General features: G+C 48.8%; 48 protein-coding genes, 1 tRNA gene, 3 pseudogenes and 2 other annotated features (1 of these 54 cut by a window edge). Of the genes and pseudogenes, 29 read left to right on the top strand and 23 right to left on the bottom strand.

Going from position 1 to position 57671, the window contains the following annotated elements; all coding sequences use genetic code 11:
* From HMPREF9469_RS02000 to HMPREF9469_RS01990, 3 genes are all read right to left on the bottom strand, one after another.
* On the bottom strand, positions 1–496 hold the 5' portion of the coding sequence (locus HMPREF9469_RS02000) for an ABC transporter ATP-binding protein (protein ID WP_007858648.1). It extends 278 nt beyond the left edge of the window; the window shows 496 of its 774 coding nt (coding positions 1–496); the start codon lies at positions 494–496; its stop codon lies beyond the left edge, outside the window.
* A complete protein-coding gene (locus HMPREF9469_RS01995) occupies positions 489–1415 on the bottom strand; it encodes an ABC transporter permease (protein WP_007858647.1) in 927 nt (308 codons plus the stop codon). The genes HMPREF9469_RS02000 and HMPREF9469_RS01995 overlap by 8 nt, the downstream gene beginning before the upstream one ends.
* Before the next feature lie 74 nt (positions 1416–1489).
* Positions 1490–2626 (bottom strand): ABC transporter substrate-binding protein, encoded by a 1137-nt coding sequence (locus HMPREF9469_RS01990; protein ID WP_007858646.1) that lies wholly within the window; start codon positions 2624–2626, stop codon positions 1490–1492.
* 217 nt (positions 2627–2843) lie between these two features.
* Positions 2844–3081, bottom strand: a binding site (T-box leader).
* 174 nt (positions 3082–3255) lie between these two features.
* Between HMPREF9469_RS01990 and HMPREF9469_RS01985 the strand changes: the two genes are divergently transcribed.
* The 3 genes from HMPREF9469_RS01985 (at position 3256) to HMPREF9469_RS01975 (ending at position 5292) form a co-directional block, all read left to right on the top strand.
* Entirely contained in the window at positions 3256–3795 is a 540-nt protein-coding gene (locus HMPREF9469_RS01985; RefSeq protein WP_007858645.1) for a cysteine hydrolase family protein, read from the top strand.
* A gap of 22 nt (positions 3796–3817) precedes the next feature.
* Positions 3818–4453, top strand: coding sequence for a cytidylate kinase-like family protein (locus HMPREF9469_RS01980; protein ID WP_007858644.1), 636 nt, complete (start codon positions 3818–3820; stop codon positions 4451–4453).
* A 65-nt stretch (positions 4454–4518) separates the two neighbouring features.
* Positions 4519–5292 carry a ZIP family metal transporter gene (locus HMPREF9469_RS01975; protein WP_007858643.1) on the top strand — a complete coding sequence of 258 codons (774 nt, stop codon included), beginning with the start codon at positions 4519–4521 and terminating at the stop codon, positions 5290–5292.
* Between the two features lie 103 nt (positions 5293–5395).
* On the opposite strand, the gene aroA is transcribed toward HMPREF9469_RS01975, so the two are convergent.
* The 4 genes from aroA to HMPREF9469_RS01955 all read right to left on the bottom strand — a co-directional run bounded on the left by aroA (position 5396) and on the right by HMPREF9469_RS01955 (position 9792).
* On the bottom strand, positions 5396–6673 hold the full coding sequence (gene aroA, locus HMPREF9469_RS01970) for a 3-phosphoshikimate 1-carboxyvinyltransferase (protein ID WP_007858642.1): 1278 nt from the start codon (positions 6671–6673) through the stop codon (positions 5396–5398).
* A 27-nt stretch (positions 6674–6700) separates the two neighbouring features.
* Complete coding sequence (locus HMPREF9469_RS01965; protein WP_007858641.1) at positions 6701–7834, bottom strand: prephenate dehydrogenase; 1134 nt, start codon at positions 7832–7834, stop codon at positions 6701–6703.
* Positions 7835–7912: 78 nt separating this feature from the next.
* Positions 7913–8935 carry a 3-deoxy-7-phosphoheptulonate synthase gene (aroF, locus tag HMPREF9469_RS01960; protein WP_007858638.1) on the bottom strand — a complete coding sequence of 341 codons (1023 nt, stop codon included), beginning with the start codon at positions 8933–8935 and terminating at the stop codon, positions 7913–7915.
* A gap of 161 nt (positions 8936–9096) precedes the next feature.
* Positions 9097–9792 (bottom strand): Crp/Fnr family transcriptional regulator, encoded by a 696-nt coding sequence (locus HMPREF9469_RS01955; RefSeq protein ID WP_007858636.1) that lies wholly within the window; start codon positions 9790–9792, stop codon positions 9097–9099.
* A gap of 200 nt (positions 9793–9992) precedes the next feature.
* On the opposite strand from HMPREF9469_RS01955, the gene HMPREF9469_RS01950 reads away from it, so the two are divergent.
* The 9 genes from HMPREF9469_RS01950 to HMPREF9469_RS01910 all read left to right on the top strand — a co-directional run bounded on the left by HMPREF9469_RS01950 (position 9993) and on the right by HMPREF9469_RS01910 (position 21879).
* Positions 9993–10688 carry an MBL fold metallo-hydrolase gene (locus tag HMPREF9469_RS01950; protein ID WP_007858634.1) on the top strand — a complete coding sequence of 232 codons (696 nt, stop codon included), beginning with the start codon at positions 9993–9995 and terminating at the stop codon, positions 10686–10688.
* The gene (locus tag HMPREF9469_RS01945; protein WP_007858632.1) at positions 10660–11985 is read left to right on the top strand and encodes an amidohydrolase family protein; all 1326 of its coding nucleotides are present in this window, start codon (positions 10660–10662) and stop codon (positions 11983–11985) included. The genes HMPREF9469_RS01950 and HMPREF9469_RS01945 overlap by 29 nt, the downstream gene beginning before the upstream one ends.
* Positions 11982–12800: an MTAP family purine nucleoside phosphorylase gene (locus HMPREF9469_RS01940; RefSeq protein ID WP_007858630.1), complete on the top strand. Its 819-nt coding sequence runs from the start codon at positions 11982–11984 to the stop codon at positions 12798–12800. Before HMPREF9469_RS01945 ends, HMPREF9469_RS01940 begins: the two co-directional genes overlap by 4 nt.
* A 41-nt stretch (positions 12801–12841) precedes the next feature.
* The gene (locus tag HMPREF9469_RS01935) at positions 12842–13939 is read left to right on the top strand and encodes a TAXI family TRAP transporter solute-binding subunit (RefSeq protein ID WP_007858629.1); all 1098 of its coding nucleotides are present in this window, start codon (positions 12842–12844) and stop codon (positions 13937–13939) included.
* Positions 13940–13960: 21 nt separating this feature from the next.
* Positions 13961–15949 carry a TRAP transporter permease gene (locus tag HMPREF9469_RS01930; RefSeq protein ID WP_007858628.1) on the top strand — a complete coding sequence of 663 codons (1989 nt, stop codon included), beginning with the start codon at positions 13961–13963 and terminating at the stop codon, positions 15947–15949.
* Between the two features lie 213 nt (positions 15950–16162).
* Positions 16163–16432 (top strand): DUF1266 domain-containing protein, encoded by a 270-nt coding sequence (locus HMPREF9469_RS01925; protein WP_007858627.1) that lies wholly within the window; start codon positions 16163–16165, stop codon positions 16430–16432.
* A 161-nt stretch (positions 16433–16593) separates the two neighbouring features.
* Positions 16594–18690 (top strand): elongation factor G, encoded by a 2097-nt coding sequence (locus HMPREF9469_RS01920; RefSeq protein ID WP_007858626.1) that lies wholly within the window; start codon positions 16594–16596, stop codon positions 18688–18690.
* Positions 18691–18968: 278 nt separating this feature from the next.
* Positions 18969–19133: a rubredoxin gene (gene rd, locus HMPREF9469_RS01915; protein WP_007858625.1), complete on the top strand. Its 165-nt coding sequence runs from the start codon at positions 18969–18971 to the stop codon at positions 19131–19133.
* Between the two features lie 181 nt (positions 19134–19314).
* The gene (locus HMPREF9469_RS01910) at positions 19315–21879 is read left to right on the top strand and encodes a bifunctional diguanylate cyclase/phosphodiesterase (RefSeq protein ID WP_007858610.1); all 2565 of its coding nucleotides are present in this window, start codon (positions 19315–19317) and stop codon (positions 21877–21879) included.
* On the opposite strand, the gene HMPREF9469_RS01905 is transcribed toward HMPREF9469_RS01910, so the two are convergent.
* Positions 21868–22518, bottom strand: coding sequence for a Crp/Fnr family transcriptional regulator (locus HMPREF9469_RS01905; RefSeq protein WP_007858609.1), 651 nt, complete (start codon positions 22516–22518; stop codon positions 21868–21870). The genes HMPREF9469_RS01910 and HMPREF9469_RS01905 overlap by 12 nt on opposite strands.
* A gap of 113 nt (positions 22519–22631) precedes the next feature.
* Between HMPREF9469_RS01905 and HMPREF9469_RS01900 the strand changes: the two genes are divergently transcribed.
* From HMPREF9469_RS01900 to HMPREF9469_RS01890, 3 genes are all read left to right on the top strand, one after another.
* On the top strand, positions 22632–23651 hold the full coding sequence (locus tag HMPREF9469_RS01900; protein ID WP_007858606.1) for a CPBP family intramembrane glutamic endopeptidase: 1020 nt from the start codon (positions 22632–22634) through the stop codon (positions 23649–23651).
* Between the two features lie 288 nt (positions 23652–23939).
* Entirely contained in the window at positions 23940–26249 is a 2310-nt protein-coding gene (locus tag HMPREF9469_RS01895) for a hydratase (RefSeq protein WP_007858604.1), read from the top strand.
* 48 nt (positions 26250–26297) lie between these two features.
* The gene (locus HMPREF9469_RS01890) at positions 26298–27638 is read left to right on the top strand and encodes a citrate synthase (protein WP_007858602.1); all 1341 of its coding nucleotides are present in this window, start codon (positions 26298–26300) and stop codon (positions 27636–27638) included.
* 246 nt (positions 27639–27884) lie between these two features.
* Here HMPREF9469_RS01890 and HMPREF9469_RS01885 read toward each other — a convergent pair whose 3' ends face one another.
* On the bottom strand, positions 27885–31097 hold the full coding sequence (locus HMPREF9469_RS01885; RefSeq protein ID WP_007858600.1) for a UvrD-helicase domain-containing protein: 3213 nt from the start codon (positions 31095–31097) through the stop codon (positions 27885–27887).
* Positions 31098–31305: 208 nt separating this feature from the next.
* Here HMPREF9469_RS01885 and HMPREF9469_RS32735 point away from each other — a divergent pair, with 208 nt between their 5' ends.
* Positions 31306–31707, top strand: a complete 402-nt coding sequence (locus HMPREF9469_RS32735) for a hypothetical protein (protein ID WP_007858597.1) — start codon at positions 31306–31308, stop codon at positions 31705–31707.
* Entirely contained in the window at positions 31664–32872 is a 1209-nt protein-coding gene (locus HMPREF9469_RS32590) for a GGDEF domain-containing protein (RefSeq protein ID WP_007858594.1), read from the top strand. Before HMPREF9469_RS32735 ends, HMPREF9469_RS32590 begins: the two co-directional genes overlap by 44 nt.
* A 67-nt stretch (positions 32873–32939) precedes the next feature.
* On the opposite strand, the gene HMPREF9469_RS01870 is transcribed toward HMPREF9469_RS32590, so the two are convergent.
* The gene (locus HMPREF9469_RS01870) at positions 32940–33632 is read right to left on the bottom strand and encodes a P-II family nitrogen regulator (RefSeq protein WP_007858593.1); all 693 of its coding nucleotides are present in this window, start codon (positions 33630–33632) and stop codon (positions 32940–32942) included.
* Positions 33619–35157: a DUF1538 domain-containing protein gene (locus tag HMPREF9469_RS01865; RefSeq protein ID WP_007858592.1), complete on the bottom strand. Its 1539-nt coding sequence runs from the start codon at positions 35155–35157 to the stop codon at positions 33619–33621. The genes HMPREF9469_RS01870 and HMPREF9469_RS01865 overlap by 14 nt, the downstream gene beginning before the upstream one ends.
* 187 nt (positions 35158–35344) lie before the next feature.
* Here HMPREF9469_RS01865 and HMPREF9469_RS01860 point away from each other — a divergent pair, with 187 nt between their 5' ends.
* Together HMPREF9469_RS01860 and leuS are read left to right on the top strand one after the other, a co-directional pair.
* Entirely contained in the window at positions 35345–35704 is a 360-nt protein-coding gene (locus HMPREF9469_RS01860; protein WP_007858591.1) for a 4-fold beta flower protein, read from the top strand.
* Between the two features lie 42 nt (positions 35705–35746).
* Positions 35747–35993 (top strand) — a binding site (T-box leader).
* A gap of 153 nt (positions 35994–36146) precedes the next feature.
* The gene (gene leuS / locus HMPREF9469_RS01855; RefSeq protein ID WP_007858590.1) at positions 36147–38561 is read left to right on the top strand and encodes a leucine--tRNA ligase; all 2415 of its coding nucleotides are present in this window, start codon (positions 36147–36149) and stop codon (positions 38559–38561) included.
* Positions 38562–38684: 123 nt separating this feature from the next.
* On the opposite strand, the gene HMPREF9469_RS01850 is transcribed toward leuS, so the two are convergent.
* A complete protein-coding gene (locus HMPREF9469_RS01850; protein WP_007858589.1) occupies positions 38685–39005 on the bottom strand; it encodes a cyclic-di-AMP receptor in 321 nt (106 codons plus the stop codon).
* A gap of 242 nt (positions 39006–39247) precedes the next feature.
* Here HMPREF9469_RS01850 and HMPREF9469_RS01845 point away from each other — a divergent pair, with 242 nt between their 5' ends.
* Positions 39248–40045 (top strand): L,D-transpeptidase family protein, encoded by a 798-nt coding sequence (locus tag HMPREF9469_RS01845; protein WP_007858588.1) that lies wholly within the window; start codon positions 39248–39250, stop codon positions 40043–40045.
* 77 nt (positions 40046–40122) lie between these two features.
* Here the strand turns inward: HMPREF9469_RS01845 and HMPREF9469_RS01840 are convergent, their stop codons facing one another.
* Both HMPREF9469_RS01840 and HMPREF9469_RS01835 read right to left on the bottom strand, forming a co-directional pair.
* Positions 40123–40404: a hypothetical protein gene (locus tag HMPREF9469_RS01840; RefSeq protein ID WP_007858587.1), complete on the bottom strand. Its 282-nt coding sequence runs from the start codon at positions 40402–40404 to the stop codon at positions 40123–40125.
* A 33-nt stretch (positions 40405–40437) separates the two neighbouring features.
* Positions 40438–40854, bottom strand: a complete 417-nt coding sequence (locus tag HMPREF9469_RS01835) for a hypothetical protein (RefSeq protein WP_007858586.1) — start codon at positions 40852–40854, stop codon at positions 40438–40440.
* A gap of 144 nt (positions 40855–40998) precedes the next feature.
* Here HMPREF9469_RS01835 and HMPREF9469_RS32280 point away from each other — a divergent pair, with 144 nt between their 5' ends.
* Positions 40999–41151, top strand: coding sequence for a hypothetical protein (locus HMPREF9469_RS32280; protein WP_007858585.1), 153 nt, complete (start codon positions 40999–41001; stop codon positions 41149–41151).
* Between the two features lie 69 nt (positions 41152–41220).
* Here the strand turns inward: HMPREF9469_RS32280 and HMPREF9469_RS01830 are convergent, their stop codons facing one another.
* Positions 41221–41475, bottom strand: coding sequence for a hypothetical protein (locus HMPREF9469_RS01830; RefSeq protein ID WP_007858582.1), 255 nt, complete (start codon positions 41473–41475; stop codon positions 41221–41223).
* A 157-nt stretch (positions 41476–41632) separates the two neighbouring features.
* Here HMPREF9469_RS01830 and HMPREF9469_RS01825 point away from each other — a divergent pair, with 157 nt between their 5' ends.
* From HMPREF9469_RS01825 to HMPREF9469_RS01815, 3 genes and pseudogenes are all read left to right on the top strand, one after another.
* The gene (locus HMPREF9469_RS01825) at positions 41633–42826 is read left to right on the top strand and encodes an alanyl-tRNA editing protein (RefSeq protein ID WP_007858580.1); all 1194 of its coding nucleotides are present in this window, start codon (positions 41633–41635) and stop codon (positions 42824–42826) included.
* 17 nt (positions 42827–42843) lie between these two features.
* Positions 42844–43946, top strand: a pseudogene (locus tag HMPREF9469_RS01820) (AI-2E family transporter); the annotation flags it as partial.
* Between the two features lie 283 nt (positions 43947–44229).
* A complete protein-coding gene (locus HMPREF9469_RS01815) occupies positions 44230–44730 on the top strand; it encodes a GNAT family N-acetyltransferase (protein WP_007858576.1) in 501 nt (166 codons plus the stop codon).
* A gap of 63 nt (positions 44731–44793) precedes the next feature.
* Here HMPREF9469_RS01815 and HMPREF9469_RS01810 read toward each other — a convergent pair whose 3' ends face one another.
* Positions 44794–45030, bottom strand: a complete 237-nt coding sequence (locus HMPREF9469_RS01810) for a hypothetical protein (protein ID WP_007858574.1) — start codon at positions 45028–45030, stop codon at positions 44794–44796.
* A 118-nt stretch (positions 45031–45148) separates the two neighbouring features.
* Positions 45149–45994: a PHP domain-containing protein gene (locus HMPREF9469_RS01805; protein ID WP_007858572.1), complete on the bottom strand. Its 846-nt coding sequence runs from the start codon at positions 45992–45994 to the stop codon at positions 45149–45151.
* A 186-nt stretch (positions 45995–46180) separates the two neighbouring features.
* Here HMPREF9469_RS01805 and HMPREF9469_RS01800 point away from each other — a divergent pair, with 186 nt between their 5' ends.
* From HMPREF9469_RS01800 to HMPREF9469_RS01780, 5 genes are all read left to right on the top strand, one after another.
* Positions 46181–48016: a VanW family protein gene (locus tag HMPREF9469_RS01800; protein WP_007858571.1), complete on the top strand. Its 1836-nt coding sequence runs from the start codon at positions 46181–46183 to the stop codon at positions 48014–48016.
* Between the two features lie 556 nt (positions 48017–48572).
* Positions 48573–52109: a pyruvate:ferredoxin (flavodoxin) oxidoreductase gene (gene nifJ / locus HMPREF9469_RS01795; protein WP_007858569.1), complete on the top strand. Its 3537-nt coding sequence runs from the start codon at positions 48573–48575 to the stop codon at positions 52107–52109.
* Positions 52110–52247: 138 nt separating this feature from the next.
* Positions 52248–53411, top strand: coding sequence for an SAM-dependent methyltransferase (locus tag HMPREF9469_RS01790; protein ID WP_007858568.1), 1164 nt, complete (start codon positions 52248–52250; stop codon positions 53409–53411).
* A gap of 129 nt (positions 53412–53540) precedes the next feature.
* Positions 53541–53867: an MmcQ/YjbR family DNA-binding protein gene (locus HMPREF9469_RS01785; protein ID WP_007858567.1), complete on the top strand. Its 327-nt coding sequence runs from the start codon at positions 53541–53543 to the stop codon at positions 53865–53867.
* A gap of 86 nt (positions 53868–53953) precedes the next feature.
* Positions 53954–54026 (top strand) — tRNA-Ala (locus tag HMPREF9469_RS01780).
* A gap of 166 nt (positions 54027–54192) precedes the next feature.
* Here HMPREF9469_RS01780 and HMPREF9469_RS34160 read toward each other — a convergent pair.
* The 6 genes and pseudogenes from HMPREF9469_RS34160 to HMPREF9469_RS32585 all read right to left on the bottom strand — a co-directional run.
* Positions 54193–54285, bottom strand: a pseudogene (locus tag HMPREF9469_RS34160) (transposase); the annotation flags it as partial.
* Between the two features lie 119 nt (positions 54286–54404).
* Entirely contained in the window at positions 54405–54851 is a 447-nt protein-coding gene (locus HMPREF9469_RS01775) for a hypothetical protein (protein ID WP_007858565.1), read from the bottom strand.
* A gap of 435 nt (positions 54852–55286) precedes the next feature.
* Entirely contained in the window at positions 55287–55649 is a 363-nt protein-coding gene (locus HMPREF9469_RS01770; RefSeq protein ID WP_007858563.1) for a hypothetical protein, read from the bottom strand.
* A gap of 329 nt (positions 55650–55978) precedes the next feature.
* Positions 55979–56545, bottom strand: a complete 567-nt coding sequence (locus HMPREF9469_RS01765; protein WP_007858562.1) for a 6-pyruvoyl trahydropterin synthase family protein — start codon at positions 56543–56545, stop codon at positions 55979–55981.
* Positions 56546–56648: 103 nt separating this feature from the next.
* On the bottom strand, positions 56649–57008 hold the full coding sequence (locus HMPREF9469_RS01760; RefSeq protein ID WP_007858561.1) for a Fur family transcriptional regulator: 360 nt from the start codon (positions 57006–57008) through the stop codon (positions 56649–56651).
* A gap of 478 nt (positions 57009–57486) precedes the next feature.
* Positions 57487–57671, bottom strand: a pseudogene (locus tag HMPREF9469_RS32585) (IS30 family transposase); the annotation flags it as partial.

Below are 57671 nucleotides of genomic sequence, written 5' to 3'. Positions count from 1 at the left end.
GGGTCATGGTGGACATGAGCAGTGCCATGGCCTGGCGCTGGCCGCCGGAGAGGACTCCTACCTTTACGTCCATTTTATCCTCCAGCCCTAATCCCAGGGAGTGTAGGGCTTCGCGGTAAGCCTCCACGCGCTGTTTATTGGTTCCGGGGCAAAGGTTGAACGCTTTGCCTTTATTGTCAGCCAGGGACATGTTCTCTAAGATGGTCATGGAAGGGCAGGTGCCCATGGCTGGGTTCTGGTATACGCGGCCTATGCGGCGCTGGCGCCTGTATTCAGGCATTCTGGTGATGTCCTGGCCGCCTATGATGATGCGGCCCTGGTCCAGGGGAATGCTTCCGCAGATAATGTTGAGCATGGAGGTCTTTCCCGAACCATTGCTGCCCACCACGGACACAAACTGATGATCCTTGATGGTGAGGTTAAAATCCTCAAACAGGCACATTTCGTTGACGGTGCCGGCATTGTAATATTTATTGATATGTTTTAACTCAAGCATGGCTCTTTACCTTCTTTCCCCTGGAGGTGCTTAACACCAGGATGATCAGGAACAGGATGGAGGTGATCAGCTTCAGGTCCGAGGCTGTTACCGGGATGGAGATGGTCAGGCTTCCTATTTTGATATCGTTCAGCAAAAGGGCCAGGGATACACAGGCCTTGTAGATGATGGAGCCGATGATGACAGCCGTGGTGGACTTGACAAATCCAAACCGCTTAAACAGCTGGGTTCCGATAATTACATTGGCCAGGCCGATGACAATGGTCCCTGTGCCGATGGAGATATCAAAGAATCCTTTCTGCTGGCAGTATACGCTGCCTGCCAGGGCGGCAAAGCCGTTGGCAATGGCCAGGCCCACGATCTTTACCATTCCCTTGTCCTTGGCCAGAGAGGTGACCAGCACATCATTGTCGCCCACGGCCCTTAACAGATAACCGGACCTGGTTTTCAGATAGGCGTCCAGGAGCAGTTTGCAGACCAGGACAATGACAAGCAGGATGATGGTCACAACATAGGGGGACATGGCAGCGGGCACATGTTCAGACAGGAATGAGTTGCTGAAAATGGTGTCCTTGCTGAAAATGGGAAGATTAGACTTGCCCGCGATCCGCAGGTTGATGGAATAGAGAGCGGTCATGACAATGATCCCCGAAAGCAGGTCCCGGACCTTCAGCTTCACGTGGATCAATCCTGTGATGCATCCTGCCGCAGCTCCTGCCGCAAAGGACAGGATAAGGGCGGCAAATGGATGCAGGAAGCCGTTTGCAATGCCGATGGCAGTGAGGGCGGCGCCCAGGGGAAATGTTCCATCCACGGAAAGATCCGGAAAATCCAGAATCTTATAGGTGATGTATACGCCTAGAGCCATGATGGCATAAACCAGGCCTTCTTCAAAGATACCAAAAATAATCGTTGTCATGATGTTCCTCCCAATCCGTTATGTGTACTCCGGGAGATTCCCGGAATACACGTATGAGCGCTTCTTAATTATATCTATTGTGTGATTTCTGAGAAGAGCTCTGCTGCGCCTGTTGTCAGATCCTCCGGCAGGGTGATGCCCAGGTTTTCAGCCACCTTGGTATTGCCGTAGAATGCAGCCTCCTTAATGGTTTCATAATTCAGTTCGCTGGCCTTTTTCTCGCCCTTTAAAACCTGTGCAGCCATCTTTCCGGTCTGTTTTCCAAGTTCAATGTAATCCAGTCCCATGGCAGCCAGGCAACCGATCTTTACCTGCTCTATTTCGCTTCCAAATACGGGAATATTCTTGGCGGCGGCCTTGTCAAGGATCACAGGAAGGGATGCAACAACGGTATTGTCTGTAAGGTTTGTGATACAGTCCACTTTATTGATCAATGTATCGGCAGCCAGGGAAATGTCGGCTGAGGAGGAGACACCGGTGTCCACGATCTCAAATCCATAGTTTGGTGCAAGCTCTTTGTATTCGGCAATGGCTGATTCGGAATTTACCTCGCTGGTGGTGTACATGATTCCGATCTTCTTTGCATCGGGAAGGATGGCGCGGATCATTTTAAGCTGCTGTTCCACTGGAAGCTTATCGCTGGTTCCTGTGATCTCACCCACGGGGGTTCCGTCCGCATTGGCCAGCTCTGCGGCAACCGGGTCTGTTACAGCTGTGAAGATGACCGGGGTACTTGACTTCTTGGCCACGCCGTATTCCGCCTGTGCCATAGGGGTTGCAATGCCGCACATCAGGTCCACTTCCTTACCGGCGAAGTTGGTTGCGATCTGGCTTGCGGTTCCGCCGTCTGCCTGGGAGTTTTCATAGAGGATGGTCAGGTTTTTCCCCTCCTGGATGCCGGACTCGGCCAGACCGGCCAAAAAGCCCTCGCGGCAGTTGTCCAGGGAACCGTGCTCTGCAAACTGGCCAATGCCGATGGTATAGGAAGCATTGCTTTCTGCCTTGTCAGCGGCTTCGGATGAAGACTCCGGAGTCTCCTTGGCGGAATTCCCGGATTGGGTGTCTGCCGCTGAATTGGTCTCCGCACCTGCCTGGGCAGTGGTTGTATTTTGTGAAGATGATTGTGAAGATGATTGTGAAGATGATCCGCATCCGGCTAACAGGGATGCGCTTACGGCTGCGGTTAAAAGCATTGCAATTGTCTTTTTCATAATAAATATCCTCCTGAATATACTAAAATGTTTGATCGTTTCTCAGTTGATTCATCAATAAAATTCCGTTGGAGAAGGCTTTTTCCTGGAACCCCAGGTGCGCGCTGCCTGAAATTACCGGGTGTCAGTGGGGCATAGGTTGGCAAAAAACTGCAGCTGCCATGTATGACAGCCTGTTTACTGCATAAAAAAACGCCCCAACTATGGTATTGACCATAATTGAGACGAAATTAAATCCGCGGTGCCACTCAAATTGACTAAAAAGTCCACTTTACACATACTATCATATGTGCCGCATGCATAACGGTTGCGGAATCCGTCGGTCCATACGGAAAAATCTTTCAGGACCGCCCTCAAAAGTCCATTCAGCTGCCAGCCTTATACCGCAATCCCACCACCTGCGGCTCTCTGTGTTAATGCTTTGGAAGCTTACTCCTCTTTCTCTACGGTTTATTTTATTAACCCGTATCTTAATACAATGGAGTGCATTTGTCAATAGGTTTTTTAAATTTTGTGAAAATTACTTTAATTGGTTGTCAAAATGTGGTAGACTGTAGATGGTAAGAAATATAGTGCACACAGCTTCTGGACCACAGATAATGGGTGCCCATAACAAGGAGGAAAACTGCATGAGACGTTTACTTATAGTAGTGGATATGCAGAAGGATTTCGTGGACGGAGCCTTGGGAACCAAGGAAGCCCAGGCCATTGTCCCTTATGTGATCCGTAAGATAAAGGAATACGAGGCAGATGGCCAGGAGGTGGTATTTACCCTGGACACACATTTTGACAATTATCTGGATACCATGGAAGGCAAGAAACTTCCTGTAGTCCATTGCGTCAAGGGAACTCCCGGATGGGAACTTGCCGGTGAACTCAAAGCATTCACCGGAAAGAAATTTGAGAAACACACCTTTGGCAGCATGGAACTGGCGGCGTATGTGGAAAAAGGATCCTATGACACTGTGGAACTGGTGGGACTGTGCACGGATATCTGCGTGATCTCCAACGCCATGGTGATCAAGGCAGCTGTCCCGGAAATGACCATTCAGGTGGATGGGTCCTGTTGTGCGGGAGTAACGCCAAAGAGCCATGAGAACGCGCTGAACGCCATGAAGATGTGCCATATTAATATTGTAGATGGAAATGGATCACAGGATTTGGGATAAACATAAGCAAGGGGGTTTTATTATGAATGACAGGCATTTTGTAATTACGATTGAACGCCAGTACGGCAGCGGCGGCAGGCTTACGGGCAAAAGGCTGGCTGAGGAGCTGGGAATCCATTTTTATGATGAGGAAATACTTAAGATGACATCGGAGACAAGCGCGATCGGAGAGCAGTATTTCCGGCTGGCAGATGAAAAGGCGGGCAACAATCTGCTGTACCGCATTGTAACCAGTATGAAGCCGGAACTGACAGAGCCGGACAGGGACGGACATCATATCACATCACCGGAGAACCTGTTCCGCTTCCAGTCCTCTGTGATCCGCAGCCTTGCAGCTTCGGAAACATGTATCATCGTGGGACGCTGCGGAAACTATGTACTGCAGGACCAGATGGAAAATGTGATCCGCATCTTTGTCTATGGGGACACGGTTACAAGGATCCGCAGGGTCATGGACGTGGATAAGGTGGATGAGGCCGAGGCGCTGCGCCGTATGAGAAGGATCGACAAGGAAAGGACGGAGTATCACCGCTATTTTACAGGCAGGGAATGGATGGACATGGAGAACTATGACCTTCCCATTAACGCCAGCCGTATTGACTATGACCAGATGATCCAGCTGATCAAGGATTATCTGAAGCTGCGGGGATTTCTATAAGTTTATGGAACATGGGGGTTCTGTCTGAGGATCCCCATGTTTTAGATAGAATCGAGGGATAAGATATGAATATATTTGCGGGAATTATGATTCCCTTTATCGGAACCACAGCAGGCGCTGCCTGCGTGTTTTTCCTGAAAAATGCATTAAAGCCAAGGGTGCAGAAGGCATTTCTGGGCTTTGCGTCAGGGGTCATGGTGGCCGCGTCCGTGTGGTCGCTGCTGATCCCTTCCATGAACATGAGTGAGCATCTTGGCAAGATGGCGTTTGTTCCGGCCTCAGCGGGCTTTTTGCTGGGTATTGGTTTTCTGCTTTTGCTGGATGAGGTGATCCCCCATCTGCACATTGACACGGATGAACCAGAGGGGCCCAAGGGCAACTGGAAAAAGAGTACCATGCTGGTGCTGGCAGTGACCCTCCACAACATACCGGAAGGCATGGCTGTGGGCGTGGCCTTTGCAGGACTCCTGTCAGAGAACAGCTCCATCACCATGGCAGGGGCACTGGCGCTGTCAGTTGGCATTGCCATTCAGAATTTTCCCGAAGGCGCGATCATTTCCCTCCCCCTAAAGGAGGCGGTGGGTAAGAAAAAGGCCTTTGTGTACGGTATGCTGTCCGGTATTGTGGAGCCCATTGGAGCCTTCCTTATGCTGGCGCTGTCCGAGGTCCTGGGGCCTGCGCTGCCGTATTTCCTGTCATTTGCCGCAGGAGCCATGATCTATGTGGTGGTGGAGGAACTGATCCCGGAATCGGCCCAGGGAGAACACTCCAATGTGGCGACCATTGGGTTTGCCGCAGGGTTTGTGGTGATGATGATACTGGATGTGGCTCTGGGATAGGAGCTGCGCCATTAGGCAAGACCGCTGCGGTCTTCTGATATGAAACATAAAAGCTGCATCCGCGCAATTGAGGATGCAGCTTTTTTACTTATCGTACAGACCATTAAACCATCAGCCCCTGGAGATCCTCATAAAACCGTGGATATGAGATGGTCACACAGTCGGCTCCCCTGATGTCCGTAGCCCCGTCCGCGCAAAGGGCGGTGACTGCAAATGTCATGGCGATCCTGTGATCCCCGCGGCTGTCAATGGAAGCTCCGTGAAGAGGCCTGCCGCCCTGGATGATCATGCCGTCCTCTGTCTCAGTCACATCCGCGCCCATGGACCTCAGGCTTTCCACCATGACGGCAATGCGGTTGGATTCCTTCACTTTAAGCTCAGCTGCATCACGGATCACAGTCCGTCCTTCAGCCAGGCAGGCCATGGCCGCGATCATGGGCAGCTCATCGATCAGGGTTGGGATAATGGCTCCGCCGATCTCTGTTCCGTGAAGGGCGCCCCAGCGCACCAGGATATCTGCAGTGGGTTCCCCTGCGCCTTCGCTTCGGTTCAGGAGCTGAAGGTCAGCCCCCATATCCTGGCATACCCGAAGGATTCCATCCCTGGTTGGATTAATTCCCACATTCCTGATCAGCACCTGGGAGCCGGGAACCATAAGGCCGGCCGCGATAAAATAGGCGGCTGAGGAGATATCGCCCGGCACCATGACCTTGGCGCCGTTGAGCTCAGAGGCGGGCTGGATCGTGGCTGTTGTGTCCTCAGCGGAGACCTGTGCCCCAAAGAGATCCAGCATGATCTCCGAATGGTTTCTGGAAACATAGGGCTCAGTCACGCTGGTGGGGCTGTCCGCGTATAATCCGGCCAGGAGGATAGCGGATTTTACCTGGGCGGAAGCCACTTTAGACGGGTAATGGATTCCATGTACGGGACCGCCCTTGATCAGCAGGGGAGCGCAGCCGTTACCCTGTAAACTTGTGATATCCGCCCCCATCAGGGACAAGGGGTCCATGATGCGTTTCATGGGGCGCTTCTGAATGGATTCATCCCCGGTCAGTGTCACAGTGAAATCCTGGGCGCAGAGAATGCCTGAGATAAGACGTGTGGTGGTGCCGCTGTTGCCGCAGTCCAGAACACAGTCAGGCTTTTTCAGGCCGTGGAGTCCATTTCCCTGGACCAGGACCCGGTCGCCCCTGTTTTCGATGGAAATCCCCATTTTTTCAAAACACGCAATGGTGGAAAGGCAGTCCGCGCCCTGGAGAAAGTTATGAATTTCAGTCAGTCCCTTTGCAATGGAACCGAACATCACTGCCCGGTGGGAGATGGATTTATCACCCGGGACAGTGATCTCCCCGCGCAATCCATGTGATTTAGTAAATTCCATAAACAGATACCATGCCCTTTCAAAAGATTACATACGGAACATTTCATATTTATACTGATCCAGCCGCTGCCAGGCAGCTTCCATGGATGCTTCATCATAAAAAGCGATCTTCAAAGCGCCCTCACCCCGCTCGCGGTTGTTGTTGATGCCGATGTTCTTGATACTGATGCCTTTGGCAGCCAGAATAACGGAGATCGTGGAGATTGCACCGATCTCGTCCGCCACATCCACTGTGAACTCATAGGATGGCTCCACAGAACCCTTCGCCTTTTCCGTAATGGAATTGCGGTAATCCCTGGAGGTCTCAAACAGCTGGTAAATTGATTGGCCGCTGTGATGTTTTATCTGGTCCAGGACCTGGTTCAGGGAGGCGATATATTTCTCAAGTATATCCGCTATGGGATCCACATTGGTCATGCAGATCTGTTCCCACATCTCAGGGGAGGAGGAAGCAATCCTTGTTATGTCCTTAAAACCGCCGGCAGCCACCTGCTTCATAATACCATCGGAGGTATCGTTATCCTTTACCAGATTGACCAGGCTGGAGGCAATGAGATGGGGGAGATGGCTGATGGCAGCCACCACCTTGTCGTGTTCCCGGTAATCCAGCACCAAAGGTATGGCTCCGATGGTGTGGGCAACGGCGATGATCCGCCGGTCATTTTCACTGAGGGAGGTGCTGCCTGAAGGATCGCAGCCCCTGGGGGGAGTGACTATATAGTAGGCATTTTCCAAAAGATGGTCCGTGGAATTTTCGTATCCGGTTTTCTCAGAACCGGCCATGGGATGACCGCCTACAAAACAGTGGGTCAGTTTCTGGCGGATGATCTCCTGGTGGATTCCCTGCTTGGTGCTTCCCACGTCCGTGATCAGGGCCCCCTGCTTGAGAAACGGACGGATGGCGGACAGATAGCCCGCATTATACTCCACAGGCGTACACAGGAAAATAAGATCGCATTCCCGCAGATGTTCATCGATCCCGTCCAGGATCACATCCACAATGCCCTCCCTTTTGGCCTGCTCCAGGCGGGAGCGGGATCGCATATAGGCCATGATCTTGATGTCCGGCCGGGAACGCTTAATGCCTTTGGCAATGGAACCTCCAATGAGCCCCAGGCCAATAAATCCTATGGTGGAATCGGTCATTGATAATTTGTCCATACGGTATCCTCCGTTAAAGAAGCGTGTACGCTAGAGTACACAAGAGCACTCTCAGGTTCCGGAGTGCTCCAATCTGGTCTATTTTGCTTCAAAGGTACGTCCGGCCAGATCCGCATACGGTTTCAGATCAGCCATCAGCTGTTCAAAGGCCGGGAATGTCAGGGACTGAGGTCCGTCAGACAGTGCCTTGGAAGGGCAGGGATGTACTTCGATCATCAGTCCGTCTGCGCCCACTGCAATGGATGCTTTGGCCAGCGGCTCCACATAGGCCCTTACGCCGGTTGCATGGCTGGGGTCCACAATAATGGGCAGATGGCTCTTTTGCCGGATCACGGGAACCGCGCTGATATCCAGAGTGTTTCTGGTGGAGGTTTCGTAGGTACGGATACCTCTTTCGCACAGTACGATATTTGGGTTCCCTTCGGAAATGATGTATTCAGCAGCATTCAGCCATTCGTCTATGGTAGCACACAAACCACGTTTTAACAATACAGGGATACCGGATTTGCCGGCTTCCTTTAAAAGTTCAAAGTTCTGCATGTTCCTGGCGCCGATCTGGAGCATGTCAACGTACCGGGAGGCAGCCTCAATTGCATGAAGGCTGGTGACCTCACAGATCACATTAAGACCTGTGGCTTCCCTGGCTTCCTTCATATACTTGAGTCCTTCTTCTTCCAGACCCTGGAAGGAGTAAGGAGAGGTGCGGGGCTTGTATGCGCCTCCCCGCAGGAAGGTGGCGCCTGCTTTTTTAACTGCAAATGCGGTTTCCATCAGCTGTTCCTTGGACTCAATGGCGCAGGGACCGGCCATCACCGTCATGGTTCCAGGCCCGATATGGGTGTTGCCCACGGGAACAATGGAATCCTCGGGATGGAATTTCTTGTTGACCAGCTTGTAGGACTCGGTGACAGCCACCACTTTGTCCACTCCCTCGCTGATTTCAATGTTGCTGCCCTGAAGCCTGGTCTTATCGCCCACAACGCCTACAATTGTAACCTGTGAACCCTTGGACAGATGAACCTGAAGCCCTTTGGATTCAATGATATGTGTGACCTTTCTCACTGCTTCCTCGGAAGCGTTTGGTTTCATGATGATAATCATATTATATTACTCCTTATTATGTCATACAGGGAAATACTTCCCGCCATTTTCAAACACGTTCCAGTGTAAGCCATGTGGGCTTAAATGTCAATACTTTATCACGTTAAACTTTTACGCTTTTATGTATATTAGTAAAAAAGGGGAATAAAACAAGGATCAAATTAAAATACCTGGTCCTCCAGATCTTTTATGATATCTGTAGCATACCGCATCAATATCCTGCGGTCCTTAATGATAATGTCTTTTCTCTGTGTTTTTATGGCACCGGCAGTTCGCAGCTGAGATAAGGCGCGTACAACCTGGCTTCGGGATTTACCCACGGCATCGGCCAGCTCTTCCTGGGTGGTATTAGGTATGGTATTATCCATATTTTTACAAATATCCAAATGTATCAGATAATTACATACGCGGCTGATACATTCACCATCCTGGTATAATACTGGTACAAAGGTGAGATAGGCCAAACGTCCGGCAATTTCTTTATCTGCACGTTCTGAAAAATCCTGATTTGAGCGCATTAAATCCCATAATAAAGTTTTTGAAAATACGATGGCTTTCATATCTCCGTAAGCGGGTTCCGTGCGCCAATAGGGAGCTAAGATAAATTCTTCATGCCTGTTGGCGATCGGTATTATATTACCCTTGCCATAACTCATCACATTGTGGATACTGCCGTCATTTCGCACAACACGTATATTTACACGTCCGCAATCAATATAAATAGCCATTCGGTGAGATTTCATATAAGGACCTATGTCCATGCCTTCAGGGAAGGTTTTAAATTGTCCGCCGGCCTCCAAAATCTGATCACGATATGATTCAAAATATCCATTTCGCCAGAAATAGTTATAACTCATTTGTAATTACCTGCATGTCCTTTCAGATTGAGGCCATTATACTATTATTTTTACCTAATGACAATTGAAAAAGGCAGGTAATTTACATTTAAAATCATCTTTATGGCTCGTATGCGTCAAAGGAATCCGCCTGCATCATGCTATAATCTATTTGGTCCATAGGATGCTATTTGGCAGGGGCGGGAAGGGGGTGAATTGATTTGAGGGTCACAGGACTTTTTTATGGGATTGGGGGAGGCAGCGAGAGAGGATGGCTGGGATGGAGTACGGTCGTGCTGATTCAGGATAACGGACGCAATCTGTTGTTTGATACAGGCGCGTTTAATGACCGTCCGGGACTTTTGATGAAACTGGCTGATCATCATCTGAGTCCCGATGACATTGATTCCGTAATAATCAGCCATCTTCATTTTGACCATATAGGGAATATTGATCTTTTTAAAAAGGCGAAGTGGTACATACATCAGGAAGAAATAGAAGAGAGCGGCAAACCAGGCGATCCTGTACCGGAGCCCTACCGATTATGGATACTGCGTCAACCTAATCTGATCGTAGTCCGCAAACCCAGGATGGGGATCATGTCAGGCATAGAAATGATACATACGCCCGGACATACAAAGGGTTCATGCTCTTTGTTAGCGGTATATGACAAAAAAAGGATCTTACTGTGTGCAGATGCGATAAAAAGCAGGGAGGATATTTGGGGTACACCCTTTTATTTATCGTCATTGGGCCGGATGGTTGGCATTGTAGATTATATAATACCGGGGCATGACTGTCCGCTGCTTCCAGATGGAACCCCATTTGCCGACAACATTAACACCGCACATTGGATTAAGACAAATGCGCCTTTGGAGGTATGCAATTATGGAACAAATGGTAAATACAAAGTATAAGATCATCTGTAAACATTTATATACTGCAGATAAAAAAGGGCATTTTTATACGGATGCAGTGCTGTTCATGTCAGAAGGCAAGATCGACTGGGTTGGGGAGCGAAGGGATGCACCACAGGAGCTGCTGAGAGATGGTTATATGGAATATGATGCATCGGACCGGATCGCTATGCCTGGGCTGATCAATGGTCATGGACACAGTAACCTGAATAGTTACCGCGCCATCAGCGATGCGGAAGACTTTACCCAGTGGGCAGAGGAATTGGCTCCCTATACATCCACCCTTACACAGGAAGATATTGAAAAGAATAACGAGATGTCTGTATTTGAGATGCTGAAGGGGGGGACTACCTGTATTTGTGACTGCACCAGATATGAAGCAGGCCTGATGGCAGATGCGTGTTCCCGGGCAGGGATGCGGTGTCTGGCAGGCGGAATGGCTAATTCTCCGGAATACAGAAAAAATGGAAAGCCTAATTATGATTCCATTGTAGACAGTACGCAGCTGTACAAGGAAAAATATCAGAAAGATAATAGGATCCAATTCTTTTTAGGCGCCCATGCAACCTATAGCTGCACGGAACGGATGATCAAGCAGACCTATGAAAAGTCAAAGATGATTGGGAAACGGTTCATAATCCACGCTGCAGAAACGCTGGATGAAGAGATGACTATAAAAGCGCGTACGGGAATGCGTCCTATCCAATGGCTGGCTGATCTGGGAGTATTATCTCCACGCACAGTACTCATACATTGTGTACAAATGAACGATGAAGATATAGCCATACTCAGGCGTACCGGCAGCAATGTTATCCACTGTCCGGTCAGCAATGCGAAACTGGGAAATGGTATTTCTCCAGTTAAGAAGATGCTGGAAAATGGGATTAATGTAGGGCTGGGCACTGACAGTATGCTGAGCAATAATACGCTGGACATGTTCCAGGAAATCAAAATGGCGGCGTTAGCCAGTCGTCTGAAAGGCAAAGATCAGGCATTATCAAATGAAAAACTTGTAAAGATGGCTACTTCAGAATGTGCCAAAGTGTTGGGAATGGGTAACATTGGAGTGCTGGAGCAGGGGGCTGCAGCAGATGTTCTTTTAGTTAAGCCATGGCACCCTTTGGGATATAATAAAGAACGTTTTCTTTCTGATGTTGTATTTTATATGGACCGATCGTCTGTTGATTCAATTTTTATTGATGGGAATCTGGTGTATACGGAAGGTAAGGTGATCAAGGAAGACGAAACGTTGATGAAAAAAGCCATCATGGATCACTACAGGAGGAAAGTGTTATGAGTTATTGTAAGTTCGGCATTATAACAAGCCATATGTCCGAAGGATTTTTGGAAAACAGACAGTCTCAAATGGTTTCTACGCCATGGGGAGAGGCAAAGGTGTATACAGGCCTGGTAAATGGAGTAAATACAGCTGTGATACTGCGCTATGGAGATCATGCAGATATGGCGTCCCACTTGGTAAATTTTCGATCCAACATATGGGGATTGAAAAAATTGGGAGTAAAACAGATTATTTCCCAAAATGCAATCGGTTCCTGTAATCCTCATATCCGTCCGGGAGATTTTGTGGTGCCGGATGATGCCATGGATTTTACGAAAAAGCGGGTACTCAGTTTTTTTGAAGATCATGCCTGCTGGGTTAGAGTGGACATGAGTGAGCCCTTCTGTGGGAATCTGCGCGGATACCTCCTTGAAGCCTGCGCTGATGAACGGATACCGGTCTGTTCCACTGGCACATTTATCTGTACTGAAGGTCCCAGGTTTGAGACACCTGCGGAGGTTCGATATTATAATTCCATAGGAGGGGATATAATAGGAACCCCCATGTTTCCTGAACTGGTCCTTGCCAAGGAAGCTGGAATGTGTTATGCATCTCTTTCAATGGTAATTAATATGTGTACAGGAATGGGCCCTGCCATTTATCAAAGCGGTGATGAGGGGCTGATGACAGCCTATGAGAAGAACGGTATGGAAGACAAGGTAGAGCGCGTTTTAAAAAATCTGGCCGGCAGGCTGCCGGAAGGAACGGATTGTTTGTGCGCCGGTTTGCCTGAAAAAGGATTTTTTGGCATAAGGCCGGAGTGGTATTTTTAATACAAATGTTGTTAGGGGAAAGAACCCAAAGGAGGATAAAAATGAAAAAAATATTCAGGATGGGATTGGCGTTAGTAACCATGATTTCAATGACAGCTTGCGGCAATTCCGGTACAGGTCAGCCGATTGCTTCATCCAAAGTCCCTGAAACCAGTGTGGCAGCAACAGATAAAGCCACGGAACCCTCAAATGAGGAACTAAACAAAACTACGGACAGTTATGACTGGCCGGACTTTATAACAATGTTGGGAGCTTCCTCAGGAGGGAATGCACAGCTCAGCATGAGTGCGATTGCCCAAATTATTTCTGAATATACGGATTCTACCTGTACAGCCCAGGTTACAGCCGGTTCAGCCCAAAATCCTTACTTAATGGAAGCCGGGGACGGAGACTATGGATTTAATGTGAGTTACTATTTATATTGCGCCAAAAACGGTATAGGGAGCTACAAGGATGCACCGGTTGACCTGGATGCAAAGCTGGTTATGATGTATTCTTCCAGCATTGTTCAGATTGCGTGCCGTAAAGGTTCTGAAATTAACAGTTTGGATGACCTGGTTGGGAAAAAGGTGGTGGTAGGCACCGCGGGCAGCGGAAATGAAAATATGTGCCATGATCTTATGGGAATCTGCGGTTTTTATACGGAAGCAGACGGCTATAAGTTTAAAGCTGAATATTCCAGCCCGGCAGATGGCGTTGAGCTTATTCAAAATGGCCAGGCAGATGCCATGATTATGACAGGGACAGTCCCTATGACTAATTATTCACAGCTGTTTGCCACAAAAGATATTTATCTGATCGATTTTACAGAGGAGCAGGTTGAAGCAATTGTTAACGCTGAAATCGGATATTCAAAAGCAGTCATACCGGCAGGCTCCTATGAGGGGGAGATAAAAGAGGAGCTGTCCAGCGTAGTCAGCGTGGCAGGTTTGGCATGCAAGGCATCCTGCAATGAAGAAGAGGTGTATTGGATCACACGCCTGATTGTAGAGCATTGGGAGGAACTTGAAGGGATGCACAGTCTGTTTGCCGGCACTACGGCCAAAGATGTATTTGAACTGACTTACAATGACCCATATGTGGAAATGCATCCCGGTGCTGTCCGGTATTTTAAAGAAATAGGTTGGGTTACGGAATAATCTATGGTGAAGGGGGATATCATGGCAGATGCTGGTAATAAAACTTTAGGGCAGGATACGGTTTCCTTAAGTTCTGTTGAAACAGTGGATGCAGATACTCAGCAGGAATTACTGGATAAATATGATCGGGATTCTGCGGTAGAGAAGGAAAGTAAGGACTGGAGATATAAGGTATCGGATATTATGGGGGGAATACTCTGCCTGTATGTCTACATTACCTGTGCGGTGGGCGCCCCTGAAGCGCTCATGCACAGAGCCATATTTATGTGCTTTTGTCTTACTATGATCTTTCTGCTGTATGCATTGCGCAAACAGGATACAGGAAGGCTGCCAAGATGGTATGATTTTATAATGATAGCAACGGTCCTGGTTGTATGTGGCTATGTGATCTCAAATCACCGCTCAATTACAACGGGAAGCGGTATTGCTTCTAAATTGGAAATATTTCTTTGCATACTGCTGGTACTGACAGTTATGGAAGCAATACGCAGATCTGGAGGAACCAGTATTGTGATCATTATCGCAATATTTTTGGCATATGCCTATTTTGGAAAATATGCTCCGGGAGCTCTCAAGCATTCAGGCCTTAGCATAAAGCGGATCGCTTCCCAGCTTTTATTGACCAGTGAGGGACTGTTTGGATCTAATGTGGGTACGGTGGCCGGGGTGCTTAGTCTGTTCCTTATTTTTGCAACATTTATGGAAAAAACGGGAACAGGGCAGTTTATCAATGATTTTGCCCTTTCCATTGCCGGAAAGTCTGCCGGAGGCCCGGCAAAAGTTTCCGTAGTAACCAGCGCATTGTTTGGCACAATTAGCGGCAATGCAGTTAGCAATGTGGTAACTACAGGCGCATTTACCATTCCGTTAATGAAAAAGACAGGTTACGAACCGGAATTCGCAGGAGCTGTGGAAGCAGTGTCATCCACAGCCGGTCAGCTTATGCCTCCTATTATGGGAGCCAGTGCTTTTATTATGGCGGATATCACAGGAATCGCTTACAGCAAGATATGTCTGGCAGCCATTGTACCCGTCTTATTATATTATACGGGCTGCTTTGCAATGGTACATCTTAGAGCCTGTAAACTGGGCCTTAGGGGGCTTGCAAAAGAGGATTGCCCGAAGCTGCTTTTGGTTCTCAAAGAAGATGGATATCTATTCCTGCCGTTTATATTTGTTGTAGTTATGCTGTGCGTTGGCTACACGGTTACCTGGGTGGGAGTTCGTGCCATACCACTTTGTGTCCTCATAGCTGCGTGTAAGAAAAAGACGCGTTTGGGTTTAAAAGATATATGGCAGTGCCTGCAATTGTCCGGCAAACGGTTGGTGAGCGTAGCGGCAATGTGCTGTGGTATCAATATGATTACGGCAGTCTGTAATTTGACGGGTATTACTCAGACACTGAGTAACGTCATATTGAAATTGGCTGGGGGAAACTTCACGATTTCCTGCATACTTATCGCAGTTATCTGTATTGTCATGGGGATGGGACTGCCTACCATATCTGTCTATATGCTGCTTTCAACCGTAGCTGCCCCTGCTCTTATCAGTGGATTTAATGTGCCGGTTTTGGCAGCGCATATGTTTGTTTTTTATTTTGGTTTATTGGCTAATGTGACTCCGCCAGTGGCAATACCAGCTTATGCGGCGGCCGGATTAGCAAATGCTGATCCGGGAAAGACAGGATGGCAGGCATTTAAATTAGCGTTGGGCGGCTTTCTGGTTCCCATGATATTCATTAATTCACCTGACCTTCTGTTTTGCGATGGCCTAGTCACTATTTGGGTTATTGAAAAGATCGTTACTGCGGTGATAGGAGTTATGCTGCTTAGCACGGCGGTAGAGGGATGGATGCTTACAAAAATGCAGAGATGGCAAAGGGCCGTTGTTGCAGTGGCCGCCATTTTGATGGTAATACCAACTACGTTGACAGATGTGATCGGTGTAACGGTGATGGTAGTGACAGGACTATCCCAGAATAGACTGTTGATACGGCAGAAGCAAGGTTAATAAAGCGGGGGATAGAAGAATGGTATCCATTCTGCTATTCCCCTTTGCCGGATTCCCCAATGCTATTCATACAATTCCGGCGGGAAAAAGATAAGATTGTACACATAGGCCACTGGATAAATTCCGGTGGCTTTTGTATTTCAGAAATAGTATAATAAGATAGAATAAGGCAATTACATAGAGGGGGTTTTCTTATGAAGAGGCTAGGATTTTATGTGGCAATCCATGTCAAACCTGGGATTTTATTATATCGCAGGATACTATACCATTGAGGAAACCTTGGATAAATCCCTTGAGACAGCAAAAACTATTCAGACAAAAATCAGTTCCTGGGATGAGTTTGTGGAAAGTTACCTGGCAGGGTATGCGTCTTGGTCAGGAACCGATGCTTCTGACCGCAGATATATCTATGAACAGTTGAAGACAAGCGCTTTCAATCCGTTTAGCCTGGACTGGAATATGCCGCTGGAGAAGAGCTGGTAGATGGATGGTTATTGATTCTATTAGCATTTACAAGGCTTTTAAGGGTTTTCAGATTGTTCATATAAGAATGTTGTGCAAATGATATAAAAAGCTTGAAAAATTCTGAAAAATTTAGTAAAATATACGCATGGGCTTAAATATTATGTACAGGAGGGAAATATATGAACGTATATGGGACTGAACAAATCCGCAACGTTGTATTACTTGGACATGGAGGCGCAGGTAAGACGACTGTTGCGGAAGCACTGGCGCTGATCACAGGCATGACGACCCGCATGGGAAAGGTGCCTGACGGCAATACCATCAGCGATTATGACAAAGAAGAGATCAAGAGACAGTTTTCTATTTCCACCACGCTGATCCCGCTGGAATATGCAGGCGAGGACGGACCAATTAAGATTAACCTTCTGGATACGCCGGGATTTTTTGATTTTGTAGGAGAAGTAGAGGAGGCGATCAGCGTTGCTGATGCAGCCATTATCGTAGTAAACTGTAAGGCAGGCATTGAACCGGGAACAGAGAAGGCATGGGAGATGTGTGAAAAGTACAACCTGCCCAGGCTGATCTTTGTTACCAACATGGATGATGACCATGCCAGCTACCGTGAACTGGTAGTGAAGATGGAGACCCGTTTTGGACGTAAGATCGCGCCGTTCCAGCTGCCGATCCGTGAGAATGAAAAATTTGTAGGTTTCGTCAACGTGGTTAAGATGGCCGGCCGCCGTTTTACTAAGCTGAGCGATTATGAAGAGTGCGAGATCCCTGATTATGTTCAGAAGAACCTGACCATTGCAAGAGATGCTCTGATCGAGGCTGTTGCCGAGACTAATGAAGAATATATGGAGCGCTATTTCCTGGGCGAAGAATTTACTCAGGAGGAGATTTCCACCGCTCTGCGCGAGCATGTGATCGAAGGCGACATTGTACCTGTTATGATGGGATCCGGCATCAACTGCCAGGGCTTTAAGGTACTGCTTCAGGCCATTGACAAGTATTTCCCGTCACCTGACCATTTTGAGTGCATTGGCGTGGACGTATCCACAGGCGAGCGCTTTACTGCCAAGTACAATGATGATGTATCCCTGTCCGCAAGGGTATTTAAGACCATTGTGGATCCCTTTATCGGCAAATATTCACTGATGAAGATCTGTACCGGTACCCTGAAAGGGGACACCATGGTATATAATGTTAATAAGGATGCGGAAGAGAAGATTGGAAAGCTTTATATACTCCGCGGCAAGGAGCAGATCGAGGTACAGGAGTTAAGGGCAGGCGATATCGGCGCTGTTGCAAAGCTTACCGTTACCCAGACAGGCGATACCATGGCGGTGCGCACAGCTCCCATTGTGTACCATAAGCCGCAGACCTCCACACCGTATACCTATATGGCTTACAAGGCAGCCAACAAGGGCGAGGATGACAAGGTATCCACCGCTTTGGCACGTATGATGGAAGAAGACCTGACCCTGAAGGTTGTCAATGATGCTGAAAACCGCCAGTCACTGCTCTACGGCATCGGCGACCAGCAGCTGGATGTTGTTGTAAGCAAGCTTCAGAGCCGTTACAAGGTGGACATTATCCTGTCCAAGCCTAAATTTGCATTCCGTGAGACCCTGCGCAAGAAGGTTAAGGTTCAGGGTAAACATAAGAAACAGTCCGGCGGCCACGGCCAGTATGGTGATGTTATTATGGAATTTGAGCCATCCGGCGATCTTGAGACACCGTTTGTATTTGAGGAAAAGGTATTTGGCGGTTCTGTTCCGAGAAACTACTTCCCGGCAGTGGAAAAGGGACTTCAGGAATGCGTTGTGAAAGGACCTCTTGCAGGATATCCGGTGGTTGGATTAAAGGCAACCCTCTTAGATGGTTCCTATCATCCTGTGGACTCCTCTGAAATGGCATTTAAGATGGCAACAATCCTGGCCTTTAAACAGGGCTTTATGGATGCCAATCCAGTGCTTCTGGAGCCGATCGCATCCCTTAAGGTGACGGTTCCTGATAAGTTCACCGGTGATGTTATGGGCGATTTAAACCGCAGGAGAGGCCGTGTTCTGGGAATGAACTCAGACCACAACGGCAAACAGGTGATAGAGGCGGATATTCCGATGTCTGAGCTTTTTGGCTATAACACAGACCTGCGTTCCATGACAGGCGGCATCGGTCTTTACAGCTATGAGTTTACCCGTTATGAGCAGGCTCCCGGCGATGTACAAAAGCGTGAGGTAGAGGCAAGGGCCGCAGCTAAGGATTCTGAGTGATCCGCCTGATGGACAGCCGATTATAGATGTAGCAAAGTCACTGAACAAAGGTGCAAGACTGCCCGCGTTATCTGCGGGCAGTTGTTTTGCCTCAGATTGGATGCAGTTTGATCGGATTAAATGGATTCAATTGCATGTAGCTGCATATCATAAACAAAGCAATATAAAATACTTCAAACTGTTGCAAATGTCACAGAAAAACAGGAACGAGTATGATATATTAATGTCATCAAAAGGAAAAACAAAATTTATAACATAAATTCAAGGAGGAAATAACAATGAAAAAATATGTATGTGATCCATGTGGATGGATATATGACCCGGAGGTTGGCGATCCTGACGGCGGTATTGCACCTGGAACAGCATTTGAGGATATTCCGGATGACTGGGTATGTCCTCTGTGCGGAGTTGGCAAGGATATGTTCTCTGAGATCGAAGAATAAGATACGTTCATACGGAAAACAAAGCACCTCTTTTCGGCTATTTTAACCGAAAAGAGGTGCTTTTTTGGAAATTGTCCTTGAGTATAAACTGGGAAGAGTTTACAATAGAGGAAGAAGTTAAGGATAGAAAACGGTTAACGGTAAGATCGGTTAACAATAGGGGGAAAGGGAAATCTTATTTATGACTGAGGAGCAGAGAAAGCTGTTTGAGGATACATTCCTTTCAAGCGTGCTTGACCGGATGGATACCCATATCTATATAACGGATTTGGAGACAGATGAAATTCTGTACATGAATGAGAATATGAAACATGCTTTTGGGCTTGAGGATCCGGAAGGGAAAGTCTGCTGGCAGGTCCTGCAGCACGGAATATCCAGGCGCTGTGAATTCTGTCCCATTGACCGTTTGATGGAAAAGAAGTCTGAAAAGGGATGGGTATGGCAGGAAAACAATACCTTAACAGGGCGCGTCTATCACAATTATGACAGTCTGATCAAGTGGAACGGGAGGACCTATCATATCCAGAACTCCATTGATGTGACGGAATATGACAGGATGTCGAATTCAGCCCGCACCGATGAGCTGACCCAGATGCTCAACCGCCGCGGCGGCAATGAACGCCTGGCCCAGGCCATTGAACAGGCGGCGCGGGAGAATCAGATCCTCACCCTGGTACTGTATGATATCAATGAACTGAAGCAGGTGAATGACAAGTACGGCCACAGCGCCGGAGACAGCCTGCTGCGCTATGTTGCATCCATCACCAGGGAATGCCTGGGCAGGTTGGACTTTATGTTCCGTTTAAGCGGAGATGAGTTTGTCATGCTTTTTTATGGGCGCAGCCGGGCTGAGGTGGAAGAAAGCATGAAACGGGTCCTTCAGAGGGCAAGGCAGGACCGGGAGCGGGTAGGCATTGACTACGGCGTGCCTTTCAGCTACGGGATGACCGAGATATATCCGGGGGATAACAGCTCCATGGATGATATGATCGCCAGGGCGGATGAGCAGATGTATATACAGAAAAGGGCTTACCATATCATCCGGGCAAAAAAGAAACTCAGTGAAAACGGACAGAGCACAAGCGCCGATCTTTTTAAATATGACAATGAAACGTTTTATAATGCATTGACATCCAGCACCGAGGACTATATATTTGTGGGCAATATGAAAACCGGTGTGTTCCGCTATCCTCAGGCCATGGTGGAGGAGTTTGGACTGCCCGGTCAGGTGGTTATGAATGCGGCTGCATTCTGGGGCGGCCTGATCCATCCCCATGATGAGGCGTATTTTCTGGAGAGCAACCAGAATATAGCGGACGGCAGGGAAGACTACCACAACATTGAATACAGGGCCAGGAATGTAAAGGGAGAGTGGATATGGCTGCGCTGCCGGGGCAAGATGGTCCGGGATGAGGAGGGAAGGCCGGAACTCTTTGCAGGCATGATCAGCAATCTGGGAAAGAGGAATCAGATTGACCATATGACCGGCCTTTATAATAAGTATGAGTTTGAGGGGGATATAAAAAAATATCTGGTGGACCACAAGGAAGTGGATATGATTGGGCTTATGATCCTGGACCTGGATTCGTTCAAGAATATCAACGATCTCTATGACCGGTCCTTTGGGGATGAGGTCCTGCGGATCACGGCGCAAAAGGTGTCGTCCATGCTTCCGGCCAATGCCAAGCTGTACCGCCTGGATGGGGATGAGTTCGGCGTCCTCTGCCTTGGCAGCAATGAGGAAGATGGACAGGATATTTTCCATAAGATACAGCAGAATTTCCATAAGCAGCAGGAGTATAACGGGAGGAAGTACTACTGTACATGTTCAGCGGGCTTCACCATTTACCCCAGGGACGGGGACAATTACCTGGAACTTCTTAAATGTGCCAACTATTCCCTGGAGCACTCTAAGCTGACCGGCAGGAACAGGATGACTGTATTTTCCAAGGACATCCTTGCCGGACGGGAGCGGCGGCTGGAACTGCTGGAGCTTCTCAGGGAAAGCATTGAGCGGGGATTTGCGGGATTTACCATTCATTATCAGCCTCAGGTGGATACCAGGACAGGTGTGCTGCAGGGAGCGGAGGCGCTGGCCAGATGGCACTGCAGCAAGTACGGGGACATTTCCCCGGGAGAGTTCATTCCCCTTCTGGAGCAGAACGGACTGATTATCCAGCTGGGGCGGTGGATCTTTTGCCATGCGGCTGCCCAGTGCAGGGAATGGTGCGGTTTTAAGCCTGATTTCCGCATGAGCATCAATCTCTCCTATGTCCAGCTGACAGAGGGGGATATCATACCGTATATTGGCGATACCTTAAAGGAGCTTGATCTGGAGGCATCCCATGTGGTCATGGAACTGACAGAAACCTATCTGGCCAAGGCGGATGACCGCATCCTGCAGATGCTAAGGGACATGAAGGCCATTGGCATACAGGTTGCCATGGATGATTTTGGAGTGGGCTATTCCTCACTGTTTTCCCTGAAGAACATTCCGGTGGATATTGTTAAAATAGACAGAGGGTTTGTGAAAGGGGTCACCACAGATATATTCAACGCCACATTTATCCGTTCCATCACAGCGCTGTGCCATGATGTTGGCAAGCAGGTGTGTTTGGAGGGCGTGGAGACCGAGGAGGAATACCTGGCGGTGAGGGAGCTTGGAATGGAGTCCATACAGGGCTTTTATTTTGGACGCCCTGCAGGACCTGTGGAATTTGAACAGAAATACGGATTAAATATATAAACGGACACTGCGCTTGTCCATTTCAATGATACGTTCCTCCTTCATACGCTTCAGTTCCCGGGTCATGGCGCTGCGGTCGATGGAGAGATAATCGGCCAGATCCACCATGGTAAAGGGAAGGCGGAAGGAGGAACTTTTTGCCTGTGCGGCCAGCTGGAGAAAATAACACATCAGTTTTTCGCGGATGGTGCGCTGGGAAAGGACCTCCACCCTGCGGCTTAAGTTCAGGGCGCGCTCGGAGATCATATCCAGAAGGTTCTGGGTCAGCTGATGGTGGTAGGTACAGGCTTTTGTACAGGGGGAACTGATGGTGGCATAGTGGATAAAAAGCACATCACAGGCACTGTCGCTGACCACGCTGATGCCGGCATTCTCGCTGCCCTCATAGGACAGCAGATGGCCAAAGATGTCCTGGGGACCCAGCCGTTCCAATATGGTCCTGGCCCCGTTGAATTCATAGCGCACCACGGAGGCGGTGCCTTTTCCAATGATACCGATGTCATTAAAGCCCTGGTCGTAATCGCAGATGGTCTCGCCGGCCCGGAACTGTTTCGACCTTCCGTCCAGGCAGGTAAGCAGGCGTTTGTATTCTTCCATGGAAATGTCTTTAAATAAGTTTTTCTGAAAATATTCTGTCATCTCTCTTTTACCCTGCCTTGTTTTGTGTTATGATATTCAATATCATAATACTTTTCTGTTGCAAATGCAACATTAATATGACAAAAACTTTTAGGGAGAACAGACATTTGCATATGATACAGGAAGAGAACGAACAGGCGCTCGGGAGATGGCAGAGAAGGCAGTTTTCACACGTGGGGTTGGTGGCCGCCTCCTTTATGCTGGTAACAGTTCTGGCCCAGGTCGTGATGATGTTTTTTGTGGGAATGGTCAACATGTTGCTTGGGGGAGTGATGGATCTTTTCAGCGGGCGTGGTCTTGTCCTTATATCAGCCATACCCATGTACCTGGTTGCATTTCCGGTATCGGTGGCTCTGATCCAGCTAGTCCCCAAGTGCGGCGGTTCCCAGAGGCAGCGCTGGGGAATGGGGAAGTTTACGGCCTGCCTTGTGATCACAGTGGGTATGGGGCTGGCCGGCAACCTGCTGGGACAGCTGGTGGAATGGTTTAAGCCCTCAGGTCTGGGAGATGGTGAGTTGGACCGTATCCTGATGAATTCAGGAATATGGATGACTGTTTTATTTACAGTGGTTGCCGCGCCGGTCATAGAGGAACTGCTTTTCAGAAAACTGCTCATGGACCGGCTGCTGGGATTTGGGGAAGGACCGGCGATACTGGTGTCGGGCCTGATGTTTGGAATGGCCCACGGGAATTTCTCGCAGTTTTTCTATGCATTTGGGATCGGCTTGCTGTGGGCATATGTGTATGCCAAGACGGGGAAGGTAAGTTATACCATCGCCCTTCATATGATCTTTAATTTTCTGGGCGGGGCCATATCAGTGGAACTGTCAAAAGGGGCAAAGGGTCTTATGGATCTGCCGTGGTTTCTGCGGAAAATGGAGCATCTGTTAGATCTTGACTTTAGCGGGATCATATCAGCCCTGTCAGGGCTTCTGATCACCGGATACCTTCTGTTTATGGTGGCATGCCTGATCGGTGGCATCACAATTTTAATCCTGTATCGGAAAGAGATCCGTTTTGCGCCTGGAATATGGCCCATCCAGAGGGGAAAGAGATTCAGGACCGTGTTTTTGAATCCGGGAATGATCATCTATTTTCTTATATGTATAGGATTATTTGTATTGAATTGGTAACATGGTATTGCGCTGCGGCCCTTACATCTGTTATACTCAGATGGATGCTTTGCAGTGGTAAAGCTGTGATGAACGACAGTAATGGACATGTGGGATATAAAATGAACCACAATGCAAAAGCTGTTGAAACTACAGCGAAAAGACTGGACAAATCGAAATTTTTGCTTTATAGTATTAAACAATGAACGTAAAAGGGCAGGCGCCATTCAAAGAAGCCGCGCCCTTTTTATAAAAATAAAGTAACCGTCCTGAACAGTTACAAAATAAATAAGACCGGAGGTAACGTAAATGGTATCATTGTATGAAAACGGTATTTACCTGATAAACGGGACAGAGATCGTACCGGAAGCAGAAAGCGGGAAAGTAAAGGCCCTCACCGGTGTGGAGGCGGATAAGGCGGCTGCCAGAAAAGGGACGATTGCCTATTCCATACTGGAAGCCCATAACACATCTGACAATATGGAACATCTGAAGCTCCGCTTTGACAGCATGGCCAGCCACGATATTACGTTCGTAGGCATTGTCCAGACAGCCAAGGCATCGGGCATGGAACAATTTCCCATACCTTATGTATTGACCAACTGCCATAACACTCTCTGTGCAGTGGGCGGGACCATCAATGAGGACGACCACATGTTCGGCCTTTCCGCTGCTAAGAAATACGGCGGTATCTATGTGCCGCCCCACATTGCGGTGATCCACCAGTATATGAGGGAAATGATGGCCGGCTGCGGCAGGATGATCCTGGGTTCTGACAGCCACACACGTTACGGCGCCCTGGGAACCATGGCAGTGGGCGAGGGCGGAGGCGAGCTGGTGAAGCAGCTTCTTCGCGATACATATGATGTGGCTTATCCGGGCGTTGTGGCGGTTTACCTGGACGGGGCGCCGAGACCGGGTACAGGTCCTCAGGATATTGCCCTTGCCATTATAGGGGCGGTGTTTAAGAACGGATATGTAAAGAATAAGGTGATGGAATTCGTAGGCCCAGGTGTTGCATCCATGACAACGGATTACCGCAATGGGGTGGATGTAATGACCACAGAGACCACCTGCCTCAGCTCCATCTGGAAGACGGATGAGGATACAAAGAAATATCTTGCAATGCACAACAGGGCAGAGGATTACAAAGAACTGTCCCCGGCGGATGTGGCATACTATGACGGCTGCGTCTACGTGGACCTGTCCACGGTTAAGCCCATGATCGCACTGCCGTTCCATCCAAGCAATACATATGAGATTGACCAGCTGAAAGCTGATATGACAGATATCCTCAGGGAAGTTGAAACGGAAGCTGCCAGAATCTCCGGAGGCAAGGCGGAATTCACCCTTCTTGACAAGGTGGTGGACGGCCAGCTTCTGGTTCAGCAGGCAGTGATCGCAGGCTGCGCAGGCGGAACCTACAGCAATGTAATAGAAGCAGCCCGGGCCCTTAAGGGAAAGAACTGCGGATGTGATGAATTCTCACTGGCAGTTTATCCTTCTTCACAGCCTGTATTTGCAGACCTGGTGAAGAAAGGGGCTGTGTCGGATCTGATGGATGCGGGAGCGATCATCCGCACCGCCTTCTGCGGACCCTGCTTTGGCGCGGGAGACACGCCCTGCAACAACGGACTCAGTATCCGTCACACCACCAGGAACTTCCCCAACCGGGAGGGCTCCAAGCCGGGGAACGGCCAGATGGCTGCAGTGGCGCTCATGGACGCACGTTCCATTGCCGCAACAGCGGCCAATGGAGGCATCCTCACCTCCGCATGGGAGATGGATTGCTGGGGCAATGTGCCTGAATATGAGTTTGACGATATTTCCTATAAGAACCGCGTCTATATGGGATACGGCAAGGGCGATACGAAGAAGGGCCTGATCTATGGTCCCAACATCAAGGATTGGCCGCAGATGAGTCCTCTGGCGGACAATATCCTGTTAAAGGTATGTTCCAAGATCATGGATCCCGTAACCACCACGGATGAGCTGATCCCGTCCGGTGAGACATCATCCTACCGTTCCAACCCACTGGGGCTGGCGGAGTTTACTTTATCCAGAAGGGATCCTGAATACGTTGGCAGGACCAAGGAAGTGGACCGGCTGGAAAAGGCAAGGGTTAAGGAAGGCCCTGAAAAAGAATTGGAGCTGGAGCCGAAACTTGGGACTATTTTCCAGCTGATCAACAGGATTGAAGGAAACGAACATGTGACCATGAAGGATACGGAGATCGGAAGCATGATCTACGCCGTGAAGCCTGGTGACGGTTCAGCCAGGGAACAGGCGGCCAGCTGTCAGAGGGTGATCGGCGGACTGGCAAATATCTGTAAGGAATACGCCACTAAGCGTTATCGCTCCAATGTGATGAACTGGGGCATGGTTCCTTTCCAGATGGAGGCTGACCCTGAGTTTGAAGTGGGAGATTACATCTATGTGCCGGGCATTAAAGCGGCTCTGGACGGAGATATGAAACAGATCAAGGCGTATGTGCTGGGAAGCGGGGAAGAAGACGCACCGGTTAAGGTTCTGGATTTATATATTGCGGATATGACAGCGGAGGAACGGAAGATCGTGAAAGCCGGATGCCTGATCAATTATAACCGCACAAGGCACTGATGGAAGGGGATATCCCCGCAGCACCAATTTCAGAGAGGAGTAATAACAATGGTCAAGGAAAGCTATCTTGCTCAATTTTATGGAAAATCCCAGAATTATACAGATATTCCGAATAAGTGGTATAAAGAGTACAATGTAAAGAAGGGCCTGAGAAACGAAGACGGAACAGGTGTCCGTGTAGGACTTACCAGAGTGGCCGATGTGGTGGGATATGAGGAGACTGAGGAAGGCATCAAGGCGATACCCGGCCGTCTGCTTTACAGAGGAATCGATGTGCTGGACCTGGTGAACGGCAAAAAGGGAAGCCACTTCGGCTATGAGGAGGTATGTTTCCTGCTGTTGTTCGGCTATCTTCCCAAAAAGGGGGAACTGGAAAAGTTCTGCAACGTGGTGAGACGCTGCTACGAGATCCCGGATGAGTTTGTGGAAATGAACCTGCTGCGCCTGCCGGGAAAGAACCTGATGAACAAGCTTATGGATGCGGTCCTGACCCTGTATAATTATGATGATGATCCGGACAATACGGATGTTTACCAGACCCTGATCAAGGGCGTGAACCTGTTGGCAAAGCTGCCGTCCATTGCCTGTTACGCTTACCAGAGCAAGGTGCACTACTATGACCGTGAGAGCCTTTTTATCCATTATGCAAATCCGGAATATTCCATTGCCGAGAATTTCCTGAGCCTGCTGAGAAAGGATCAGAAGTTCTCCACAAAGGAGGCCAGCCTTTTAGACACCATACTCATGCTTCATGCGGACCATGGCGGCGGCAATAACTCCACCTTCACCAATGTAGTGATCGCATCCACCGGAACAGATATTTATTCCACCGTATGCGGCGGCATCGGTTCCCTGAAGGGACCGCGCCACGGCGGAGCCAACATCAAGGTGGCTGAGATGATGGACGCAGTCCTGGAGGAGACCGGAGGCTATGATGCGGACGATGCCAGGATCCGTCAGGCCGTAAGAAAGATCATGTCAGGCGACCTCTATGACAAGTCAGGCCTTGTATACGGCTTTGGCCACGCTGTTTACACCGTATCCGACCCGCGTGCGGAAGTCTTAAGGGCCTGCTGCATAGAAGTTGCCAAGGAACAGAATCACATGAAGGAGCTGGATTACTATATGCGTTTCGAGCGCATTGCCAAGGAGGTCATGGAGGAGATCAAGGGCAAAGCCCTTCCCACCAATGTGGACTTCTACAGCGGCTTTGCCTATGGCATGCTCCGCATCCCCAGGGACCTGTATACCCCTCTGTTTGTGTGCAGCCGTATCGTTGGCTGGGTAGCGCACAACATCGAAAACAAGCTGTATGACGGCCGTATCATGCGTCCTGCCACCAAATATGTGGGTGACAACATGGATTATGTGGCCATGGAAGAGCGGTAAGGCCACCGTCTTCCTCCTGCAAAGGTTACCTGCGCCGCCGGTATCAGCTTCCACATACTCTGCACCATCAAGACAGCCGGAAACAGTGCCGCACCCCGCCGGTTAAGGGGGGCCGCAGCACTGTTTCCGGCTGTTTTATACCATACGAGGCCGTTTGCTATCTAAAGCCCTTTACATTTTCCGCCTTTCCATCTGTCCCAGGCCCGCGACCTGTTCCCCTCACGAATGGAACTCCCTCCCCGCTGCTTACATCAAATTAAAATCAAATAAACTCAGCTGCTTCATCCCATCCCCCGGTATATGGGCCTGCTCTGTGCGGCATGCGTCCTGGGGGATTTCGGACAGGAAGGGGGATGGCTCCTCGGAGGTGGTCAGAACCAGTTCTTCCTTTGCACGGGTCATTGCCACGTACAGAAGGCGCCGCTCCTCCTCCCAGTCCACAGGGCCGCTGCCTGACTTAAGAGGCATAAGCCCTTGCTTGAGTCCGTACAGGAACACGGTGGGAAATTCCAGGCCCTTGGAGGCGTGGAAGGTCATCAGGGTGACCGCGCTCGATGGACAGGAGTCCTGGCCGCTTCTGGTGACATCATTTCCCTGTCCAAAGGTAAGGGTATGGATCATATCCTCCATGGTCTTGTGGAAATATGACATGCACACCAAAGTCTCCATGGCCTTGCTGTCACACAGCTTCAGACCGTGCCTCCAGTCCTCCAGGATCTTCCAAGGCTTTTCACGCTTTAAACGGCCGGAATATGCCTCTTTTAAGGTCTCATAGTTGTGGGATGATGAAAGCAGTTTACAGCACAATGCCTTTGTCTGTTTCCATTGGGAAGCATTTTCATCCCGGAAATACTGCAGCAGACCATGAAAGAAGCAGATGGTTCCCTGAACAGATGGATCGGACAGATAATCCTCACGCCCGGACACCACATAGGGAATCCCTTCTTTTCTCAGACACTCCTCCAGCAGCTTTGCCTGATGGTTGGTCCTGTACAGGATAGCGATATCTCCGAAACTTCTGGGGGTATCTGAGAAATGGGCGGTATTTGTGTGGGCGTCCAGCATATCGATGCCTCCCACCATGTGTCCGATCTCCTTGGCAATAAAGATGGCTTCCGACAGGCTGGTTTTGGCAGCGGCCACCCGGACCGGGGAGCCGTGGGAGAGCATTGGTTCCAGTTCCCTTTTCCCACCTGGGTTGTGGGAGATGAGGGGAAGGGCGGCTGCCAGGATCTCCGGTGTGGAACGGTAGTTAGGTTTTAAGCGCAGTGTATTTATCTGTTCAAAATCCGCGTTCAGAAAGTCGAAACAATTGCTCTGGGAGCCGCGGAACCCATAGATGGACTGATCCGGGTCGCCGATCAGGAATAATTCCTTGCCTCCCTTGCACCAGGCACGGATCAGGCGGTACTGGACCGGGCTGATATCCTGGAATTCATCCACCAGAAGATAGAAAAAGTGTTTTTTGCGGAGCTGGCTGGACTGCTCTGACTCCAGCCGTTCCAGTACGTTCAGGAGCAGATCGTCAAAGTCCATGATATGACGGTCTGCCAGGAGTGTATCATACAGGCGGAATGCCTCTTCCATGTCAGGGGTCTGGATCCCGGATTTGTGCAGGGATACCATGGCGAGAAACTGGCGGGCAGAGCAGGAGAGGCTCAGCTGTTCCACTGTCTGAGACGCGCATTCCTCCAGCTGGCCTTCATCGGCCAGGACCAGGTCGGTCCCATCCGCCAGCAGCATCCGGTAGCACAGGGAGTGAAAAGTCCCCACCTGCATCTGGGTGAGGCGGCCCTTGCCCGGCAGCTGCTGGTGGATACGCTGGCGCAGCTCCTCGGCAGCTTTGTTGGTGAAGGTGACTGCGGTGATCTCACCGGGTTTTACGCCCCGTTCACCCAGAAGATAAGCAAGGCGGGACACCAGGGTCTTGGTCTTTCCCGTGCCCGGACCGGCGATGACAGCGGTTACAGGGGCGATGGACTGGACTGCCTGGCGCTGACCCTGGTTGAGTCCTGCCAGGGATGGATGGTTGTCAGAGGGATCCAGGATGACGGGGGCAGCAACAGCGGAGGAAATGGGATCCGGTTCACTGGTGCAGGCAGAGAGCATCTGCGGCTGTTTGCTTTCCCCGGCATAAGACAGGTCCGCGGACAGGAGACTGCTGTCATCAGATGGGGTATCCTCTTCATCCAGAATAAATGACAGCTGTCCCTCCACGCTGTCCAGTTCCGCTGCCCCGAACAGCTTCATGGTGCCGTATTCCCCATCATACCCGGGCCTCCATTCCACCTGCCCTTCCCGCAGATGGCGGATGCCCTGGGCTGTGAGCTGGCCTCCGATCCGGCTGATATCATCCAGGGACGCTTTCCTGAGTATGTGGAATTCATCTCCCAGCTCCTCCAGCATGTGCTCATACTGCCGCGCCACCTTGACACTGCCGGAGGAGGTGCCCATACAGCCGGCGATCACTTCAGGAAGGGGTACCAGGTTCTCATAAGGCCTGCCGCCCGGCAGCCGGAAGGTTTCCTGGCGGTCGGCCAGCTGTTCGATCCTGTGAAGCACACCTGTGGTCAGCTTTCTGCCGCACACAGGGCATATACCGTTATACTGCCTGGCCTGGGACGGACTCAGGCACAGGTGGCATTTGCGGTGGCCGTCAAAATGGTATTTACCCTCCTCCGGGAAAAACTCGATGGTTCCGGCCAGCCCCTCGCCTCTTTGGATCGCGCCGTAAAGCCCTTCATAGGACATGGCGATATCAAGCAGATTGGCCTCCCTCCCCAATTTGGCTGGGGAATGGGCATCTGAATTGGAGATCAGCTGATAGGAATCCAGAGCGGACAGGCGCCAGTTCATGGCCGGGTCCGAGGACAGCCCTGTCTCCAGGGCGTGGATCTGGGGCGTCAGCTCCTCATAGCACTCTTCAATGGTATCAAAACCGGAAAATGCGCCGAACAGGGAAAAATGAGGCGTCCAGATATGCGCAGGCACATAAATCGCCTCCGGACACGCATCAAGTGTGATCGCCAGAAGATCATGGCAGTCAAGACCAAGGATGGGACGCCCATCGGAGTGGATGTTGCCAATGGCCTCCAGCCGCCGGGAGAGAACTTCCGCAGCCTCCAGGCTGGGAAGGAGGATCAGGCTGTGAACCTTGCGCACCTTTCCGTTCTTCTTATAAATGGAGCTGATCTCCCCGGTAATCACAAAACGTGGTTTATTTCCGGCGGCAGCTGAGGAATGGCGTATTTCCCATTCTTTTTTGAGCACGTAAAGGCCGGACTCGGCCGGCTCCAGTTTCTGTTCCAGTTCAGCCCTCCATGCCTGGTGGGTAAAATCCCCTGTTCCAACTATATGAATCCCTTTTTTGCGGGCCCAGAGATCCAGATGCTCCGGTGTCAGCTCTTTGCTGGTGGCCCTGGAATAACGGGAATGGATATGTAAATCGCCTATGTACATTTAATTGCACCTGCTTTCCTTTGATAGTAATAATTATAATGGATTTCTTGGAAAATGGAAGAGGATGAGTATGGAAATAGCGTGTGGGGGGAGAAAATTGAAATTTACATATTCCATGGAACTAAAGTATGATATACTTTAAAAAAGAGGGCATGTATCAGGCGTTTGAGATGAATGTCCCAAAGGGGAATGAAGGAGTGAAATGTGGATGTGGATGAAACTAAAGTGTCTTTTAGGAATAGACGCCGGGCTCCGGGATTTTGATGAAATTGAATGTTCCCTTCACCGGGATGTGGTGAACAGGAACTTCTTTTTTCATCTTTTTATCATTATATATGAACTGGTCATGCTGGTTTCCATTTCATTGCGTCCGGGCGGCCCCTTCTTGAAACCGAGGCGCACCGCTTATTTTCTCATGTATCTCATCCTGATCCTGGTCACATTGTGTGTGATGGCAGGGCAGGCCTGGGTTGACAGAAAGAAGGAGAACAGCCACCGTTATTATTTCTGGATTGAACACGCCTATTTGGTGTTTTTCAGCTTTTGGGGAATCGCCGTCACGCTGAATGACCAGCTGGGGGGGGGGGGGGAATGGACTGACGGTCTATAACTATGTGATCCTGATCCTGGCCATCCTGTCCATGATGAAGCCGTGGAAGACGGCGCTGCTGTTTCTGGCGGATGTTCTGCTGTTTAATCTGCTTCTGCCATATTTTCCTGATCCCGCAGGGTTAAACCATACGTATAATAACCTGATGAACAGCCTGTTTCTCTCACTGGTGGCAATTGGGATCGCCACCAGCCTGTATAATTCCAGGATCCAGTCAAAGAAGGATGAGATCACCATCCGAAGGCAGTACCAGCAGATCGAGGCTGCCAATAAGATCTTAAGCAAAGAGGCGCTAACGGACGCGCTGACAGGCATCCAGAACAGAAACAGCTATAAAAAGGCGATACGGACATTAACGCAGCCGGATACCCTTTCACTTGCCTGTGTTTATATTGATGTAAACGGACTGCATGAGATCAACAACCATTTAGGGCACAAGGCAGGAGACGTCATGCTGAAAACAGTTGCGGCGATCCTTTTAAAGAATTTTGGCAGGGAATCCGTCTTCCGCATTGGGGGAGATGAGTTTGTAGTGCTCTGTAGGGATGTTCTGCATCAGACAGTGACGGAGAATTTGGAGGATGTCCGACAGGCGGTGGAGCGTGCGGGCTATTCTATTTCCGTGGGCCTTGAATGGAGGGAGGAGGGTCTGGATATCAATGAGATAATCCAGGCTGCGGAGACAGATATGCAGATGCGTAAAGAGGAATATTACTCCGCCCAGGGGGGTGAGCGCCAGCAGCGGTCATTGGACAGCCAGATGGAACGGGTAATCACTGAAAAAAGGGATGCGGAGCGTTTCCTGCGGGTTCTGGCACCTGTGTTTAAAGGCGTTTATTTTGTGAATCTGGAAACAGATACCCTGCGCCGGATCTTTATTCCGTCCTATTTTGAGAAAATGCTGGAGGAATCCAGGGACAGTTTCAGCAAGGCCCTGCTGATGTATGCCAACCGGATGGTGGAGCCGGAATACGTCCGTTTATTTGAACAGTTCTGCGATTATGGGAATCTGGAGATGATGCTGGACGGGGATGAGATACCTGGATTTACATATCAGAAAAGGGATGGAAGCCGGTTGAAACTCAGGGTTCTGAGATGCAACTCATATTTCAGCAGTTCCCAGGAAACATTGTGGATATTTTCCGATATGGAAGAAAGTTATTAGATTGAAAAACATACCCTCAGTTGACAAGGGCCGGGCAAAATCATCCGCCCGGCCTATTTGTCAGATCCTAACCGCTGATTCCCTGCACCTCATCCACCGGCATGGAAAATGCGACCGCATGTTCCCCGGTCTCCTGCAGTACCGTCTCGCAGATCGCCTTGAGTATGGGCTGTTTTCCGGAAACAGGGGTAAGGATAAGGAGGATGGCCTTTTCCTGGGAAAGGGTCAGGCCGAAGAGCTTCTTTCCCTCATCGGTGCCGATCTCCCTGGCTTTTACAAGGGTGCCACCGTGGCAGCCGGCCTTTCTGGCAGCCTCCATGACCGGTGTGGACAGATCCGTATTGATAACTGTGGCGATTAATTCGTAGTGTTTGCTGTCTGGCATAGATGTATCCTCCTTAGCACAAGCTGTGATCTGTGTCTGGGATGTATCCCAATCCTTTAGAAAATTGGAAGCAGCAATACTGATTCCTGAAAGCGGGATGGAAAATGCAATTCCATGTCCTGGCTTGTCAAACTCCATCTTGTGTTTTAGAGCCTCCATTGCCTGATGGGCATCGGTGCCGGTTGCGATTCCCAGAACCAGATCCTTTTCCGGTTCATCCAGTCCCAGGCAGTCCATGATGGCGGAGCTGGCAGTTCCGTGTCCCCTGACTGCCAGAAGGATTTCCAGGTGGTGTTCATGGAAAATGGATGCAGCCTTGTTGCCCTTGCCCCGGTCCACAATGGCGGCCATCCATCTGATACTATTCATGTTCATCGGAGTCCTCCTTTTCTAATTCGATAAATTCACTGTTCATATCAACGTAGGACAGCCGTGAATCGCTTTTTGCCCTTTTCGTCTTGATCTCATAGGATAAGCCGATAAATTGTATGATAATAAGGGGCGTCATGGCCACCATGGCCACAATGCCGAATGCATCTGTCAGGATATTCCCGCCCAGCGCTTCGCATGCGCCCATTGCAAAGGGGAGCAGGAAGGTTGCGGTCATGGGACCGGATGCAACACCGCCAGAGTCAAATGCAATGGAAGTAAAGACAGGAGGAACCACAAATGACAGCCCCAGGGCCAGAGCATATCCTGGTAAGAGCAGGCTCATAAGAGGAAGTCCGGTCATGACCCGAAGCATGGATAATCCCAGGGAAAGAGCCATTCCAATGGACAGGCCTTTCATCATGGTTGCCTCGGATATGGTGCCGCCCGTCACCTCCGCCACCTGCTTGTTTAATACCTGCACGGCAGGTTCCGCCTTTACAATGTAAAAACCAATGAGCATGGCGATGGGGATCAGGACCCACCGGTAGGAAAGGGAAGCGATCTGCTTGCCCAGGTAACTGCCCGCGGGCATGAACCCTACGTTGACCCCTGTGAGGAACAGCGTCAGTCCAATATAAGAGTATAACATTCCCACCAGGATCTTCACAACCTGTCTTTTACGCATTTTTAAGAAAAAGATTTGGAAAATGATAAAGAATATCAGGATGGGGAACAGGGCGGTAAATACCTCCATGGCGTATTCGGGCAACTCATTCTGAAATGCCAGCCATAAATCCTGGGAATTGCTGATGGAGGGAATAACCGTTGGCTCATAGGTGCCTGAGGATGACTGGTAGATAAAACCCAGGATCATAACCGAAAGGATGGGACCGATGGAGCACAGGGCAACAAGGCCGAAGCTGTCACTGTCCTGATTTTTCCCCTGGCCGATGGAGGACAGACCCATGCCAAGAGCCATAATAAAGGGAACTGTTATGGGGCCGGTGGTCACGCCTCCGGAGTCAAATGCCACTGCAAGAAAGTCACCTGGAATATAGAAGGCCATGATGAACAGAATGAGATAGCAGACCATAAGAATATGGGACAGGCTCCATCCGAAAAGGGAGCGGAGGAATGCCAGGGCCAGAAACAGACCCACGCCTGCGGCTACGGTGAGGATCAGTACCATGTCAGGTACGGCCGGCGTCTGTCCTGCCAGGACCTGAAGGTCCGGTTCGGCAACGGTTACAATTGCGCCCATGATAATACATGCCAGTATGATGATTGGAAGTCGTTTCGCCTTGGCCAGCTGTGCCCCTACCTTTTCCCCGATGGGCATCATGGCCATATCTACCCCCAGTGTGAAAAATCCCATACCTATAATAAGGAAAGCGGCCCCTGCCAAAAACAGCATCAGCGGGTCCAGGGGAATGGGGGCAATGGTGATTCCAAGTATCAATACGATACAGGTAACGGGCAGCACAGATGATAGGGATTCTGTGATTTTTTCTTTGAGTTTCTGATTCAATAAGTTACCTCCTGTTGTCCGTTATTTTGTTTTAGGATATGCCTTATATAAAGCTTAGCATAGGGACAACGGTCAAAGCAAGTGAATGGGGCGTTAGAAAAATGTTAAGAAAAGATAAAGATTGAATGTGGGGAAAGGGCGTAGTATAATAAATCCATTGTAAAAAAGAAAATGGGAGAACCGGGACATGACATTTTATAATAAGGAAGGAATGCCGGCAGCGTATCTGGACAAGGACAGGGAGCACATCTACCTGTTTGACGGAACGCCAGCGGCCTATATTGCTGAAGGAGCTGTTTACAGTTTTGAAGGATTACAGTACGGTTGGTTTGACAGGGGATGGATCCGTGACCTGGAAGGTTACTGCGTCCTTTTCACAGATGAGGCGCGTATCGGAGGTCCGGCCAAACCTTCCAGACATGAGACGCCGGCCAAGTGGGCTAAGGCGGCTAAGCCCCACCGGCATGCCCGGACAGCCCGGTGCGCCAGAACCCCTTATAAAGCGGCCTGGTCAGAGATGACAGCAGCTGACTTTTTTCGCCTGTAGAGGTTGACACTGTCATGGAAATGTGCTAAATTATGCTTTAGTGCAAATACGCAGAAGGGGAATAGTAGATAACCCTATGGATACAGAGAGCCGGCGGCTGGTGTGAGCCGGTGACAGAAGGTTGTTGAACTGGCCCTGGAGTAGCCTGGCCCAAAGGAGATGTCCCATCGGGATCGGATCTCAGTAGGACAGGACGGAACCCTTACCGTTATAAGAGGAACAAGTGCATGCGTCAGAAGGCATGAACCAGAGTGGTACCGCGCGAGGACATTGGCTTTGCGTCTCTAGAGGATAGAGACGCAGGGCTTTTTTATATCATAGGAGATTTCTCTGGAGTTCCCTATGATATAAAAAACGCTCCGCCGGAATCGCACTGCGGGTAAGAAGTCCCGAATGTTATATGGTTCACCTGCCCTGAGATAACCAATGGAGGAATGAAATTATGGCAACACAGTACAATCACAGCGCGATTGAGAAAAAGTGGCGTGAAAACTGGGAGGAAAAGCCCATCAATGTCAATGATGGCAAGAAAGAAAAGTATTATTGTCTGGATATGTTCCCATATCCGTCAGGCAGCGGCCTTCATGTGGGCCACTGGAGGGGATATGTAATCTCCGATGTGTGGAGCAGATACCAGCTGTTAAAGGGAAAATATGTGATCCATCCCATGGGCTGGGACGCATTCGGCCTTCCTGCTGAGAACTACGCGATCAAGATGGGGGTTCATCCGGCTAAGTCCACGGAAGCCAACATTTCCAATATTAAAAAGCAGATCAAACAGATTGCCGCCATTTATGACTGGGATATGGAGGTCAACACCACGGACCCTGATTTCTACAAGTGGACCCAGTGGATCTTTGTACAGATGTTCAAAAAGGGCCTGGCCTATGAGAAGGAGTTCCCTATTAACTGGTGTCCTTCCTGTAAGACCGGCCTTGCCAATGAGGAAGTGGTAAACGGCTGCTGCGAGCGCTGCGGCACTGCCGTGACCAAAAAGAACCTGCGCCAGTGGATGTTAAAGATCACTGCCTATGCAGAGCGCCTGTTAAATGACCTGGACAAGCTGGACTGGCCTGAGAAAGTTAAGAAGATGCAGACAGACTGGATTGGTAAATCCTATGGCGCAGAGGTGGATTTCCCCATTGATGGACGTGAGGAGAAGATCACGGTCTACACCACAAGACCGGACACCCTGTACGGCGCCACCTTTATGGTGCTTGCCCCTGAGCACGAGCTGGCCAAGAGCCTGGCCACGGATGAGACCAGGGAGGCGGTTGAACAGTATATCTTTGATTCCTCCATGCGCTCCAATGTAGACCGTATGCAGGCCAAGGATAAGACGGGCGTGTTTACAGGCAGCTATGCCATCAACCCGTTAAACGGCGCAAAGACACCCATCTGGCTGTCCGACTATGTACTTTCAGACTACGGCACGGGAGCCATCATGTGCGTGCCTGCCCATGACGACAGGGACTTTGAGTTTGCAAAGAAATTCGGCCTTCCCATTGTACAGGTTATTGCAAAGGACGGCGTTGAGATCGAAGATATGACCGAGGCGTACACGGAGGCAAGCGGCATCATGATCAATTCCGGTGATTGGAATGGCATGGAGTCAGCTGTCCTTAAAAAGGAAGCGCCCCATATGATCGAGGAAAAGGGATTCGGCCACAAGACGGTTAACTATAAGCTGCGCGACTGGGTATTTTCGCGCCAGCGCTACTGGGGAGAGCCCATCCCCATTATCCACTGCCCCAAGTGCGGCTGCGTGCCTGTGCCTGAGGAAGAGCTTCCCTTAAGGCTTCCCGAGGTGGAGAGCTATCAGCCTACCGGAACAGGAGAATCACCTCTGGCAGCCATTGACCAGTGGGTGAATACCACCTGCCCGGTTTGCGGGGCGCCTGCCAAACGTGAAACCAACACCATGCCCCAGTGGGCTGGTTCCTCCTGGTATTTCCTGCGCTATGTGGACAGCCATAATAAAGAGGAGCTTGTATCCAGGGAAAAGGCAGACAAGTACCTGCCGGTTGATATGTATATCGGCGGTGTAGAGCATGCAGTGCTCCATCTGCTGTACTCGCGTTTTTACACAAAATTCCTGTGTGACATCGGGGCCATTGACTTTGACGAACCCTTTAAGAAGCTGTTTAACCAGGGCATGATCACGGGCAAAAACGGAATCAAGATGAGTAAGTCCAAAGGCAACGTGGTATCCCCTGACGATCTGGTAAGGGACTATGGCTGTGATTCCTTAAGGCTGTATGAATTGTTTGTGGGACCGCCTGAACTGGATGCAGAGTGGGACGACAGGGGGATCGAAGGCGTTTCCAGGTTCCTGAACCGATTCTGGAACCTTGTGATGGACAACAAAGACAAGGAGATAGAGGCCACCAGGGAAATGATCAAGCTGCGCCATAAACTGGTATACGATATTGAGTACCGCTTTAACCAGTTCAGCCTGAATACGGTTATCTCCGGTTTTATGGAATACAACAACAAGATGATCGATCTGGCAAAGAAGGAGGGCGGCATTGACAAGGAGACACTGAGGACATTTGTCATTCTCCTGGCACCCTTTGCCCCTCATATTGGAGAAGAACTGTGGCAGCAGCTGGGCGGCACGGACAGCGTATTCCATGCCCAGTGGCCGGAATGTGACGAGGAAGCCATGAAGGATGATGAGATTGAGGTGGCGGTCCAGGTAAATGGCAAGACCCGTTCCGTGATCCATCTGCCCGCCGACATTTCCAAAGAGGATGCGCTGGCAGCCGGCAGGGAAGCTGTTAAGGACAAGCTGGCCGGTAATATTGTAAAGGAAATCTACGTACCGGGCAAGATCATCAATATTGTCTGCAAATAAAAGCGGTCGCGGATTATGTAACAGAGATTGATAAAAAGAATGGCATGCCGTGTTGTCTGCGGCATGCCATTCCTTGTGCTGTCCTGTTCAACCGGTTCCCTGACCGGAAGCTGAAACTCAGGATCAGAATTTCAGTATCTTGTCCACGTCTGCTGTAAATACAGTGGCGCCTCCAACCTTGACGCCCTTTAATGTATCCACAAACATCTGACCGTTATATTCGGATACCTGGCGTTCCTCCACCCGTTCCGTACAGCTGTTCTTTATATATTCCAGAATTTCCTTTTCCCGTTCTTTTTCAATGCACACCATCAGTGTGATGTTCTTTTTGTTCAGATACAGTCCCTCGGTACAGAACTTGGTAGCCAGTATCCGGTGCCTGATGAATTCCCTGGAAAGCCGTTCGTAGTCAACTTCCTGAATGATGATGATCAATAACTGCATATGCGCGCCTCCTTTCAAGAAATCACCTGAAAATAGGATCCTTGAATGTAATGTTGGATTTATTATAGGCCGGTCTTAGGATATGTTCAAGTTAAATTTTATTAACAATTTTTTGGGTCGGAATCAGGTTCCTTACAAAGAGAATTGTAAGAAAAAAGAAATACCAATTATAACCGGTGCAGGTTATAATAGGAAAAGAAATTTTATGTTAAGAGAGATTCCATATGAAGAGGAGATTCCATATGAAACGATATAGAAGAATGGCGGTCCTGGCAATGGCGGTCCTGGCAGCGGCAGTCCCGGCAGCGGCGCCAGGGCAAACAGCCGGTACGGCGTATGCGGCAGTCCTGGTGCAGGGGGTGCAGGGCGCTGATAAGGGAGGAGGCCCCGGGATGGTGGAGATCAGCCGGGATACAAAGGCTCCGGCCGTGGTGGACGGTGTGATTCAGCCCCAGAATCTGGAAGCTGCCAGGGAGGCGGACCAGATGATCGTGGTGGTGGGCACCGGCGGGTGCAATGCAGATACTTACTATTACGCCAAGTCTGAAGATTCCTTTGAATTGGTGTGGAAAGAGGCATCCGTTGTGGGACGGGGAGGCATCACTTCGGATAAAGGGGAAGGGGATGGCAAGACCCCGTCCGGCACCTATGGTTTTACCATGGCCTTTGGCCTGAAGGAGGATCCCGGCAGCATGCTTCCCTATCATAAGGTGGTAAAGGGGGATTACTGGGTGGATGATCCCTCCAGCTCTTACTATAATCAGCTGGTGAATACGTCCGTGACTTCCCGGTCCTGGAACTCGGCTGAGAACCTGGCGGCAGCCTCTCCCTACTATAATTATGCCCTTGCGCTGGACTATAATTCGGACCGTGTGCCGGGAAAGGGATCGGCTATTTTCCTTCACTGTTTTACCGCATCAGCGGATAATGGTTCTGCAGGCTGCATCCGGCTTCCTGAATCCAGAGCCAAGGAATTGGTGCAGACAGCCACGGAGAAGACCAGGATCGTGATCGCCGCTGATATAACTCAGCTGAAATGATAAACATATGATTCGGACACAGGGTCCGAATCATTGAGTTGGATCATTTGATATTTTCTAAGGCAGGGTGCGCCTGATCAGCGCGGCCCTGCCATTTTTTTTGACAACATTTTCAGCATATCCAGTTTCTTCTTTTCAGTAGAGGGCATGCCTGAACTTAAGATGGTTACAAGGAGAGCTGTCTCCTTGTCATTAAACTGGATCCCCTTTTGCCTGGCTTCCAGATTAATGGACATGAACGCCTCCATCAGCTTGTTTTTTTCCGTGTGTTCAATGCGGTCCGCAAATTCTGTGAGCAGGGCAAGCTTTTCCTTGCTCATGGATTTCAGGCGTGGATCTTTTTTCCAGTTTGCATCCATACTGTTATGTATCCTTTCTTAAATAAGATGTGATTACGACATGGCCTGGAACGCGGTCATCATCATTTCCATGGTCTCGAAACGGGACTGCTGTTCCGGTGTCAGGAACCTGCGCATCTGGTCCATGGGAGTCTGGCCGTCCATGAAATTCTGGGCCATATCGATCATATCCCGTTCCATGGGATTGCCGTAGGGACGTATGGCTTTCAGAAGATCCCGCAAAGACCCGGTCCCTTCCGAACTTTCCAGGGAGCATATGCCCATGGAAGCCACTTCCTCGGTTTCAAAAAGTTCAACTGTCTTTCGCAGCTCCTGCGCCTTTACAAAAAGGGATATGGCTTTTTGTTCCTGCACGCCCAGGTAGGGGAGGGCAGCCTTTATCATCTGCAGATGGTGGTCCCCTATGAGATAATCCAAATCAGTAAGTTTATAGTCATCAGATGGGTTCATATCTTTCCACCGGCCTTTTCATTCTTTGCTTAAGTTTATGCAAAGGGACGGCAAACAATGCCACATATTTGAGTTGAGAAGTGATTGGATGCGCCAAAGCCTGGACACTGCATATATTAATAATATGGAAGGAGAGTGAGATCCATGTATAGCCGTTTAGTGATCGATGGAAACGCGGTTTATGAGATAGATGATGAATGTTTGAAAAGAAAGCAGGGCAGAAAAGGATATGGAGGCAAGAACCGGGGAACCGGCAATGCCTATGGATCTCCTGGTTCTGCAGGCTCTGAAAAATAGAAAAACAGGGAGTGATGAAGCCACTCCCTGTTTTATTTGTCTTTTGTAGAGGATTCTCAGAGGTGGGAATTAGCAGCAGAAGCCGCCACCGCCGCCACCACAGCAGCACAGAAGCAGGATGATCCAAATAAAATCACAGCCGCTTCCACTTCCGCAACCACATCCACAACCGCCTCCGCAGTTGTTGTGGTCAAAGCATCCACCGCCGCCTCCGCCACAGCAGCACAGAATCAGGATGAGCCAGATCAGGTTGCACCCGTTTCCTCCTGTTCCACATCCACATCCACAGTCACAACCGCAGTTTGTTGCTGCTACATCACTCATGTTAGTTCCTCCATATAAAGTTTAATTACACTGTATCATATGAACCCCTGCTTGCTCATGTTTCCTGGTTTTCAAATATTTTTATAAATTTTTAAATGGTACAACCAGCCAATCTATAGTATAATCATGAAAGCATTAAAGAAAAGGGGCTTATAAGATGGATAAGAGCAGATTATATTACCAGACTCCCTATGTGAAGTCTTTTATGTGTACCATAGAACAGTGTGAGGAAAGCGGGAAAGGCACCTGGCTGGCTGTTCTCAATCAGACAGGCTTTTATCCCGAGGGAGGAGGACAGCCCTTTGACACAGGAACGCTGAACGGGGTTGCCGTGCTTTCCGTGCATGAAAGGGGGGATGTGATCATTCATGAGCTGGCAGCGCCCCTGGAACCGGGAACACTGGCAGAGGGCATCATTGACTGGCAGAAGCGGTATGACAACATGCAGCAGCACACAGGGGAGCACATCCTGTCCGGGCTGGTCCACAGGCGGTTTGGATATGATAATGTAGGGTTCCATATGGGGTCGGAGGAAGTGACCGTGGATTTTAACGGCCCCATCACTCCGGAACAGCTGGATCAGCTGGAGAATGAAGCCAACCAGGCAGTGTATGACAATGTCCCGGTAAAGGTTCTGTATCCTGACAAGGAGGAACTGGATTCCTTGGATTACAGAAGCAAGAAGGAACTGACCGGACTGGTGCGGATCGTGGAAATACCGGATGCGGATATGTGCGCTTGCTGCGGAACACATGTAGAAAATACAGGAGAAGTGGGCATCATTAAGATAAGGAGCATGATCCACTACAAAGGCGGCGTCCGCATTTTTCTGCTCTGCGGCCGCAGGGCCCTTCTGGATTACAGGGACAGGCTGAAGGATGAGATCAGGCTTTCCAACCTTCTCTCAGCCAGACTTGACCTGGTGCCGGAGGCAGTGGAAAAGCTTAAGAACGATCTGCAGGACAGGGAAATGCTCATGGGCCGCCTGTACGGACAGATCTTTTCCCTCAGGACAGAGCAGTACCCGGAGAGAGAAGCGCCCTTGGCTTTATTTGAGGAGGGACTGAATATGGTGCAGATACGCCAGCTGTCCACCCTTTTATATGAGAGGAAAAGGGGAAGCATTGTAATGGTCTGCTCCCCCGGCAATGGAAATGAGGAATATCAGTATGCCCTGGGAAGCGGCTGCTGTGATATGCGTGCCCTGAGCAAGGCTATGAACCGGCGGCTGAACGGCCGGGGCGGCGGAAGCGCCCTCATGTCCCAGGGAACCTTTCGGGCGGACAGGCAGTCTGTGACAAAGGTGTTCCTGGAAGAGAGCGCCCTGTTAATGGAAACAGGCGCCCAGTGAAAATAAAGGATGATAATATGGAACTAAATCGGGATACATTAAAAAAATCAGAGGACTGATCCTGTTCACCGTGGTCGTGGTGGTGGCAGGGGTCAATTACAGGCGGCTGTTTGATGTGGCGGCAGCTCTGTTTCACATTACATGGCCGTTTATACTGGGGGCAGCCATTGCATTTATCTTAAATGTGCCCATGCGCAACATAGAACGTCACATGACAATATTTGGAAAAAATAGTAAACTAAGACGCCCGCTGAGTCTGGTGATGACCATATTTCTGGTGGCGGGCATCCTGTTTCTGGTTACCTTTGTTGTGACGCCGCAGTTGGTCAAGACATTTTTAAACCTTCAGAGCAGCGTGCCTCTTTTCTTTGCAGGGGTGCAGGCCGAAGCTGAGCGTCTGTTTGCAAGCTACCCGCAGATGCTGGAATATTTAAACAATGTGGAGATCGACTGGCAGCAGATACTGCAGGACATGGTGGCATTTTTAAAAAGCGGTGCAGGCACCATGCTGAACACCACCTTTTCAGCGGCCATCTCCATTGTGAGCGGGGTATCCACCTTTTTGATCGGATTCATTTTTGCCATCTACATCCTTCTACAAAAGGAAACCCTGGGACGTCAGGTGAAAAAATTGCTGAATGCGTTCCTGCCTGAGGCTGTGACAAAACGGGTAGTGGAGATCACTGCCCTGACCGAGCGGACCTTTTCCAGTTTCCTGACCGGGCAGTGTGTGGAAGCAGTGATCCTGGGAACCATGTTCTTTATCGCGCTGAGCCTGCTGCGACTTCCCTACGCGCTGCTGATCGGGGTGCTCATTGCATTTACAGCCCTGATCCCCATATTCGGTGCCTTTGTGGGGCTGGGAGTGGGAGTGTTCCTGATGCTGATGGTGGATCCCATGGACGCCCTTATTTTTACCATTACCTTTTTTGTGCTCCAGCAGATTGAAGGCAATCTGATCTATCCCTATGTGGTGGGCAATTCCGTTGGGCTTCCCTCTATCTGGGTGCTGGTGGCAGTGACCCTGGGCGGCAGCATGATGGGGATCGTGGGAATGCTCATATTCATCCCTCTGTGTTCCGTCCTATATGCCTTGTTAAGGGATGAGGTGAATGTGAGGGAGATACGTAAGAGGGAACGTGGGTATGGACAGGCCGGGCCTCAGACTGCCCGGGCCGAAACGCAGTCAGTCCTGGATTCGGGAAAACCTGGTGCCAAGGGGATGGCTCCACCCACGGGGACAGCCGGAAACGTGTCAGGAACCAGCCGGAAGAAGAAATAAATAACAAAAACAGCCCGGACTTGCCATGAGTTCCGGGCTGTGCGGCTTACAGGAGGAAATCGAAATTTGCGGAGGCGGTTTTGATGGCTGCCATTTGCAGGTTTAAGGAGGACGCAGCATTATGCTTAAATATCATCTGATGGATGAAAGGGAAAAAGAGATCATTAGCAATTGGAAATACGAAGGCGAATACGGATTATATAATATGCCGCCATACCGGGAACAAAAAGAACAAAGGACCGCCTTCGGAAATCCGGAGAGGGTACAAAATTACTATACATACTGTGACGGGGACCGTTTGATCGGATTCACGAGCATTTTAGAGAAAGAAAAGGAAGTATCCATAGGAATAGGAATTGATCCAAAGATATGCGGACGGGGATATGGAGAGGAAATTCTTATGCTGGCCGCTGAAATTTCCCAAACACTCTATCCTGGTAAGCCGTTGTGCTTAGAAGTCAGGACATGGAACCAACGGGCGGTCCGCTGTTACGAAAAAGCAGGGTTTCAAATGGACGGAATGCCCTTTGAACAGTCAACGCCGATTGGAAAGGGAACATTTTATCGAATGGTTAAAGATGCCTTGGGTGAGAATTTAAGATCATGGCCCCGGGACAGGTAAAGCAGCATAAATGACAGACAGCCCGGAACTGTTCTCAAGTTCCGGGCTGTCTGGATCAAAACCTTATTCTCCCTGGTACATATATTTGATTAAACGTTCGATGTCCTCTTTTTCGTGTGCGATCAAGTCTAATTCTTTGATATATCCGTTGGAGAAGATTGTAGCCATTGACAGATACTGGGCCAGTTTTGACTTCAGGTTGATACGGTCGCCTTCCGGAGACACAAGTTCCACGGTTCCCTTGCACTGGTCTACCACTTCAAAAAACTTCTCTACATCAGTTATGTTCTGGATCTTCACGGCAATTCCTCCTGTTTGTAGTACTTTTCCAAATCTGGAAAAGCCTGGTTAATCTTTTAACATATATGATTATATCAAAATATCAACCCCTGCACAATTACAATATTAGATAAAAAAACTAGGATTGGCGGGCTTTTTTTATATCATCTAACAGCAGGGAGGACACTTTTAATCCGCCTCTGCCCCAGCCGATGGCGATATCCGGCTTATTGCTGCCGTGAAAGTCCGAGCCTCCTGTGGAAAGCAGCCCGTAAGCGGAAGCCATGGCCTGAAGTTTCATGCTTTCCAGGCGGTTGTGGGAGGAGTGGTATACTTCCAGCCCCTTCATGCCCATACCGGCCAGGAACGCGGTCAGCTCCTGCGTACCCTTGTCTCCCAGTTTGTACTGGAAGGGATGGGCCAGGGCCACAAATGCTCCTCCCGACAGCAGTGCATCCATAACCTTGCCGGGAGACAGATAAGCTTTGGGAGGACAATACCGCCCGTCATACTGAAGGTATTTTTTAAATACCTGGTCCATGGAGGAGGCAAGTCCCCGGGCCAGAAGCGCTCTGGCCACATGTGCCCTGGTTATGACCGTGTTGGGGTTGCCGGCGCACAGTTCCTCATTGGTAAGAATGATGCCGTCCGCAGCAAAACGCCGGAGCATTTTCCTGTTCCGTTCATCCCTGCGTTCGCGGAACTGTTCCAGGACGTGTTCCAGTGCGGGATCTTCCGGATGGACAAAGAATCCGAGGATATGGATCTCACGTCCCTGGTAGGAACTGGATACCTCGATGCCGGGGACGACCTCCACACCATATTGGACGCCGGCCCGGGATGCTTCGGCAATTCCGGCGGTGGTGTCGTGATCGGTCAGCGCAATTGCGTCCAGTCCGGTCCGGGCAGCCAGCCTGACCACCTCAGACGGTGAGAAGGTGCCGTCAGATGCGTTTGAATGAACGTGCAGATCCACAAATCCCATGGTAAAACCTCCAAATGTAACCAATTTTTAACATCTTGATAATACTTGCTTTATATATAGTAACATGAATTTCACAATAAGTAAAATTGGCGGAAAAAAAACAAAAAAGACGGTTCCATTTTACATAAAGTATGTTATACTACAATCTGTGAATATTTTGATGGACGGAAATGACAGGTGAATAAGATGAATCAATTAGAGAATAACCGAGAACGCAGAACCTCCAACCCTGGCAGAAGCCGGGGAAAGGTTAATAATAATAGAAGTACCGGAGGACACTCCGCTAGAAATACAGGCAGGAGCAGTTCAGGGGGCGGAAGTTCCCGCGGTTCATCCTCCTACCGCTCAGGACAGGCCGGCAGGATGAACGCGGCTCAGAATGCCAGGAGAAACAGTGCCCACAGAAGAAAGAAGGGACCTGATTATAAGAAGATAGCAGCCATTGGAGTGGTGCTCCTTGTTCTCATCACATGTATAGCCCTGGTGCTGAAGGCAAAGGGCAGGATGGGAAATCCGGATGAGACCAGCACGGCGGCTCCTACGGAAACCGAGATCACGAAGGAAGTAAAGGTGGACGGCATTACCATCACCGGCATGTCCAGGAACCAGGCGAGAAATGCGATCTTAAAAGAATATGCATGGAGCATGACGGTTACATACGGTGACAGCACCTATGATGTGACAGACCTGGTGGCTGAAAAAGTAGACGCACTTCTGGAAGAGATATATGGCGGGGAGCCGGAGGAAAGCTATACCCTTGATATGGATGGGATGGAAGAGGCAGCCGCCAAGGAAGCAGCCGCCTGCGCAGCCAAGTGGGATAAGAAAGCAAAGAACGGCTCCATTGATTCCTTTGACAAGGAAAAAGGCGAATTTGTGTTTAAGGGAGAGGAGAACGGATTCTCCATTAACCAGGAACAGCTGGCACAGGATATTGTCCAGGCAATGAAGGATAAGAAGTTTGATGCTGCCATCAAGGCCACGGGGAGTGAGACCACACCTGATATCAGTGCCGCTGCGGCAAAGGAAAAATATAAGACCATTAGTACATTTACCACTAAGACAACGGCCAATAAGAACCGCAACACCAACATCAGGCTGGCGGCGGAAGCCCTGAACGGGACCGTAGTCCATCCGGGGGAGGAGTTTTCCTTTAACAGCGCAGTGGGACAAAGAACAGAGGCAAAGGGCTATAAAGGGGCCGCTGCCTATAATAACGGGGAAGTAGTCCAGGAGATCGGCGGCGGCGTGTGCCAGGTTTCCACCACACTGTACAATGCGGTATACCGCTCCGGACTTGGGGAGGAGAGCATTTCCTTCAGGCGCTCCCATACCTTTGAACCCAACTACATTACACCGGGACAGGATGCAACCGTGAGCTGGGAACAGCCGGATTTCCGGTTTAAGAACACCACCAGCACATCCATTGGCATCAGGGCCAGTTATGGGGACCAGAAGATGACGGTTTCCATTTACGGCATCCCCATTCTGGAGGATGGAATGAAGCTGGACCTGGAGTCCAAAAAAGTGGAGGACCTGGATCCGCCGGCCCCCACCTACCAGGAGGACCAGACACTCCAGCCGGGGGTGGAGGTTCAAAAGAGCGCCGGTACCATGGGCAGCCGCTGGGAGACGTACAAGGTGATCTACAAGGACGGCAAGGAAGTGTCCAGGGAACTGGACCACAAGACCACATACAAAGGCCATGCTCCCGTTATCCTGCGCAACACCACCGGCGTGGTGCTTGCACCTGAGGAGACCACTCCGCCGGCAGATACAGCGATCCCAACCGTGGACGGAATGCCTGACGGATATGTTCCAGGCGACAATGTTGTTGTACCGCCCGCTGAGAGCACGCCGCAGGAGAACGGACCGGGAGTGGATCCCACCGCGGCACCTACGGCGGCGCCGACCACAGCACCCTCATCCCCGGCACCATCCGCGCCAGGGACAGAGAGCAGCGGTTCCGCCGGACCGGGAGGCGACAATGCGGTGATCGTTGCTCCCCTGAAACAGGAATAATTTAAAATTTAACAAATAGTGTCTATGAGAAAGAGGAACCGTATTTTTGGTTCCTTTTTCTTTGGTTCGGCGCCCAAATAAGTGGAGGGGAATAAACAATTTATGAAAAAAGAAAATGAAAATCAAAAGAAAGTGATTCCCGAATCCTTGAGCACGGGCTCGAAGCCATTAGAACGGATCCGCAAGAAGAACATCTCCTGTTCGGAAATCAGAGATGGAGGGGCCCGAGAACCCGGATGAGAAGGACGGGGCCGCTTTCAGCCTGTTGGAAAGCCTGATTTATTCCTCCCCCCCAGCTGTCATTAAGACAGCTTATAGAAGGATCATGCCGAGTATTGACACGCAAACAGCAGCCCTTTCTTTTTTGTGGGAGTTTATAATTTTTTAATGATATATATTGTATTTTTTGGAGTAATTGCGATTAAGCATTTGCAATTTGTTAAATAATTGCTATAATAGTAGACAGGTCAGTCTGCATAGGGTTTTATGCCCCGGAGGCGGACTCACATGTATACCATTACATATACATATTCACTATTTGTAGGAGGAAATCAAAATGGCAAGAAAAATGAAAACCATGGATGGTAACCACGCAGCGGCTCATGCTTCCTATGCATTTACCGATGTTGCGGCTATTTTCCCAATTACCCCATCCTCACCTATGGCAGAAGCCACAGATGAATGGGCCACAGACGGAAGAACCAATATCTTCGGTCGTGAAGTGCAGATTACAGAGATGCAGTCTGAGGCTGGTGCAGCAGGTTCTGTACATGGCGCTCTGGCAGCAGGTGCGCTGACAACTACCTACACAGCGTCACAGGGTCTGTTGTTGATGATACCAAACCTTTACAAAATTGCTGGTGAGCAGCTTCCAGGCGTGATTCAGGTTTCCGCCCGTGCACTTGCAACCCATGCATTATCTATTTTCGGTGACCACTCCGATGTTTACGCATGTCGTCAGACAGGCTGTGCTATGCTGTGCGAGTCCAGTGTACAGGAAGTTATGGACCTGACTGTAGTAGCCCATATGGCAGCTATCAAGGGCAAAGTTCCTTTTATCAACTTCTTTGACGGTTTCCGTACATCCCACGAGATCCAGAAGATCGAGACCTGGGATTATGATGAACTGAAGGATATGGTTGATATGGATGCCATTGACGAGTTCCGTAAGAATGCCCTGAATCCAAACCATCCCTGCCAGAGAGGATCTGCCCAGAACCCCGACATCTTCTTCCAGGCAAGAGAGGCCTGCAACCCATATTATGATGCATTACCTGCAATCGTTCAGGAGTACATGGACAAGGTTAATGCTAAGATCGGTACAGACTATAAGCTGTTCAACTACTATGGCGCTCCGGATGCTGAGCGTGTGATCATCTCCATGGGTTCTGTTAATGATACCATTGAAGAGACCATTGATTACATGGCTAAGCAGGGACAGAAAGTCGGCGTTGTTAAGGTTCGTCTGTACAGGCCATTCTGTGCACAGGCACTGATCGATGCAATCCCTGATACCGTTAAGGTTATCTCCGTATTAGACAGAACAAAAGAGCCAGGCGCTTTAGGCGAGCCTCTGTACCTGGATGTTGTTGCTGCTCTTAAGGGAACTAAGTTTGATCAGGTTAAGATCCTTACAGGCCGTTACGGCTTAGGTTCCAAGGATACCACACCTGCTCAGATCGTTGCCGTATATGAGAACACCACCAAGTCTCCATTTACCGTTGGTATTGTGGATGATGTGACCAATCTGTCACTGGAACTGGGCGCACCTCTTGTAACCACTCCGGAAGGAACCACCAACTGTAAGTTCTGGGGTCTGGGTGCTGACGGTACCGTAGGTGCAAACAAGAACTCCATCAAGATCATTGGTGATAATACAGACATGTATGCACAGGCATACTTTGACTATGACTCCAAGAAGTCAGGCGGCGTAACCATGTCCCACCTGCGTTTTGGACATACTCCTATTAAGTCCACCTACCTGATCCGCAAGGCTGACTTCGTTGCCTGCCACAATCCTGCCTATGTACGCAAGTACAACATGGTTCAGGAGCTGGTTGACGGCGGTACATTCCTTTTGAACTGCCCATGGGATAAGGAAGGCCTTGAGAAGCATCTGCCAGGCCAGGTTAAGAAGTTCATTGCTGATCACAACATCAACTTCTACACCATCGATGGTGTTAAGATCGGTATTGAGACAGGCATGGGACCAACACGTATCAACACCATTCTTCAGTCCGCATTCTTTGAACTGACAGGTATCATTCCTGCAGAGAAGGCAAACGAGCTGATGAAGGCTGCTGCAAAGGCAACCTACGGACGTAAGGGCGAAGATGTGGTTATGAAGAACTGGGCAGCTATCGATGCAGGCGCTAAGGGCGTTCACAAGGTAGAGGTTCCGGAGAGCTGGAAGAATTGTGAAGACGAAGGTCTTGACTATGCAGTTGTAAGCCATGGAAGAAAGGATGTAGTTGATTTCGTTAACAATATCCAGTCCAAGGTTAACGCTCAGGAAGGCAACAACCTGCCTGTATCCGCATTTGTAGATTATTCAGATGGTTCCACACCATCCGGTTCTTCTGCATATGAGAAGCGCGGTATTGCAGTTAAGGTTCCTACATGGGTTCCTGAGAACTGTATCCAGTGTAACTTCTGTTCCTATGTATGTCCTCATGCAGTAATCCGTCCGGTTGCCATGACTGCTGATGAAGCAGCTAAGGCTCCTGCAGATATGAAGATGAAGGATATGACTGGTATGCCAGGCTACAAGTTTGCCATGACCATCTCTCCGTTAGACTGTACCGGTTGCGGTTCCTGTGCTAATGTGTGTCCTGGTATGAAGGGCAACAAGGCTCTGGAGATGAAGAGCCTGGAAGAGAACCTGGGTGAGGCAGCAGCATTTGACTTTGGTCAGTCCCTGCCGGTTAAGGAAGAAGTTCTTGCCAAGTTCAAAGAGAACACTGTTAAGGGCAGCCAGTTTAAGCAGCCTCTGCTTGAATTCTCAGGTGCTTGTGCAGGATGCGGCGAGACTCCTTATGCAAAACTGATCACCCAGCTGTTCGGTGACAGAATGTACATTGCCAACGCAACAGGATGCTCCTCTATCTGGGGCAACTCCTCACCATCTACTCCTTACACTGTTAACTCCAGAGGCCAGGGTCCTGCATGGGACAACTCCCTGTTCGAGGATAACGCTGAGTTTGGTTACGGTATGTTACTGGCTCAGAACGCGATCAGAGACGGCTTAAAGGCTAAGGTTGAGGAAGTAATGGCAAGTGAGCAGGCTTCTGATGAAGTTAAGGCTGCATGCAAGGAATACCTGGATACATTTGGTATTGGTGCTCTCAACGGCTCTGCTTCTGACAAGCTGGTTGCAGCTCTGGACGGTATTGACTGCCCAACCTGCAAAGACATTGTAAAGAATAAAGATTTCCTGGCTAAGAAGTCCCAGTGGGTATTCGGTGGTGACGGATGGGCTTACGATATCGGCTTCGGCGGTGTAGACCACGTGCTGGCATCCGGTAAGGACATCAACATCATGGTTTATGATACTGAGGTTTACTCCAATACAGGCGGTCAGTCCTCCAAGGCAACCAAGACAGGTGCTGTTGCACAGTTCGCTGCCGGCGGTAAGGACACCAAGAAGAAGGATCTGGCTGGTATTGCCATGAGCTACGGTTATGTATACGTTGCACAGATCTGTATGGGCGCTGATATGGCTCAGACTGTTAAGGCAATTGCCGAGGCAGAGGCTTATCCGGGACCATCCCTGATCATTGCTTATGCTCCATGTATCAACCATGGTATTAAGAAGGGTATGGACAAGGCTCAGACAGAGGAGAAGCTGGCTGTAGAGTGCGGTTACTGGAATAACTTCCGTTACAACCCAGCAGCTGAGAAGAAATTCTCCCTGGATTCCAAGCCACCTAAGATGGACAATTATCAGGAATTCCTGAAGGGTGAGGTTCGTTACCTGTCCCTGACCATGAAGAATCCTGAGAGAGCAGCTGAGCTGTTCGCACGTAACGAGGCAGAGGCTAAGGAGCGTTACGCTTACTTAGAGAAGCTGGTTACATTATATGGTAATGACTAATCCTGATAGTGAATAGTTAATTCTATAAAACAGGGCCCCGGAGAGCATATTGCTCTCTGGGGTTTTGTATATTCTGTTTCCAAAAGGGGATAATACTGGAAGAAATAAAGATTGACAGAGAGGATGTGTCATACCAGTATGTTAGAAGAGAGAGCCATGGTTCATTTTCTAAACCGTTTTACCGATTATCCCTTTTTATTGAAATGGGAAGGACACGAGGACCGGATCGGTCATGGAAACCCTATATTTGCAGTTAATATCCGGGACAATATTCCGGTAAAGGAATTGACGGACAGTACGTCCCTGGCACTGGGGGAGGCTTATATGAAAGGAAGGCTGGAGGTGGAAGGCGACCTGTATGAGGCGCTGGACCATTTTCTGGGACAGATGGATAAATTTTCAGTCAACCAGACACGGCTGAAAAAGCTGCTCCATCCCTCCAATTCCAAGAAGAACCAGCAGGCGGAGGTTTCATCCCATTATGATATTGGAAATGATTTCTACAGGCTGTGGCTGGACGAAACCATGAATTATTCCTGCGCCTATTTCAAGACGGAAAAAGATACATTGTACCAGGCACAGGTGAACAAGACTGATTACATTTTGAAGAAGCTGTCACTGGAAAAAGGAATGAGTCTTTTGGACGTGGGATGCGGGTGGGGCTTTCTTTTGATCCGTGCAGCCAAGGAATATGGCATCCATGGAACCGGTATTACCCTGAGCAGGGAACAGTATGAAGGTTTTACAAACCGCATTAAGGAGGAAGGGCTGGAAGACCTGTTAACCGTAAAGCTGATGGATTACAGGGATCTTCCTTCAAGCGGCATGAAGTTTGACCGTATAGTCAGCGTAGGCATGGTGGAACATGTGGGGCGGGAAAACTACGGAAGATTTCTGGACTGTATGGATAAGGTCCTGAAGCCGGGAGGTGTCTTTCTCCTTCACTTTATCAGCAGCCAGAAGGAACATGCAGGTGATCCGTGGATCAAAAAGTATATATTTCCCGGAGGCGTTATTCCCAGCCTGAGAGAGATTATTTCCCTGATGGCAGAGCATGATTTCCACATCCTGGATGTGGAAAACCTGAGGAATCACTATAACAGGACATTGCTGTGCTGGGAGAAGAATTTTAAAGAACACCAGGATGAGATAAGGGAAATGTTTGACGAGGAGTTTGTGCGCATGTGGGACCTGTATCTGTGCTCCTGTGCGGCTACCTTTCATAATGGGGTGATCGACCTGCATCAGGTGCTGGTGAGTAAGGGCGTGAACAACAGCCTGCCTATGGTGAGGTGGTATTAGGGCTTCAGCGGACAGCGGCAGATATAGTTTAAAAGAATGAATAATGTTGTACTCCCGGAGTCTCCTCGGCCCCTATCTTTGCAGCTGGGATTCCAGGAGTACACGAATATACGGAGGAGGAGGGTACGGATGGAGACAAAGCAGGATCTGATCCAATATTGCCTGACGTACAAGGACGTTTATGAGGATTATCCGTTCCGTGACCACGAGTGGGCGGTGATACGCCACAGGAAGAATAAAAAGGTGTTTGCCTGGATCTACCGCAGAAATGATGAGGTATGCATTAACCTGAAATGCGCCCCGGAGTGGATCGAATTCTGGCGCAATGCATTTACTGCAGTGAGGCCGGGATATCATCTGAATAAGAAATACTGGAACACGGTGGTGCTGGACGGCACGGTGCCTGACAAGGACATTAAGCGGATGATCGGTGAGAGTTACGACCTGACAAAATGAGGCAAAATAAGAAAATGAAAGAAAAAAGGTATAAATAGTAAAAAATACTTGATTTTAGAGTGTATTTATGATATATTCTTCTGGTCGGGGCATTAGCGCAGCTGGGAGCGCGCCACACTGGCAGTGTGGAGGTCACGGGTTCGAATCCCGTATGCTCCATTAAATAAAGTACGTAAATAGGAGGGGCTTCTGTATATCATCAATCTGTATTTGATGAAAAATTACCCATAGCTACCCAACTGTAACTATTTTGATTTTAAGCAGCCGTTTAAGGCTGCTTTTTTGTTTTATAGAAAACTTCGCAAATCGGCAATTTTTTGGAGATTCTTTCCTGTTTATGGTGCTTTGTATAAATGCCATGGTATCGGACCATTTTAAAATGCTTGTCTGGGATATGCACAATCAGGCGTTTGATAAAGTGAGTGTACAGTATGAGAACTGCTTGAAAACAATGAAAGAGATAGAAAAGTCAATCTACCTTTTTTGTTAATGCACATTCAATGATTGGTTTAAACTTCTGGGTGTTGAACTGCATAATTAATATGATAAAATGTAAATGTAATATTTTTCATTATTCTCTTTTACGGCAATACAATATGTTACCCTTGTTGTAGCACCTGCAACTAGTGAATATTTGCTATCCATTATCTCACTACATTTCAGTTCATCTGCATTATTTAGATTTAGTGAATTATAATTGGACTTATCAACATAATTTTGAAGAGAATCAAATAAAGATGATGCAACAGACACATTCATTGAATTATATGTATTGTCATCTATCTCTACCTTTGCATACGTTAATTGAACACCATATAAGTCTACATAAAACTTAGAATCTATCAGATTTGCTGATTTGGGAAGATCTATTTTTGCAATTTTCTCAATATAATTTTTCTTGAATAAAAGAGGATGAATAAACATCAGCAATGCAATGATTACAATTCCGATAATAATACCTATTTTCTTATTGCATTTAATCATATTTAATTTCGTCCTTTCTTGACGGTGAAACATTAATTATATTTATTACTTCTAGGGGAGACCTATTATATAATTTCTGATTTCCCTCTAGATTAGTTTAGAAGACTCCCAATAATTAAGCCCCATTACTTTTATTCCAACTACTCATAATAAATCGAGGATTGTATATAAATTATTCTGATTCTCTTATTTCCTCCTCTATGGGTGGAAGCTCAAAAGGGATGTTTCCTTCTAAAAAGGTATTCATGTCATCACTTGCAAGCTCACTATCTGTTAAATGGGTTTTGTTAATTAAATATATATAAGCACTTTTATGCAGATAGTCGCTCTCAAAAACAGGTCTGGCGCGATACCCTTTTAATTGCCATCTAGTATCTGACAAATAATCTTTTTCATAATAATAAAGGTATTTTAACTTACGTCCAAAAGAAATGATTATATCATTTTTTCCCTATCTAATTCAGCAGAAAAACGGTCATCGTAGTATTCTGATGATAAGAATTCATCAACTGTATAGTAATTCCACCATGTAAATTCTTCATCCGGATGTAGATCAAGTGCAGTGTAACGCATTGTGTAACTTATATTATATACACCTTCTAAATAAGATAAATCTATAAACACTCTCTCATCTCCATTTGGTAAATTAACATTTAATTCTTGATCACTTGTTTCTATCACAACCGATTTTTCTTCTGTGTAATCATTAACATTTTGTCCTCTGATTCCTGATTGTGCTTCAGCACAACCAGAAATAAAAATAGCAATTATAAAAGGTACAACGAAATTTGTTTTCAACTTATCTTCTCCTCATTCTTAAAATATAACACTGGTTGTGTTTTGATATAAAGAAGGTATTTTACCCAGGCCGTTTTATTGCAGCTATAGTGGTACTTTAGGAGACGGAGAGGTCTGGCGATTGATATATTAGTCTTGCAGATTCAGTATATCACCATGGCAAGTGAGTGTAAATAAAGATCTGTTCAGTTATATCAAACAGAGTAATGGGTAAGGCTGTCAACAACATGATAATAAGCTGATCCTGTAAATAGTCAATCGAACGAAACGAAATAAGACGGACACCATACAACTGTATGGCATCCGTCTTATTTGCAATCGAATCAATATCAGCTCTTCTTATATCCACACTTGGGACATACGCCGTTCTCGTTCAGGGCAATGCCGCACAGCGGGCAGCGGTCCACCTTAAGGGTGGGTTTAAATTCCTCTGACGCAGCATTGACGCCGCTGCTAAAGGTGATCTTTGCAATATTCAGCTTGTCCTTCAGAAGATCATAGACGATCTTGATCATTCCTTCAACTGTCATAGTCTCTTTTGTAACCACTAACCGACATTCCGGATATGCGGTTGCAAGCTCTGTCTTGAATGCCGGTCCCTTCATCTGGTTGTTGGGAGCGCCATCGCGGATACCCTGTGCCTCATACACGCCAAGGATTGCGGGTAGCAGTGGGTCGTCTTCTCTTAAGATCAGGGCATGGTCAAAATTCTTCAACAGCGCCCAGGCTGTTTTTTGAATTTCATTACATGGGAAAACCATGTTAACACCAGGCTCCACTGAATCCTCCACCTCGATTGTTAAAATACCCGTATGTCCGTGCAGATACTGCGCCTCGCCCTTAAAACCGTAGAACCTATGAGCGTACTGCAGATCCAATGTTGTAATACTCCTCATGATATTTTCTCCTTTGTATTTATATTTACGGGGTTACGCGCCCGCATACGCTTGCATCTGATAAATGGTTCTTCCGGACAGTAAATACATCTGCAGTAGAATGTTATGCTTTACGGCATTCGGGGCAGAGATAGTATATCTTCAGGTCATAGATGTCGATCTTGAAACCCACTTGCTTTTCCAGTTCAGCAGTCATATCTGAGAGGTTTAGATCAGCCAGTTTTCCGCAGCGGCGGCAGACTAAATGGTCATGCCTGGTGTTTTTATCATACCGGTCCGGCTGGCCTTCCACGCTGATCTTGCGGATCATTCCCTTCTGGTAAAGACTGTTCAGATTATTATAAACGGTTGCCATGACCACGGCGGGAAATTTCTTCTTCAGTGTAAAAAATATCTGTTCCGCGGTCATGTGTTCATCTGTACAATTAACGATTTCCAATATACTCTGTCCATAGCGAGTCATGTTATATCCCTCGTTTTTTTAATAATTGAAGATCTTTAAGGAAGACTGCATCAAGTTCTGCCTTGCAATTTTCATCTTCCTAGAAGATAAAATTAAAATTAGAATAATTCTAATTTCACTATAAAACTTTCTTATATGGTTGTCAAGCTATTATTAGAAATAAATTCCATGAAATATCTTGTTTTTAGGGATTGGACGGGTTATCTGCCAGGGACGGCAGGATCATACTTTTTATCATTACTTAAATGAAAAACTAAATTCCAGTTGTAGACTATTCTAGTAAATTTGCGGAATTAACTTCCACTTTGTACCTTAACAAATTTATACATTTGCCTTATAATGAACCTATAAGCACCCAGTTTTGATGTTTTTTTGCATGCTAACGGGGCATCTGAAAATAGTGTGCGAGACTAAATTCCACATGCCTTTGTGCAAGACTAAATTCTGGTGCAGTGAAATCTGCCTGTGCTTAAACTATTTATTTTAACAAGTTTGGACTAAGCATTACGTCATCAGGTGCGATTGCCTTTAATCCGATTGCTTTGTGAAGCTTATTGTCCAAGAGTAAAAGAGAGAGTTCATATGGGCTATGCCCATTAAGACTGTCTCTTTTTTCGTTATTTATGTGATTCATCATAAGTTTAATTTTATTATCATCTAAAT

Source organism: [Clostridium] citroniae WAL-17108, from assembly GCF_000233455.1.
Taxonomy (GTDB): Bacteria; Bacillota; Clostridia; order Lachnospirales; family Lachnospiraceae; genus Enterocloster; species Enterocloster citroniae.
Note: the sequence above shows the minus strand (reverse complement) of the source record. Positions and strands in the feature narration are given on the sequence as shown.

What these genes read in the sequence shown, in the direction of transcription:
- HMPREF9469_RS01995 (WP_007858647.1), bottom strand. Translation starts at nt 1,415, where the DNA reads ATGACAACGATTATTTTTGGTATCTTTGAAGAAGGCCTGGTTTATGCC.
- HMPREF9469_RS01990 (WP_007858646.1), bottom strand. Translation starts at nt 2,626, where the DNA reads ATGAAAAAGACAATTGCAATGCTTTTAACCGCAGCCGTAAGCGCATCC.
- HMPREF9469_RS01985 (WP_007858645.1), top strand. Translation starts at nt 3,256, where the DNA reads ATGAGACGTTTACTTATAGTAGTGGATATGCAGAAGGATTTCGTGGAC.
- HMPREF9469_RS01980 (WP_007858644.1), top strand. Translation starts at nt 3,818, where the DNA reads ATGAATGACAGGCATTTTGTAATTACGATTGAACGCCAGTACGGCAGC.
- HMPREF9469_RS01975 (WP_007858643.1), top strand. Translation starts at nt 4,519, where the DNA reads ATGAATATATTTGCGGGAATTATGATTCCCTTTATCGGAACCACAGCA.
- aroA (WP_007858642.1), bottom strand. Translation starts at nt 6,673, where the DNA reads ATGGAATTTACTAAATCACATGGATTGCGCGGGGAGATCACTGTCCCG.
- HMPREF9469_RS01965 (WP_007858641.1), bottom strand. Translation starts at nt 7,834, where the DNA reads ATGGACAAATTATCAATGACCGATTCCACCATAGGATTTATTGGCCTG.
- aroF (WP_007858638.1), bottom strand. Translation starts at nt 8,935, where the DNA reads ATGATTATCATCATGAAACCAAACGCTTCCGAGGAAGCAGTGAGAAAG.
- HMPREF9469_RS01955 (WP_007858636.1), bottom strand. Translation starts at nt 9,792, where the DNA reads ATGAGTTATAACTATTTCTGGCGAAATGGATATTTTGAATCATATCGT.
- HMPREF9469_RS01945 (WP_007858632.1), top strand. Translation starts at nt 10,660, where the DNA reads ATGGAACAAATGGTAAATACAAAGTATAAGATCATCTGTAAACATTTA.
- HMPREF9469_RS01940 (WP_007858630.1), top strand. Translation starts at nt 11,982, where the DNA reads ATGAGTTATTGTAAGTTCGGCATTATAACAAGCCATATGTCCGAAGGA.
- HMPREF9469_RS01935 (WP_007858629.1), top strand. Translation starts at nt 12,842, where the DNA reads ATGAAAAAAATATTCAGGATGGGATTGGCGTTAGTAACCATGATTTCA.
- HMPREF9469_RS01930 (WP_007858628.1), top strand. Translation starts at nt 13,961, where the DNA reads ATGGCAGATGCTGGTAATAAAACTTTAGGGCAGGATACGGTTTCCTTA.
- HMPREF9469_RS01925 (WP_007858627.1), top strand. Translation starts at nt 16,163, where the DNA reads ATGTGGCAATCCATGTCAAACCTGGGATTTTATTATATCGCAGGATAC.
- HMPREF9469_RS01920 (WP_007858626.1), top strand. Translation starts at nt 16,594, where the DNA reads ATGAACGTATATGGGACTGAACAAATCCGCAACGTTGTATTACTTGGA.
- rd (WP_007858625.1), top strand. Translation starts at nt 18,969, where the DNA reads ATGAAAAAATATGTATGTGATCCATGTGGATGGATATATGACCCGGAG.
- HMPREF9469_RS01910 (WP_007858610.1), top strand. Translation starts at nt 19,315, where the DNA reads ATGACTGAGGAGCAGAGAAAGCTGTTTGAGGATACATTCCTTTCAAGC.
- HMPREF9469_RS01905 (WP_007858609.1), bottom strand. Translation starts at nt 22,518, where the DNA reads ATGACAGAATATTTTCAGAAAAACTTATTTAAAGACATTTCCATGGAA.
- HMPREF9469_RS01900 (WP_007858606.1), top strand. Translation starts at nt 22,632, where the DNA reads ATGATACAGGAAGAGAACGAACAGGCGCTCGGGAGATGGCAGAGAAGG.
- HMPREF9469_RS01895 (WP_007858604.1), top strand. Translation starts at nt 23,940, where the DNA reads ATGGTATCATTGTATGAAAACGGTATTTACCTGATAAACGGGACAGAG.
- HMPREF9469_RS01890 (WP_007858602.1), top strand. Translation starts at nt 26,298, where the DNA reads ATGGTCAAGGAAAGCTATCTTGCTCAATTTTATGGAAAATCCCAGAAT.
- HMPREF9469_RS01885 (WP_007858600.1), bottom strand. Translation starts at nt 31,097, where the DNA reads ATGTACATAGGCGATTTACATATCCATTCCCGTTATTCCAGGGCCACC.
- HMPREF9469_RS32735 (WP_007858597.1), top strand. Translation starts at nt 31,306, where the DNA reads ATGTGGATGAAACTAAAGTGTCTTTTAGGAATAGACGCCGGGCTCCGG.
- HMPREF9469_RS32590 (WP_007858594.1), top strand. Translation starts at nt 31,664, where the DNA reads ATGACCAGCTGGGGGGGGGGGGGGAATGGACTGACGGTCTATAACTAT.
- HMPREF9469_RS01870 (WP_007858593.1), bottom strand. Translation starts at nt 33,632, where the DNA reads ATGAACATGAATAGTATCAGATGGATGGCCGCCATTGTGGACCGGGGC.
- HMPREF9469_RS01860 (WP_007858591.1), top strand. Translation starts at nt 35,345, where the DNA reads ATGACATTTTATAATAAGGAAGGAATGCCGGCAGCGTATCTGGACAAG.
- leuS (WP_007858590.1), top strand. Translation starts at nt 36,147, where the DNA reads ATGGCAACACAGTACAATCACAGCGCGATTGAGAAAAAGTGGCGTGAA.
- HMPREF9469_RS01850 (WP_007858589.1), bottom strand. Translation starts at nt 39,005, where the DNA reads ATGCAGTTATTGATCATCATCATTCAGGAAGTTGACTACGAACGGCTT.
- HMPREF9469_RS01845 (WP_007858588.1), top strand. Translation starts at nt 39,248, where the DNA reads ATGAAACGATATAGAAGAATGGCGGTCCTGGCAATGGCGGTCCTGGCA.
- HMPREF9469_RS01840 (WP_007858587.1), bottom strand. Translation starts at nt 40,404, where the DNA reads ATGGATGCAAACTGGAAAAAAGATCCACGCCTGAAATCCATGAGCAAG.
- HMPREF9469_RS01835 (WP_007858586.1), bottom strand. Translation starts at nt 40,854, where the DNA reads ATGAACCCATCTGATGACTATAAACTTACTGATTTGGATTATCTCATA.
- HMPREF9469_RS32280 (WP_007858585.1), top strand. Translation starts at nt 40,999, where the DNA reads ATGTATAGCCGTTTAGTGATCGATGGAAACGCGGTTTATGAGATAGAT.
- HMPREF9469_RS01830 (WP_007858582.1), bottom strand. Translation starts at nt 41,475, where the DNA reads ATGAGTGATGTAGCAGCAACAAACTGCGGTTGTGACTGTGGATGTGGA.
- HMPREF9469_RS01825 (WP_007858580.1), top strand. Translation starts at nt 41,633, where the DNA reads ATGGATAAGAGCAGATTATATTACCAGACTCCCTATGTGAAGTCTTTT.
- HMPREF9469_RS01815 (WP_007858576.1), top strand. Translation starts at nt 44,230, where the DNA reads ATGCTTAAATATCATCTGATGGATGAAAGGGAAAAAGAGATCATTAGC.
- HMPREF9469_RS01805 (WP_007858572.1), bottom strand. Translation starts at nt 45,994, where the DNA reads ATGGGATTTGTGGATCTGCACGTTCATTCAAACGCATCTGACGGCACC.
- HMPREF9469_RS01800 (WP_007858571.1), top strand. Translation starts at nt 46,181, where the DNA reads ATGAATCAATTAGAGAATAACCGAGAACGCAGAACCTCCAACCCTGGC.
- nifJ (WP_007858569.1), top strand. Translation starts at nt 48,573, where the DNA reads ATGGCAAGAAAAATGAAAACCATGGATGGTAACCACGCAGCGGCTCAT.
- HMPREF9469_RS01790 (WP_007858568.1), top strand. Translation starts at nt 52,248, where the DNA reads ATGTTAGAAGAGAGAGCCATGGTTCATTTTCTAAACCGTTTTACCGAT.
- HMPREF9469_RS01785 (WP_007858567.1), top strand. Translation starts at nt 53,541, where the DNA reads ATGGAGACAAAGCAGGATCTGATCCAATATTGCCTGACGTACAAGGAC.
- HMPREF9469_RS01775 (WP_007858565.1), bottom strand. Translation starts at nt 54,851, where the DNA reads ATGATTAAATGCAATAAGAAAATAGGTATTATTATCGGAATTGTAATC.
- HMPREF9469_RS01765 (WP_007858562.1), bottom strand. Translation starts at nt 56,545, where the DNA reads ATGAGGAGTATTACAACATTGGATCTGCAGTACGCTCATAGGTTCTAC.
- HMPREF9469_RS01760 (WP_007858561.1), bottom strand. Translation starts at nt 57,008, where the DNA reads ATGACTCGCTATGGACAGAGTATATTGGAAATCGTTAATTGTACAGAT.